Consider the following 57,671-nt stretch of genomic DNA (forward strand, 5'->3'; position numbering starts at 1 on the left):
GGGGGGGGGGGGCGCCGGTGGGGGGGGGGGGGGGGGGGGGGGGGGGGGGGGGGGGGGCCGCGGGGGGGGGGGGGGGGGCCCCCCCCCCCCCGGGGGTGGTGGGGTCGAGGTCGTGCGGGGTGGGTCAGAGGCCGAGGACTTCGCGGCGGAGGTGGGTTTTGAGGATTTTGCCGCCGGGGTTGCGGGGGAGTTCGCCGTCCCGGAACCAGAAGTGCGCGGGGATCTTGAACTTGGCGATCCGGTCCGTCAGGAACGTGCGCAGTTCGTCCCCCGTGACCGACGCCCCGGGAGCCGTGCGGATGACCGCCCCGACCTCCTCGCCCAGCTCGTCATGCGGTACGCCGATCACGGCGGCGTCGTCCACCGCAGGGTGTTCGAACAGGGCGGCCTCCACCTCCGCGCAATAGACGTTCTCGCCGCCCCTGATCACCATGTCCTTGGCCCGGTCCACGATGTAGACGAAGCCCTCTTCGTCGATCTTGGCCAGGTCGCCGGTGTGCAGCCAGCCGTCGACGAACGTCTGCGCGGTCGCCTCCGGCTTGTTCCAGTAGCCGAGGATGACGTTCGGGCCGCGGACGCACAGTTCGCCGACCTCGCCGGGCGGGAGTTCGGCGCCCAGCGGGTCGACGACGCGCACGTCCACGACGGGCGAGGGCCGGCCGATGCTGTCGGGTCTGGCCTGGTAGTCGGCGCCGCCGTTGCCGACGGCCAGGGCGGTGGTCTCGGTCATGCCGTAGCCGTTGGAGGGGGCGCGGTCGGGGAGGTTCGTGGTGATGCGTTCCAGGAGCTTGGGCGGGGCGGGCGCGCCGCCGTAGCCGAGGGTGGTCAGGGACGACAGGTCGTACTTGCCGAAGTCGGGGTGGGACATGAGCTGCCAGGCGTTGGTGGGCACGCCGATCATCGCGGAGACGCGCTCGCGCTCGATGAGGCGCAGTGCCTGCTCGGGGTCCCACTTGTACATCAGCACCAGGCCGCCGCCGCTGAACATGGTGGTGGTCATGGCGGAGAAGCAGCCGGTGACGTGGAAGAGCGGGACGGTCAGCAGGGTGATCCTGCGGCTGCCGGCCGCCGCCGCGACGTCCTTGCCGGCCAGGGCGACCGCGCGCATCAGCCCGTACGCGACCGTCATCGGCGACTGGCCGAGGTTGCGGTGGCTGCCGAGGGCGCCCTTGGGGTGGCCGGTCGTGCCCGAGGTGTAGAAGATCGTGGCCGGGTCGTCAGGGAGGAGTTCGACGTCGGGGAGCTTCACGTCGGCGGTGACGTCGCCGAGCACGTCCTCGAACGTGCGCGCCCCCGCCGGGGCCTCGCCGCGGGTGACGATCAGCGGCACGCCCGTCGAGGCCAGCCTGAGGGCGCGCTCACCGTCCGCGATCAGCACCTTGGCGCCGGAGTCGCTCACGCCGTAGGCCAGCTCGGCCTCCGTCCACCAGGCGTTGAGCGGTACGGCGATCGCCCCCGTCGCCAGCACGGCCGAGAACGCGATCACCCACTCCGGATAGTTGCGCATCGCCACGGCCACCCGGTCGCCCTTGCCCACGCCGTACTCCTCGACCAGGCGGTTGGCGAGGGTGGCGGCGCGGCGGAAGTGGTCCTCGAACGTGATGTGCTCGTCCTCGTACACGAGGAAGACCTTCTCGCCGTGGAACCTGCTCATCTCCAGCAGCGCCCGGAAGTGCGTCGGCGCGTGCTTCCAGGTGCGTACGCCGGCGTCGCCGATCTCCTGCATCTCGAACAGCTGGCCGGGACCGGTGAGCTGAGCCTGGACCTGGGCGTGCGAAAGGGACATACCGCAGAACTCCCGCAGTGGACGTTAATTCCGGATAAATTCACAGTACCGACCGGTAGGTACGTGGCGCTAGACGCACGTGTCGCGCCCAACCAAGCATGAAAGTTTCATAAGCAGGCCGATAGTTTCTGCCGGTCATCTGCTGCTTTGGCGTGGTGGTCAGCGCGCTGTTGACCACCCATGGGCAGATCAATACCGTCGGCGATGCGGTCTGACTCAGGCCGAAACTTTCGGAATCGAGTGCCTGCCTCCGGAGGTAGATGCCCGTGCATTCGTCCTCGCTCCTCAGAGTCCTCACGTTGGTGGGGATGCTCGTAGCCTTCCTCCTGCCCGCTACCGCGGCTGAAGCGTCAGGTCCCCTGCGCACGCATGCCGCCGCGCGCGGCAAGTTCATCGGCGCGGCGCTCGCCACCAGCCCGCTGTCCGGCGAGACCTCCTACCGCAACATCGCGGCCACCGAGTTCAGCCAGGTGACCGCCGAGAACGCGATGAAGTGGGACTCCACCGAGCCCAGCCAGGGCCAGTTCAACTTCTCCGGCGCCGACGCCATCGTCAACTTCGCCACGCAGAACAACCAGCAGGTCCACGGCCACACGCTGATCTGGCACCAGCAGACGCCCGGCTGGGTGCAGGGCCTCGGCGCCAGCGCCATGCGCACGGCGATCCAGAACCACATCAGCCAGGTCGTCGGCCGCTACGCCGACAACCCGGGCGTGGTGTCCTGGGACGTGGTGAACGAGGTCTTCGACGACAACGGCAACATGCGCACCTCGTTCTGGTACAACACGCTGGGCCAGAGCTACATCGCCGACGCCTTCCGCGCCGCCCGCGCCGCCGACTCCAACGCGCGGCTGTGCATCAACGACTACAACGTCGAGGGCATCAACGCCAAGAGCACCGCGATGTACAACCTGGTCTCGTCGCTGCGCCAGCAGGGCGTCCCGGTCGACTGCGTGGGCTTCCAGGGGCACCTCGCGATCCAGTACGGCTTCCCGAACGACCTGCAGCAGAACCTGCAGCGCTTCGCCGACCTCGGCGTGCAGGTGCGGATCACCGAACTGGACATCCGTATGCAGATGCCCAGGAACAGCAGCAAGGACACCACGCAGGCCACCTACTACCGCAACGTCGTCAACGCCTGCAACGCGGTCACCGCCTGCGCCGGGGTGACGATCTGGGGCTTCACCGACAAGTACTCGTGGGTGCCGGACACGTTCTCCGGTGAGGGCGCCGCGCTGATCTACGACGAGAGCTACCAGCAGAAGCCCTCGTACGCCGCCGTGCACGACGCGCTCTCCGGAGGCACCTCCACCGACACCACGCCGCCGACCACGCCGGGCACGCCCGCGTCGAGCAACGTCACCTCCAACTCCGCCACCCTGACCTGGGCCGCCTCGACCGACAGCGGCGGCAGCGGGCTGGCCGGGTACGACGTCTACCGCGAGCAGGGGGCGACGGACACGCTGCTCGGGCGCAGCACCACCGCGTCGATCAACCTGACCGGGCTGACCCCGAGCACGCAGTACCAGGTCTACGTACGGGCGCGGGACGGGGCCGGGAACCTCTCCGGCAACTCGGCGGCGGCCACGTTCACCACCACGTCCGGGCCCGTCGGCGGCGGCTGCACGGCCGCGGCGACCGTGCAGACCCAGTGGAGCACCGGCTACGTCGTGCAGCCCGTGACCGTCACCAACAGCGGCTCGTCCGCGATCACCGGCTGGACCGTCACCTTCACCCTGCCCGCCGGCCACACCCTGACCGGCTCGTGGAACGCCGCCGTGACCGTCAGCGGCCAGAACGTCACGGCCAGGAACGCGAACTACAACGGCAACCTGGGCGCGGGGGCGAGCACCAGCTTCGGCTTCCAGGTCAGCCGGCCGAACGGCGACACGCAGACGCCCTCCGGCTACACCTGCGCATGAGCGGGGATCCCTCGGGGTGGACCTGCCCGCCTGCCCGCCCGGCATGTGGTGACCACCCCGGGGGATCCTCTCGGTGTCGATCTTCTCAGTGTCCGGACATGCCGACCGGAGTCACCGCTCCAGGGTGATCCCCTCGCGGCGGAGGTCCTCCACGATGCCGTCCACCAGGCGGGTGGCGACCGTGTGGCGCAGGCGTCCCTCCTCGCGCAGCTCACGTACGGCCGGCACGGGATCGGGGTCGGCGAAGAGCCGCTCGTCCGCGTAGTCCACCGGCCGCCCCGTCGGGTCGACGGTCCACCAGGACGCCTCCATCGCGATGCCGTTGGGGTCGCTGAAGTAGATCGAGCGCAGGAAGCCGTGGTCGATGACGTCGGTGACCTCGCAGCCGTGCTCCTTGAGCCGGTCGCGCAGCCGGTTGAGCGCGTCCTCGTCCGGCAGGTGCAGCGAGAGGTGGTCGAACTGGGCCGCCTTCGCGTACGGGACGCCGGCCGGCTTGGCGAAGCTGTCGAGGTCCTGGCCGGTGTACTCGAAGAAGGCGACGGTGTTGCCCGTGCCGACCTCGAAGAAGTAGTGCTTGAACGCGGGGACGGCGAGGGTGGTGACGAGCCGGGCGTCGAGCACGCCGTGCCAGAAGCGCACGGTGGCGTCCATGTCCGAGGTCACGAGGGCGAGATGGTGCACACCGCGCCAGTGCACCGTTTCCGGGGTCGCAGCCATGCCTCAAACGTACGCCTTTCAACTACTCCCGGTAAGGCCCGGCTCCGAGCATCTAAACCGTTTTAGTTGGCGCGGCCGTGCTCCCCCTGATGACGAGGCGGGGCGTGGCGGTCTTGACGTTCCGCCGGGTGCCGGGGTCGGCGATCACCTCCAGCACGACCTCGGCAACCTGCCCGCCGAGCGCGAACGTGTCGCGCGACAGCGCGGTGATGGCCGGGTGGGTCACCCGGGTCAGCACGGAGTCGTCGAAGGCCACGATGGACAGCTCGTCCGGCACGCGCACGCCCATCTCCATCGCCACCCCCAGCCCGGCCAGGGCCATCACGTCGCTGTCGTACACGATCGCGGTCGGACGGGCGGCCTCAATCGGACCGGCCCCGGCCCGGCCGCGTGAGAGCAGCGTCCGCGTCGCCGCCGCGCCCTCGGCGTCGCTGAAGTCGGTGGGCAGCGACACCGCGCCGGTCAGGCCGAGCCGCCTGGCCGAGTCGCGCAGCGCGCGGATGCGCCGCTGGGTGTGCCGGAACCCGGGCAGGCCCGCGACGTGCGCGATCCGCCGGTGCCCGAGCGCCGCCAGGTAGTCGACGACCGACAGCATCGCCTCCCTGTCGTCGGCCCACACGCTGGACAGCGGCCCTGGCCCGCCCGACCCGCCGAGCACCACGGCCGGCGCCCCCAGCTCCTCGAGCGCAGCCGGGCGCGGATCGCGGACCTGCGGGTCGACCAGGATGAACCCGTCCACCCGGTGCGCCGACGTCCACTCGCGGTAGACCTCGATCTCGGCCGCGGAGTCCTCGACGACGAGCAGGTGCATGGCCACCTGCTGGCGTGACAGCCGGGCCTGCAGCCCCGACAGGAGCTGGGCGAAGAACGGCTCCACGCCCAGTGTGCTGGCCGGCCGGGCGATCACCAGCCCGACGGCCTCCGCCCTGGCCCCGCCGAGCGCCCTGGCGGCGCTGTGAGGGCGCCAGTTCATCTCCCTGGCCGCCTCCAGGATGCGCGCCCTGGTCGCCTCGCTGACGCCGGGACGGCCGTTCAGCGCGAACGACACCGCGCCCTTGGACACCCCCACCCGCTGGGCGATGTCGGCGATCGTCGGTCGGGCCAACGCGCGCTCCCTCGGTCTCCTGGCACCTATTGACAGCGGAGTCTAGCCCGGTAATAGTCCGGCAACTAGAGCGGTTTAGTGCCCTAAGGAGAGCGCGATGCGAAGGTACTGGGCAGGACTGGCCTTACTGGTCGTCACGATCGCGGGCTGCGGGCTCGGCGGGACCGCGGAGGAGGCGGCGCCGGCCCCGAGCGCGGGCGGCGAGGTGAAGGGCAAGGTGAGCCTGCAGACGTGGGCGCTGAAGCCGAAGTTCACCGACTACGTCCAGGGCGTCATCGACGGCTTCGAGAAGCAGTATCCGGGCACCGAGGTCGAGTGGCTCGACCAGCCGGCAGAGGGCTACTCCGACAAGGTCCTCACCCAGGCGGCCGGCGGCACCCTGCCCGACGTCGTCAACCTGCCGCCCGACTTCGCCGTCCCGCTCATCCGGCAGGGCATCCTGCTCGACGTCGCCCAGGCCGACCAGAAGCTGGCCGCCGAGTACGTTCCCGGCGCCCTCGACGCCTACCGCTACCCGGGCGTCCAGGGCGCCTACGGCTACCCCTGGTACCTCAACACCGACGTCAACTACTGGAACACCGAGCTGCTCACCAAGAACGGGCTCGACCCGGAGAAACTCCCGGCGAACCTGGACGAGCTCATCGCCCAGGCCAGGACGCTCAAGGAGAAGTCGGGCGGCAAGGTCTATCTGATGAGCCGCCGCCCCGAGCTGGGCGACCTGACGAACGCGGGCGTGCCCATCATGTCGCCCGACGGCACCCGCTTCACCTTCAACACCCCCGAGGCGGTGGCGCTGCTCGACAAGTACCGCGACGCGTTCAAGGAGGGGCTGCTGCCCCGCGACGTGCTCACCGACACCTACGCGGGCAACGCCAAGCTCTTCAACGAGGGCACGGTCGCCTGGACGACCGGCGGCGGCAACTACATCACGAGCCTGGCCACCGACAACCCGAGCCTGGCGCCCAAGGTCGTGCCGTCGAAGGCGATGGGCAGGCCGCCCCTTTACGTGCAGGGCCTGTCGATCTCCAAGGCGACGAAGAACGCGCCCGCCGCGCTCGCCCTGGCCCGCTGGGTGACCAGCGCCGAGAACCAGGCCGCGTTCGCCCATCTGGTGAACATCTTCCCCAGCACCACGGCCTCGGCGAACGACCCGTTCTTCAGCAAGAGCGACGGCAGCAACTCCGGCGACGCCAAGGTGATCGCGTTCGAGTCGCTGGCGCAGGCGAAGGTGCTGGAGCCCGTCCAGGTCACCGAGGCGATGAAGAAACTGGTCAGGCAGCAGTTCTCGCTGGCGATCAGCGGCGAGGCCACGTCGCGGGAGGCGCTGGACGCCGCCGTGGCCAAGTGCGACGAGCTGCTCAAGAGCTGATGACCCATCACCGCTGGTTCACGCCGTGGGTGCTGGTGGCGCCCGCGGCGGTCTGGTTGTTCGTGTTCTCGGTGTGGCCGGCGATCAACACGGTGGTACTGGCGTTCACCAACGCCAAGCCGCTGGGCGGCGGTCACTTCACCGGCCTGGCCAACTTCGAGCGTGCGCTGAGTGACGCCCAGCTCGTGGACGCGCTGGTCAACAGCATCGTGTTCATGCTGGTCTGCCTGCCGCTGCTGACCATGCTGCCGCTGCTGATCGCGATCCTGGTGGAGAAGAAGCTGCCCGGCATCACGTTCTTCCGCACGGCCTTCTACACCCCCGTGGTGGCCTCGGCGGTGGTGGTGGCGCTGATCTGGGGCTGGCTGCTGGACGATCGGGGCCTGGTGAACGGCCTGGCGCAGTGGCTGGGGGTGGTGGCGGCGCCGGTGCCGTTCCTGACCGAGCGGTGGCTGCTGCTGTTCAGCGCGATCAGCCTGACCGTCTGGAAGGGCCTCGGCTACTACATGATCATCTACCTGTCGGCGCTCGGGAACGTCCGCCGCGAGCTGCACGAGGCCGCCGCCGTGGACGGCGCGGGCCCGGTGCGCCGCTTCTGGAGCGTCACCGTGCCCGGCGTGCGCAACACGATGCTGCTGGTCTCGGTGCTGGTGTCGGTCTCGGCGCTGCGCGTGTTCTCCGAGCTGTACGTGCTCTCGAACGGCACCGGCGGCCCTGGCGGCCGGGACATGTCGCTGGTGATGCTCATCCAGCTCTACGGCCGTGGCTTCACCGGCCACCTCGGTTACGCCTCGGCGCTCAGCCTGCTGCTGCTCGTCGTCACGATCGGGCCGATGCTGGCGCTGCTGCGGCTCAACAGGAAGGCGGCCTGACATCACCAGAGTCACCGCCCGTGAGAAGGCGCTCCGCTATGTCCTGCTCCTGCTCGTGCTGGTCATCACCGTCTCCCCGTTCCTGTGGCAGCTGTCCACCTCGCTGAAGAGCCTCCAGGAGGACATCTACACCGGCACGCCCAGCTTCTGGCCGGAGCAGCCGACGCTGTCCAACTACGCCGAGGTCGCCGAGACGATCCCGGTCTGGACCTACGCGGTCAACTCGCTGATCGTGGCCGCCATCGTGGTGACGGGCAACGCCGTGGGTGCCACGCTCGCCGGGTTCGCCCTGGCCAAGCTCCGCTTCAGGGGCGTGAAGCTGCTGCTCGGGCTGTTCTTGGCGACGCTCGTGCTGCCCGCCGAGGTGACGATCATCTCCCAGTACGTGACCGTCCGCTCCCTCGGTCTGGCCGACACCCTCCTGGGGGTGGCGTTGCCCGGCGCGATCGGGATGCTTAACGTGCTGTTGATGCGTACCGCGTTTCAGGCGATTCCTCCCGAAATGGACGAAGCCGCGATCATCGACGGGGCGACGGCGTGGCAGCGGCTGCGCCACGTCGGCCTGCCGAACGTGCGTGGCATGCTCAGCGTGGTCACGATCTTCGCGTTCATCGGCGCATGGGACGACTTCCTGTGGCCGCTGATCGTCCTGACCGACCCCGACAACTACACACTCACCGTCGGCCTGCAGTATTTGAACGGCACGTTCAGCGCCAACCCGCGCCTGATCGCCGCGGGGACGATGATCTCGTTCCTGCCGATCGTGATCGTGTTCGCCGTCCTCCAGCGCTTCTTCTTCAAGGGCGTGGAGGAAGGCGCCATCAAAGGCTGATAAATCACCATCTGCGGAGAGGTTTTTCCTGATGCATGACGACCGTGACCTGGTCGAAGCCCGTCTGAAGCGTGTCCTTGACGAGCGGATCCGCCCGGCGATCTACCCCGAGTCCGTACCGCTGGAGATCTCCGTGTGGCACGCGCCCGGCGAGCCCGTACCGGTGGCGGAGGGCCTGGCCGCGACGCCCGGCCCGATCGCGGTCGGAGACCCGTGGGGCCCGCCGTGGAGCACGAGCTGGTTCACCGTGACCGGCACCGTGCCGCGTGAGTGGAGCGGGAAGATCGTGGAGGCCATCCTCGACCTGGGCTTCGACCCGGGGAAGGTCGGCTTCCAGTGTGAGGGCCTGGTCTACCGCCCCGACGGCACGCCGGTGAAGTCGCTCAACCCGCGCACGCCGTGGGTGCGGATCGGCTCCCCGGCCGGGGGCGGCGAGGAGGTGCGCCTGCACATCGAGGCCGCCTCCAACCCGGTCATCCTCGACTACCACCCCTTCCTGCCGACCCAGCTCGGCGACAAGGAGACGGCCGGCTCCGACCCGCTCTACCGGCTGGGCCGGATGGAGCTGGCCGTCTTCGACAAGACGGTGTGGGAGCTGGTCATGGACCTGGAGGTGCTCGGCGAGCTCATGCTGGAGCTGCCCGCCGACAGCGGCAGGCGGCACGAGATCCTGCGCGCGATCAACCGGGCGCTGGACGCGGTCGACCTCCAGGACGTGGGCGGCAGCGCGGCGGCCGCCAGGGCCGAGCTGACCGGGGTGCTGTCGTCGCCCGCCGTGCCGTCCGCGCACCGGGTCACCGCCGTCGGGCACGCCCACATCGACTCGGCCTGGCTGTGGCCGCTGCGCGAGACCGTGCGCAAGGTGGCCCGCACCGCCTCCAACATGACGGCGCTGCTGGAGGACGAGCCGGACTTCGTCTTCGCCATGTCGCAGGCGCAGCAGTGGGCGTGGATCAAGGAGCACCGGCCCGAGGTGTGGGCGAAGGTGACCAAGGCCGTGGCGGCCGGGCGGTTCGTCCCGACGGGCGGCATGTGGGTGGAGTCCGACACGAACATGCCCGGCTCCGAGGCCATGGCCAGGCAGTTCGTGCACGGCAAGCGCTTCTTCATCGACGAGTTCGGGGTCGACAACGAGGAGGTGTGGCTGCCGGACACGTTCGGGTTCGCCGCCGGGCTGCCGCAGATCATCAGGGCCGCGGGGGCCAAGCGGCTGCTCACGCAGAAGATCTCGTGGAGCCAGACGAACACGTTCCCGCACCACACGTTCCTGTGGGAGGGCATCGACGGCAGCCGCGTCTTCACCCACTTCCCGCCGGTCGACTCCTACAACTGCTCGATGACCGGCCACGAGCTCGCGCACGCCGCGCGCAACTTCAAGGACAAGGGCGTGGCGCGCCACTCCCTGGCCCCGACCGGGTACGGCGACGGCGGCGGCGGTACGACGCGGGAGATGGTGGCCAAGGCGGCCAGGGCCCGCGACCTGGAGGGCTCGCCCCAGGTCGAGTGGAACACGCCCGATCACTTCTTCGCCGCGGCCGAGGCCGAGTACCCGAACCCGCCGGTGTGGGTGGGCGAGCTCTACCTGGAGCTGCACCGGGCCACGCTGACCAGCCAGGCCAAGACCAAGCAGGGCAACCGGCGCAGTGAGGCGCTGCTGCGCGAGGCCGAGCTGTGGGCGGCCACGGCGGCCGTGCGCGCCGGGGCCGAGTATCCCTACCAGGCGCTGGACCGGCTCTGGAAGACGGTGCTGCTGCACCAGTTCCACGACATCCTGCCGGGGTCGTCGATCGCGTGGGTGCACCGGGAGGCGCGCAGGACGTACGAGCTGGTGGCGGAGGAGCTCAACGCGATCATCGACGGCGCCCAGCGGGCCCTGGCGGGCGACTCGGCCGGCGGCACCCTGGTCTTCAACGGCGCCCCGCACGCTCGTGGTGGCGTGCCCGCGGGCGGCGCCGCGCCGGCGGCCACCGGAGCGGGCACGCGGGCGGAGTCCCGTGAGGGCGGCGGCTACGTCCTGGCCGACGACCGGCTCCAGGTGGAGATCGACGGCCGCGGGCTGGTCGTCTCGGCCGTGGACCTGAGGAGCGGCAGGGAGGCGGTCCCTCAGGGCCGTCCGGCCAACCTGCTGCAGCTCCACCCCGACTTCCCCAACAAGTGGGACGCCTGGGACGTGGACGAGTTCTACCGCAACACCGGTGCCGACCTCACCGACGCCGACGAGGTGAGCCTGGACGGCGACGCGGTCGTGGTCAGGCGCTCGTTCGGCGACTCGTCGGTGAGCCAGCGGCTCACGCTCACCTCCGGGCGGCTGGAGATCGAGACGGAGGTCGACTGGCACGAGCGGGAGAAGTTCCTCAAGCTGGCCTTCCCGCTGGACGTGCGCGCCGACCGGTACGCCTCCGAGAGCCAGTACGGCCATGTCTTCCGCGCCACCCACACCAACACGAGCTGGGAGGCGGCCAAGTTCGAGGCGTGCAACCACCGCTTCGTGCACCTGGAGGAGCCCGGCTGGGGCGTGGCCCTGGTCAACGACTCCACCTACGGCCACGACGTCACCCGCGACGTGGACGAGACGGGCACGACGACGACGCTGCGCGCCTCACTGCTGCGCGCCCCGCGCTTCCCCGACCCGGAGACCGACCAGGGCGTGCACCGCTTCCGCCACGCGCTCGTCCCCGGCGCGACGATCGGCGACGCGGTGCGTGAGGGCTGGTTCATCAACCAGCCCGAGCGCAGGGTGCTCGGCGGCGCCGAGGTCGCGCCGCTGGTCCGCGTGGACGACGACGCCGTCGTGGTGAGCGCGGTCAAGCTGGCCGACGACGGGAGCGGCGACGTGGTCGTCCGCTTCCACGAGGCCACGGGCGGCCGGGCGGCCACCACGCTGCGGGCCGGCTTCCCCGTGGCGGAGGTGGTCACCACGGACCTGCTGGAGCGGCCGACCGGCGAGCCGCAGCGCCCCGGGGACGCCATCCCCGTGACGCTGCGGCCGTTCGAGCTGGTCACGCTGCGGATCAAGCGCGCCTGACTCTCGCGTACGCCGCCTCCGTGCGTCCGGCGCGCCAGAACCGGCGCGCCGGACCCGGGACGAGGCCGGGCTCCGGCCTCAGCCGCTGAGCAGGGTGCCCAGGCGGGGCGCGTACGTGGCGTGGAAGACCAGCGAGGCGGCGCCGATCGCGGCGGCGTCGGCCGCGATCGGCGAGGTCTCCACCCGGACCGGATGCAGCCGCCGGGCCAGCGACCGGCCCGACACCGCCCGCGCGATCACCTCGCGGTAGATCTCCCCGACCTCCCTCAGCGCGGGCCCGCCCAGCACGAGCAGGTCGATGTCCAGCAGGTTGACCACGCTGACGGCGGCGTCGGCCAGCCGCTCCGCCACCTGTTCGATCACCCGCAGGGCGGCCGGCTCGCCGCTCGCCGCCGCCGCGCAGATGGCGGCGTGGTCGCGCAGGTCGCCCATGGCGGCCTCGATGGCGCTCGGGCAGCACACGGCCTCCACGCAGCCCCGGTTGCCGCAGTAGCAGCCGGGGCCCTGCGGGTCGACCGTCATGTGCCCGATCTCGGCCGCGTTCAGCGACCTGCCCCGGTAGACCTGGTTGTCCAGGAAGAGCCCGCCGCCGATCCCGGTGCCGAGGTAGAGGTAGGCGAAGCTGGGCGTGGAGCGGGCGATGCCGGCCCACCGCTCGCCGATCGCCGCCGCCGTGGCGTCGTTGTCGACGGTCACCGGAAAGCCGGTGTACTCGCACAGCAGCGCCTTGATCGGCACCCGGTCCCAGTGCGCCAGCCGGGGCGGCGAGACCATCACGCCGCCCTCGTCCAGCGGGCCAGGGCAGGCCAGCCCCACCCCGAGCACCTTGCCGTCCGGCACGCCCGCCTCGCGCAGGATCCGGCGGGCCGCCCTGGCCATCTGCCTGATCACGCCGTCCGGCCTGGCCCCGGGACGGACCGGCACGTGCAGCCGGGCGACCGGCCGGCCGGCCAGATCCGCCAGCACGCACGACAGCGCCTTCGGATCGAAGTGCACGCCCACGGCGTAGCCGGCCTCGGCGGAGACCCGCAGGATGGTGGGCCGCTTGCCTCCCCTCGACGGCGCGGAGCCGTCCTCGACGACCAGGCCCTCCTCCAGCAGTCTGCGCACGATGACGGAGACCGTCTGGGCGGTCAGCCCGGTCACGGCGGCGATGCGGACACGACTGATCCCGTCCGAGGCCTGGATGGTCTCCAGGACGACGGATCGGTTGTAGCTCCCCACCTTCGGCAGGTTTGTCCCCTGCTGCATGTGAGACATATCACCACAGAGTGTTGACTTAGTAAATCAAATGGACTTACGTTTCTCCGCAACCCGAAGGAAACAAAGGGGAGCCCTGATGAGACCTAAGCTGGCCGGATCCCTCCTGCTATTGACAGCGCTGACAGCAGCCGGTTGCGGAGGCGGCGGCACCCCGGAGAGCTCCTCCGGCGCCGCCAAAGAACTCGAAGTCCTCTACAAGGTCGAGCCGACGTGGCCGCATCTGGAGAAGATGCTCACCGACGCCAAGAAGCAGTACGAAGCCGCCCACCCCGGCGTCACCATCAAGCTGACCTCGGTGCAGGGCAACAACGAGGCCTACTACACCAAGCTGGCCCTGCTCAACCGCTCGCCCGACTCGGCGCCCGACGTCTACCTGCACGACACCTTCCAGGTCAACGCGGACGTCGCGGCCGGCAAGCTGGCCCCGCTGGACGAGTACCTGGCCAAGTGGCCCGACTGGAGCACCCAGTTCCCCGACTCGGTCAAGCAGGCCGCCAAGGGCGGCGACGGCAAGATCTACGGCGTGCCCATCAGCACGGACACCCGCGGCCTCTGGTACAACAAGGACGTCCTCACCAAGGCCGGCCTGCCGGTCCCGTGGGAGCCGAAGACGTGGAACGACGTCCTCACCGCCGCCCGCGCGATCAAGCAGAAGGTGCCGGACGCGATCCCGTTCACGATGTACTCGACGAAGATCCACGGCGAGGCGTCGACCATGCAGGGCTTCGAGATGCTCCTGTACGGCACCCCGGGCGGCACCCTGTACGACGACGCCCAGAAGAAGTGGGTGGCCGGCGGCAAGAACTTCACCGACGCCCTGACCTTCGTCAACACGATCTACCGCGAGGAGCTCGGCCCCAAGCTGGCCGACGCGCACAACGCCAAGCTCGCCGACAAGATCAACTGGGAGTGGTTCCCCAAGGGCAAGCTGGGCATCGCCCTGGACGGCGCCTGGGCGTCGGGCGCCTGGAAGCCGACCAGCACCAAGCCGTGGCCCGAGTGGAAGGACAAGCTCGGCTGGACGCCCATGCCGACGCAGAACGGCGAGGAGCCCGGCGCGGTCAGCATGTCCGGCGGCTGGGTGATGGCGATGAGCTCGTACGCCAAGCTCAAGCAGGAGGCGTTCGACTTCATCTCGGTCGCCACCAACAAGGAGAACTCCCTGACGTACTCGGTGGGCTCGGGCGACCTGGCCCCGCGCAAGGACGTCGCGGCCGATCCGAAGTACAACGCCGACAACCCGAGCGTGAAGTTCTGGACCGACCTGGCGTCGGTGACGCACTACCGGCCCGCCTTCGAGGAGTACCCGAAGGTGTCGGCGCAGGTCCAGGAGGCCATGGAGGCGGTCACCACCGGCGCCCAGACGCCTGAGGAGGCCACGGCGGCCTACGCCAAGGCGTTGCCCTCGGCCGTCGGCGGGCCCGACAAGGTCCTCGCCCGATGACGGTCGCCACCGCTCCCTCCCCGTCCGTGACGGGCTCGCCGGTCGGCGGCCCGTCACGGCGGCGGCGGGTCCTGCGCTGGCTCCTCCCGCTGGGCCCGGCGCTGGTCCTGCTGGCGATCTTCCTCGCGGGTCCCATCCTGTGGAGCGTCTACATCGCCTTCACGAACGAGACCCTGACCGGTTCGGCCTCGGTGAACTCCCAGTTCGTCGGCGTGGCCAACTTCGTCAAGCTCTTCGGCGACCCGAACTTCATCAACTCCTTCCTGCTCACGTTCATCTTCGTGATCGGCTCGGCGGTCATCGGCCAGAACACCCTGGGCCTGATCATCGCGCTGCTCATGCGCGGGCGGGGCCGGGTCACCCGCAGCGTCGTCAACGGCGTCGTCATCGCCGCCTGGGTGATGCCCGAGGTCGTGGCGGCGGCCTGCTGGTTCTCGTTCCTCGCCGAGGAGGGCACGCTCAACACCGTGCTCGGCGTCTCGCAGGAATGGCTCTACACGGCGCCCATGCTCGCGGTCATCCTGGCCAACGTCTGGCGCGGGACGGCGTTCTCCATGCTGGTCTACTCGGCGGCCCTTTCCGAGGTGCCCGCCGACCTGGTGGAGGCCGCCGCGGTGGACGGGGCGAGCCCGGCCCGCCGGCTGCTGCACATCACGCTGCCGCTCATCCGGCGCTCCATCATGGCGAACCTGATGCTGATCACCCTGCAGACCCTGGCCAGCTTCGGCCTCATCTACGCCCTGACGGGCGGCGGGCCGGGCACGGCCAGCCAGACCACCCCGCTCTACATGTACGAGCAGGCCTTCCGCTACTTCGAGATCGGCTACGGCTCGGCCATCGCCCTGGTGATGCTGGTGATCGGCGCCCTGTTCTCGCTGGTCTACCTGCGCCTGATCAAAGTGGAGGACGCGTGACGAGACTCGCCGCGAGGGGCGCGGCCGGACTGTCGCTCTTCGTCATCGCCCTGGCCTTCGTCGGGCCGTTCCTGTGGGTGGTGATCGCCTCGGTGCAGCCGGAGGCGACGCTGGCCGCCACGCCGACGCTCGCGTTCTCGCTGGACAACTTCACGGCGGTGCTGACCTGGGAGACGATCATCCTGCCGATGATCAACTCGGTGATCATCTCCGGCTCCACGGCGATCCTGACCGTGCTGGTGGCGGGGCTGGCGGCCTACCCGCTGTCGCGTTACCAGCTGAAGTACCGCCGCCACTTCATGCTGACGCTGCTGTTCACCACCGGCCTGCCGGTGACGGCGATCCTCGTGCCGGTCTACGCCATGTTCTTCCGGTTCAACCTGTACGGCTCGGTGCCGGCGATGGTGCTCTTCCTGACCGCCAGCTCGCTGCCGTTCTCGATCTGGATGATGAAGAACTTCATGGACGGCGTGCCGGTCAGCCTGGAGGAGGCCGCCTGGGTCGACGGCGCCGGTTGGGTGCAGTCGCTGCGCTCGGTGGTGGGGCCGCTGATGGCGCCCGGGATCGCGGTGGTGGCGATCTTCGTGTTCGTCGGGCAGTGGGGCAACTTCTTCGCGCCGTTCGTGCTGCTCGACACGCCGGAGAAGCAGCCGGCCGCGGTCACGATCTACACCTTCTTCTCGCAGTACGGGCAGGTGGCCTACGGGCAGCTGGCCGCCTTCTCCATCCTCTACACGGCGCCGGCGGTCATCCTCTACGTGGTGGTCAACAAGTATCTGGCCGGTTCGTTCAACTTCGCCGGGTCGGTGAAGGGGTAGGGGCCTCGGCTCAGGCTGTCAGCCTGGCGTGCAGGGCCTCGGCGAACTGCGCCGGGCTGCGCAGATAGCCGACGTAGTCGCCGGGCAGCTCCACGGCCTCGCGGCCGAGCAGCCCGGCGACGGCCAGCGTGGCGCGGTGCATCAGCCTGCTCCTCGTCTCGGCCCCGTAGGCCGGCACGACCGGGGCCGCGCGCAGCGCCGCCGCGTCGGGCACGTACGCGGAGAAGGGGCGCAGCTCGTAGCGACAGCTCATCTCCATGTTGACCGTCATCCGGCCCAGCATGTCGCGCACCCACTGCGGCAGCCCGGGGTCGGGCTCGGGCGGCGCGGTGACGCCGGTCTCCTCGCCGAGTTTGCGCATCGCCGGGCCGACGCCCTCGCGCTCGCACACCTCCACCGCCTCCCGCGTCAGCCGCCGCCAGTGATCGGCGTCGGGCAGCAGGTCGAACGCGGGCGGCTCGTGCGCCACCAGCCGCCGTACCGAGGACGGGTGGCGGGCCAGCAGATCGAGGCCGATCAGCGCGCCGGAATGGGTGGCGAACACGTGCGCGGGGCCGGCGCCGGCCGCCTGCAGCAGCCGCAGCGCGTCGTCCGCGTGCTCCTCGATCCGCTGCTCTGCGGGCGGCCCGGCCAGCGGGCTGCGGACGGCGCCGCGCCGGTCATAGGTGATCACCGTGTAGCGCCCGGCCATGACCTCGGCCATGGGCGCGGCCATCGCGGCGTCCGCGCCGCCGCCGAGGATCACGAGCAGCACCGGCCCTGAGCCGCGGACCTCGTAGTAGAGGCGTGCGCCGGGAACGTCGAGCATTCCGGAGTCCATGGTCCGCCAACTGTAGACGCGCGGGGACCGGCCGCCAACCTGGACTGGCGGATATACGACAAGTCGGGTTCTAGCCATGGCGATCTCATAGACACCGCAGCTCAGGATGACTAGGAATGCGGTATTCGTGCTTACCGATTCTTGGGAGGTCGTCCATGCTGCGTGGCTTAAGCCGGGTGAGGCGAGGGACGGTGATGGCCGCCTCGGTGGTCATGGCGGCCTCGTCGCTGGCGATTCCCGGCGCACCCGCCGCCGCATCCGCCGCATCCGCCGCGTCCGCCGTGATCGACACGGCGGCGCCGCCTGGGGCGTTCACGCCCGCGCCGGCGAGCGACGAGATCACGTTGATCACCGGTGACCAGGTGCAGGTGCGCGCCGTGGACGGCGAGCACAGGACCGTCACGGTCACGCCCGCGCCCCGGGCGGACGGCTCCGTGCCGACGTTCCAGGTGCTGGAGTCGGAGCGCGGGGTGACGGTCATCCCCGACGACGTCGCCACGCTTGTCCCCGAGCGCCTTGACGCCGAGTTGTTCAACGTGACCGCCCTGGCCGAGCAGTCCTACGGCGCCGCCATTCCGCTCATCCTCACGTATCCGCCCAACAGTACCAAGGCGGCCATCCCGGCCGCCAAGCAGGTCCGCACGCTGGAGAGCATCGGCGGCGCGGGCGTGTCGGTGGCCGCGGCGGACGCGAAGGCGTTCGGGGCGGAGCTGGCCAAGCTGGCCTCCCCGTCGCCGCAGGCCCGCGCGGCGGGACCGCTGGCGGGCGTGACCAAGATCTGGCTCGACCGCAAGGTCGAGCCGGTGCTGAAGGACAGCGTGCCGCAGATCGGCGCGCCCGAGGCGTGGGCCGCCGGGTACGACGGCACCGGCACCACCGTGGCCGTGCTCGACACCGGCGTGGACGCCGCCCACCCCGACCTGGCCGGCAAGGTCGCCGACCAGCGCGACTTCACCGGCGAGAACGCGGCAGGCGACCCGCACGGCCACGGCACCCACGTGGCCGCCACCATCGCGGGCACCGGCGCCGAGGGCGGCACCGAGGGCGGCAAGGGCGTGGCGCCCGGCGCCAAGGTGCTCAACGGCCGCGTGCTGGCCGCCGACGGCTACGGCCAGCTCTCCTGGATCATCGACGGCATGGAGTGGGCGGCCGGCGAGAAGCGTGCCGAGGTCGTCAACATGAGCCTGGGCAGCCCCGAGGCGGGCGGCCCGCTCACCGACGCCGTCTCCACCCTCACCCGCCAGTACGGGACGCTCTTCGTGATCGCGGCCGGCAACGACGGCTGCGACTCCTGCGTGGGCAGCCCCGGCGACGCCCCCGAGGCGCTGACCGTCGGCGCGGTGGACAAGCAGGACAAGCTCGCCGAGTTCTCCAGCAAGGGCCCGATCATCGCCGACGGCGCGGTCAAGCCCGACGTCACCGCTCCCGGTGTGGACATCAGCGCGGCCAAGACGGGCGGCGGGCTCGCCACGATGTCCGGCACCTCGATGGCCACCCCGCACGTCGCGGGAGCGGCGGCGCTGCTGCGCCAGGCCCGCCCCGGGATCACCGGTGGCGAGCTGAAGTCCCTGCTCATGGCCTCCGCCCGTCCGGGTGACGGCATCCCGGTGGACGCGCAGGGCGCGGGCCGTATCGACGTCGCCGCCGCGCTCAAGAGCACGGTCGTGGCCTCGGCCGGCTCACTCAACTTCGGCCGCCTCACCAAGGGCGAGGAGAAGACCCTCACCGTCGGCTACCACAACCTCGGCCAGGCGCCCGCCGCGCTGAAGCTGTCCAGCGGCGCGGCGTTCAGCGTCGAACCGGCCGAGCTCACCGTCCCCGCAGGCGGCACCGCCGAGGCCAAGGTCACCATCAAGGCCGACACCACCGGATCGTTGCGCCAGGAGCTCACGGCCTCCGGCGTGCGTACGCTGCTGACGGCGAACGTCGACGACAAGCGGGTCGAACTGCGCGTCCGCGGCATCGCCAGGGACGGCCGCAACGCCCGCGGCGGCTTCACCGTGCTGAACCTGGACGAGGGCACCCTGGTCGGCCGTGTCCTGCCCGGCTCGCCCGAGCAGCCCTGCACCGACGCCAAGTACGGCCAGGGCACCTGCCTGCTCGTCAAGCCCGGCACCTACTCCGTGCTCGGCCACGTCTTCACGATGCCCGCCACCGGGGACAGCACCGAGACCGGCAAACCGCTCAACGAGAGCCTCCTCGGCGACCCGGAGATGAAGATCACCGAGAACACCGAGGTCGTGCTGGACGCCCGCAAGGCCGTCGAGGTGAAGATCGAGACGCCCGACCACCAGACCAAGCGCAACACCGGGGCCGCCGCGGCCCTCCAGTGGTACCGCGCCGGCGAGCAGGGCACCGCGTTGCGCGGCGGCACCACGATCACGCCCGGCGGGCAGATCGAGGAGCGCCTGTTCGTCCAGCCCACGCGGAAGGTCACCAAGGGCACGTTCGTGGTCTCCACCCGCTGGCGGCTCAAGGCCCCGGAGATCGCCCTGACCACCCTCGGGCTGAAGCTGGACCCCCAGTACGTCGACCCCGTCCAGTTCAGCGACTTCTCCACCGAGTACCCGCGCCTCGACGGCACCAGGTTGCTGCTCGCCGTGGACGCGGGGCGCGGCTCGGAGAAGGAGATCAAGGCCCGCGACCTGCGCGGCAAACTGGCCGTCATCCGCCGTACCGAGGGCGTGCCCGTCTCCACCCAGTCCAACGCCGCCGCGGCGGCCGGGGCGGCGATGGTCGCGGTCTACAGCGACCAGCCGGGCGCCGACGTCACCACGGGCGGCAACGGGGTCAAGCTGAGCGTGCCGACCGTGCGGCTGACCCACGAGGAGGGGCTGAAGCTGGTCGAGCGGCTGCGCCGCCTGCCCGTGCCGATCGTGGCCAAGGGCATCACGGCCAGCCCGTACGTCTACGACCTCTACCTGCGCGAGCAGGGCCGGGTCCGCGACTCGCTGAAGTACGTGGTCCGCGCGAAGTCGCTGGCCAGGATCGAGACCGGCTTCCACAGCCAGCTCGCCGACGACGTGACGGCCAACGAGGCCCGCTTCGTCTTCGAGCCCTGGGACAACCTGTCGATCTCGACGAACCATCCCCTGCCCAAGACGCCGCGCACCCGTACCGACTATGTCACCCCCGACCCCGACCTGCGGTGGAGCACTTCGGCGGGCGCGCCGGAGCGGCACTACAACACGTTGTGGCCGCACCCCGACACGGTCCGCTTGGCCCTGTCGTCGCCGGTGTTCCGGCCGTACGAGGTGGGGGAGCGGACCGAGCACAGCGTGCTCAAGCAGCCGCTGCTGCCCGGCATCAACCCGCGCAACCCGCTGCGCAGGGACGGCGACCGGCTGCTCGTCTCGATGCAGGGCTTCGTGGACGCCCAGGGCAACTACGGCGAGGCCTACACCAGCGGCTTCGAGCAGGGGCTGAAGACCGACTTCCGGCTCTACCAGGGCGACGAGCTGCTGTGGCAGACGAACTACCTGCCCCAGGGGTCGGGGACGCTGCCCGCCGAGAAGGGCGCGTACCGGATCGAGTACGACGTGGCCAACGAGGCCGGCTGGGCGAAGCTGTCCAAGCGGACCCGTAGCGTGTGGACGTTCGACTCCGAGCAGGCGGCGGAGCCGACGGTGATCCCGCTGCTGCTGGCCGCGTTCGACGCGCCGGTGGACCTGAAGAACCAGGCCAGGTCGCGGACGCTCGGCCTGTCGCTGCGCCAGCAGGAGGGGGCGGAGCAGAGCGCGATCAAGGACGTCTCGCTGGAGGTGTCGTACGACGACGGCGCCACCTGGAAGCCGGCCCGCCTGCGGGCCAAGGGGCAGCGGGCCTACGAGACCACGCTGGACCGCTCGCCGTCCGGGTTCGTCTCGCTGCGGCTGAACGCCTCCGACATCAAGGGTCACACGCTGGCGCTGGAGGTGATCCGCGCCTACGCCATGCGCTGACGACCGAGCTTCCGGGGGAGTGCCGCGCGGCGGCGCTCCCCCGGAGGGGTTTCAGGCCCTGCTCTTCTCGATGACCTCCTCCGTCGTCAGCGGCGAGCGGGGATGCCTGGTCAGGCACATGGGGATCCGCGTCTTGACCGGAGCGGCGCCCTCCGTCGCCACGTAGAACTCGCCCGAGCTCAGCCGCGAGACGTCCGGCACGTCGCCGCCCTTCGACCTGGCCATCTCCCTGGCCGCGGAGATCTGGATCGGGGCGTTCAGCAGGCCGAAGAACTGCGTGGCCGAGTTGCCGGGGATGTGGTTGTGCAGCCCCTTCGGCGCCTGGGTGGCGAAGACCAGGCCGAGACCGTACTTGCGGGCCTGGGAGGCGAGCAGCACCGTGCTGCGGGTGGAGGCCGCCGCCCCCGTGGCCGGCGCGAACGTCTGCGCCTCGTCCATCACCAGCAGCGCGCCCAGCGGCCGGTCCTGCGCAGGATGTCGCTTGAACCAGACGAACAGCTCCATCTGCAACTGGCTCACGAAGCTCTGCCGCTGCTCCAGGGAGGGCAGCCCGACCAGGCTGATCACCGACACCCGCGCCCGTTTGCCCTCCGGCGGGGTCACCAGCAGGGCTGGATCGACCGGGGTCCCGGTGCCGCCGAACAACGGATCGTTGTCCATGGCGGCGGTCAGCGACTGGGCCAGCCCGGCCGCGATGCGCTGGGCGTCGGCCAGCTCGCTCACGCCGTCGGGCAGGTCCGACAGCAGCGCCGCGAACCCCTTGAGGCTCGTCGAGCCGCGCACCCCGTAGTACGCCAGCGCCTTGCGCAGCACCGCCTGACCGAGCTGCGCCTTGTTCGTGTTGGCATCGAGCCTGATGCGCGGCGCGATGAACGCGACCGCCGCCTCCACCGCCTCGGCGAACTCGTCGGGATCGCCCGCCAGACCGGCGAAGTCCGGCAGCGGCTGGAAGCTCAGCGGGCGACCGCCCGCCCGGCCCGGCGTCCAGACGACCACGTCGGTGCCCGTCAGATACTCCTCGGCCCGGCGCGCGTCCCCCTCCTCCCAGGCCGCCGGCGGCTCGGGCCAGCGTTCGCCCAGCCTGGCCAGGTCGTTGTTCGGATCGAGCACGATGGCGGGGACGCCGGACAGCGCGCACTCCTCGACCAGGCGGCGGATCAGCACGGTCTTGCCCGACCCCGATCCGGCGAAGATCGTGACGTGCTTCCTGAGCGCCTCCAGCGCCACGCTCACGGGCGCGCCGTCGGCCATCCGGCGGCCGAGCGAAAGATACGGGACGCGCGTCGCGGACGAACCGGCGTCCCGGTGATGCGTGCTCGGCTGCGCGGGGGTGGGCTCGCGGGTGGGAACGCTCCAGGCGTTGGTCGGGGCGTTGGTCAGGGCCTCGGTGAGGAACGACACCGAGGCCGTCGGCCGCCGCCGCGCCAGCCAGCCCGCCAGGTGCGGCGGATTCTCGGCGAGCATCGACCTGAGCGCGCCCAGCACGCGGAGATCGTCCTCGCCCATCCGCAGGGTCCGCCCGCCGGCCTGCTCGAACGCCGCGATGGCCGCCCGCGTCGCCGCCCCCTTGGACCACGGCGCGTTCCGCAGCAGGAACAGCCGCCGCTTCGGCACCTCGGCGTCCAGCCCGGCCGCCACCGAAGCCTTGCGGATGCGGTTCAGCGCCGCGTTGCCGTGCCCGGCGGTGACCGCGCGAAAGGCCCAGTGGACCTCGTCCTCGCTCGTCTCGTCCAGGGTGCGGCGCAGCCGCGCGTGCAGGGGCGGCTTCGGGCTGGGCGGCGGGTCCACGCTGAACGCGACCCCCGGCTCGCCCTGCTCGGCGATCCAGGCCGACAGCCCGGCCGCCAGCAGCGCGGGCATCGCGGTGTCCTCGCTCACCTGGTCGATCCGCGGCGCGGGGACGGCGTCCCGCAGCTCCGCGAACCGGGCGTCCAGGGCGCGCAGGTCGTCGGAAGAGACCGCGGGCACGGAAGGAGGGCCGTCCTGGGCCGGCGGCGTGGCGGTGAACGCGGTCAGCTCCCGTACCTCGTCGTCCGCCAGGCACGCGCGGACGTGCCGATCGATCGCGATGAGGAGCTGACGCGGCGTGAACCCGGGCGCCTGGGCGAACGCCTCGGGCGGCACCGGCCAGGTGGGGTAGGGCGGCTTGATCCCGGCTTCGCCGTACTGGACCTCGAACCGCCGGGCGACCAGGGCCGTCGCGGTCTCGGCGTCCGGGATGGTCATGAGCTGGACCGCCTGCCTGAACCGGTCCCGTACGGTGTCCACCGCCACGTCCTCGACGAGCGCCCACGTCGCCGGGATGCAGGTCACCACGGTCAGCGTCCTGCGGGTGACCTCGCGCAGCGCCATCAGGCCGCCCGCGATCCGCTCGATCATCGCCGTCTCGCCCGGGTCGCGGGCGGCGCCCTTGGTCGGCATGGAGGACTGGGCGACCAGAGGGTCGATCTGGTCCACGGCGATGATCGTCGGGCCGGTGAGCGCCATCAGGCGGGAGACGTCCCTGACGATCTCCTGCGGCGTCCTGCCGACCTGCCGGATGCCCCACAGGGCGCGCTCGCCCGGCTCGCCCTCGGGCGCGGACGACAGGAACGCCTCGCCCAGGTCCTGCAGCCCCAGGTCGTCGCCGGCCAGCAGCACCAGCGCCCGCGCCGTGTCCTGGCACTCCCGGCCCGCCTGTGGGTCCAGGCGGCGCAGCGCGGTCACGAACAGGTCCAGCTCCTGCCGGGTGACGGCCCGCTTGCCGGTGATCGCGCGCCTGGCCATGCGCGACAGCCCGACCATCGAGGCCAGGCGGTCGAGCAGCACCGTGAGCTGGACCTGGCCGTCCTCCCTGGGCCGCGACAGGCTGTCCAGGATGGACACCACGGTGCTCTCCCAGAAGCCCTTGGCGTCCAGCAGGCCCACCAGGACGAAGTAGCCGCCCTGCTGCTGCACCTGCTCGCGTACCCAGCCGAGCAGGTGCGTCTTGCCCGTGCCGCGCTGGCCCTGGACGACCACGCCGATGGGGCTGGCGTCCGGGCGACCGGCCGCCTCGGCCAGGCCGTCGAGGACGATCCTGGTGGACGCGCCGTGCAGCCCCTCCACGTGGTAGTCCGAGCGGCGCCACACGTCGTCGGCGCTCTCGGTGTAGTTGAAGCTCAGCGCGGCGAGATCGTGCACGCCGCCGCTCATGGCCTGCCGATCCAGAGCAGGTGCTTGTGCTGCTCGCCGATGAGCACGGCCGCCGCGCGGTCCTCCTCCGTGAGCGTCTTCTGGTTCGACTCGGGGACGAGGTTGACGTCGGGCAGCCGTTCCATGAGCACGAGCGTCTCGTCCACGGCGGCCCTGGGCGCGTCGGCCAGCCGCGCGCGCACGTCCGTCAGACTGACCCACGCGCCGGGGCGCGCGGCCAGGCCGGCGTAGGCGCGGCGGATGCGCGACTCCAGGTCGCCTTCCTCGCCTCGGTCCTGGACGCCGGCCGGTTCCTCCTCGTCGTCACCCGGGTGGAAGACGTCGGCCAGGCTCTGGTTGTTGCGTTCCATGTAGCGGGGCAGCCAGTCCAGCAGCGCGCGGGCCATCGCGCCCGAGGACCCCGTCTGCGGCGGGACCGCGCCCGCCCGCAGGTCCTCGGCCAGCCGCGCCCAGCCGGCGTCGGTCAGCACGTGCAGGTACGCCCCCCGGCCCGGCCTCCGGCTCTCCACCAGCTTCATCTCGTTCAGCCGCAGTCGCTTCGGGCCGTCGATCGACAGCCTGTGCCGCTGTTTCAGCTCGCTGTTGGAGACCTCCTTGGCCTCGACGGCCAGCACCAGAAGTGCGGCGAAGTCGGGAAGCGACAGCCTGGTGTGCGGCATGTGTCATCCTTCCGTTCCGCGGCGGCCACGCAGGAACTGCGCGATCCGGCGGAGCACGGTCTCGATGTCGGTCAGTACCTGAACATCGACGAAGCGCAGCACGGCGTAACCGTCGAGTTGGAGCAGCACGTCCCGCTCCCGGTCGGCGGCGAATTTGGCGGCGCCCCTGTGATCGGGCCCGTCGATCTCCACCACGCAACGCTCCCGCTCCCACAGCAGGTCCAGCCGGATGGGGGCGGCCAGGGGGTGCGGCAGGTACGTCTGATTCCACGACCGCCCCACCGCCCACGCACATCGCGCCAACGCCGCCTCCAAAGCCAGTTCACTGGGACTTCCGGGATGCGGCCGCCCGGCGACGGCCGGATACGACATCCGTGCCCCACCGGGTTCGATGGCTGGTGTGCCGGAGTGCCACCGCGGGTCCGTCGGAGTGGCGGTTCCGGTGGGGCCGCTGACGAGGCGCGGTCGTACGGTCGGCACCCGGTCGACGGCGTCCAAGGGCGCGCCCGTCAGCCACACGCCGGCTTTCGCCCGCTGGGCCAGCCATTCGCACCCCGCCACGAACACCTCCTGGGCGGCGGCCCCGAGTTCGTCGGGGACGTGGACCAGGACGGCGGTCGCGTTCCTGCCGTAGCTGTCGGCCAGCACCCTGGCCAGCCCCGCCGCCCGCACCTCTGGCGGGAAGGCGCTGGGCCCGCCTGCCAGGGCCCGCTCGGCCAGCTCGGCCAGGAACGGACCGTAGTGCTCGCCGGTGGACGCCCTGCGCAGCGCCAGCGCCCGGACGGCGCGCAACCCGGCACCGCCGGGGCCGTCGATCCCGGCGGCGCCTGGCAGCCAGGCGGGGAACAGCGCCAGCGCAGCCGCATCCAGCTCACGCAGGACGGACGCGACCAGCTCGGCCACGGTACGGGCGTCGTCCAGCAGCTCGGCGAGCCTGGGCCGGTAGCTGAGGATGGCCGGCGCTCCCGGCGGCAGCGGATCGATGCTCAGTGCCATGGCGTCGGCGTCCACGTCGAGCCGCACCACCCGGCCGACCGGCAGATCGGACCACGACCGCACAAGCACCACCGCCCCGGGACTGAATCGGCTTCCGTGACGGTGTATATCGCCAACCCGGCGATCAGCCCAGCGGTATGCCCATGACGGGCCTGAAGTCAGCCGGAGGTCAGGCCGATGACGCCTGCGGGGGCGTAGGAGGCGCGGGTCAGCATGGCCTGGGCGAGGGATGCCTTGACCAGGGCCGCGGCCCGGACGACGGGCATCAGGGTGAGGGCGAACAGCACGCCGACGGCGGTGTTGACGCCCACGAAGGCCAGGTCGCCGTCACCCAGACCGAGCAGCGCGGCCAGACTGCCGTCGGTCCCCGGAAGCCGGGCCAGGATCCAGCCGTAGACGGGGAACATCAGACCGGCGATCGTCCCGGCCCACCACACCATGGTCACGACGGCGGCGGCCAGCGAGAACGGGAAGGCGATGATGCCGTACAGCAGGTCGAGCCAGGACTGCCCGCTGGCCAGCGGGTTCATCAGGCGGCGGAACCAGCCGGCCCCGGCGGGGACGGCGGTGTAGGAGGGGCGGGCGACGGAGCGGCCGAGGACCTCCGGCAGCGCGACCCGTTCGACGTCGCTCAGGCCCCTGGCCATGGCGGCGGCGCCGGCCAGGATGGGCAGGCCGACGAACGCGACCGCGCCGCCCACCCCGGCCGCGATCCCGGCCACGGCGACGGCGAAGTGAAGCACGGCCACGGGCAGGCCGAGCAGGGCGTAGCGGGTATCGGTGGCCAGACGGCGCCGGAGGGAGGTCATGCGAGGAACGCTACGGACTCGGCCCCCGCCGCCACGAGCCTGCCCACGGCACGTTCGAGGGTAGGGCGCGCCCTACCCTCGAACGGCGAACGACCCAGCGGCTCTACCCGAAGCCGCGGGCGGCGCGGTCGTGGCGGAAGGCGTGCAGGCGGGTGAAGTCGAGGTCGAAGGCGGAGACGGGCGCGTCGGGCGGGCCGGTGAAGAAGCCGGTGTGCGTCTCCGGGCAGGGGTTGGCGAAGCCGGTGACGCCCGCGCACGGATGCTCCTGGTACGTGGTCTCGTGGTGCCAGTCGCTGACCGCCACGTACGTCATGAACTCATACGCCCGCGCCACGCTCATGTGCTGCCACAACTCCCTCGCCGGAGCGGGGCCGGACCAGCGGGTGACGGAGAAGGCGGGCACGAGGACCGCGTCGAAGGCGTCGTGACCGGCCAGGGCGGCCGAATACCACAGGTCGGCGCAGAGTAAGACGTGCAGGCGGCGCCCGGCCAGCTCGAACCCGGCGCTCGGCAGACCGGGCCGTACGCCGTTGCGCAGCTCCAGCCCGTACGGATGCACCTTGTCGTACTCCAGCAGCAGCCGGCCCCCCGCGTCGAACACCGCACCCCTGTTGACGGGACCGTCGTAGTGGGAGCCACCCACGACGGCGGCGCCCGAGCCCTTGGCCAGGGCGCGCACTCTGGCCAGGTAGTCGGCGCGGGGCAGGCTGGAGCCGGCCAGCTCGGGCAGCAGCACGACGTCGCCGGCGGGGGAGGGGAGCAGGTCCTCGATGGCGTCGAAGTTGGCGTGGCCGTCGGGGGACCAGTGCGGGGGCTGAACCAGGAGGATCTTCATGAGGCCCGGCTACTGGGGCACGGCCAGGCGGAGAGGGGTCAGGTCCTGGATGGTGACCGGCTCCTGGCAGGCCGCGCACACCGTGACCGGCTCCAGCACCGCCCCGCAGCTGTGCTCCCAGATCGCGGGCGGCTCGCCCTCGGTGACGTAACGGTCGCCCCAGGACATGAGCGTCAGCAGCACCGCGTTGAGCGCCTGGCCCGACTCGGTCAGCACGTACTCGTGACGCGGTGGATGCGTCTCGTACAGGCGGCGCTCCAGGAGTCCTGTCTCCTCCAGCTTGCGCAGCCGGGTGGTGAGGATGTCGCGGCTGGCGCCGGTGTTGCGGGCGATCTGGTCGAAGCGCCGCACGCCCAGGAAGATCTCCCGCAGGGCGAGCAGGCTCCATCGTTCGCCGACAACCGCCAGCGCGTTGGCGATCGAGCATTCCCTGGGCATGAGGGCGCCTCCTACTACACAGTCCGGATTTCCAACTTACCGGGTGCCGGGGATCGCGGCGAGCAGCTCGCGGGTGTAGTCGTCCGAGGGACGGTCGAAGATCTCCTCGGTGGCGCCGCTCTCCACGATCCGCCCGCCGCGCATGACGTGCACCGCGTGGGAGATCATCCGTACCACGGCCAGGTCGTGGCTGATGAACAGGTACGTCAGCCCCAGCTCGCGCTGCAGCCCGGCGAGCAGCTCCAGGATCTGCGCCTGCACCAGCACGTCCAGCGCGGAGACGGCCTCGTCGAGCACGACCAGCTCGGGCGACAGGGCCAGCGCGCGGGCGATGGCCACCCGCTGGCGCTGGCCGCCGGACAGCTCGTGCGGCAGCCGCTCGCCCATCGACGCGGGCAGCGACACCTTCTCCAGCAGCTCGGCCGCCGTCCGCCTGCGCTCGGCCGCGGTGCCGACGCCGTGCACGCGCAGCGGCTCGGTGATCGACTTCTCGACGGTGTAGCGGGGGTCGAGGGAGGCGTACGGGTTCTGGAACACCGGCTGCACCCGCCTGCGGAAGGCGAACAGCTCCCGGCGGCCGAGCCCGGCGGTGTCCGTGCCGTCGAAGCGGATGCTGCCGGAGGTCGGCTCGTCCAGGCCGAGCAGCAGGTTCGCGGTCGTCGACTTGCCCGAGCCCGATTCGCCCACGATCGAGACGGTACGGCCCCGGGGGACGGTGAACGACACCCCGTCCACCGCCGTGAACTCCTCGCCGGTGCCCCGGACGGGGAACACCTTGCGCAGGCCCTCCACCACGACCAGGTCCCCGGTCTCCGCGGGCGGCTCGGCGACGCGGACCGAGGACAGGCTGGGCACGGCCTTCAGCAGCCGCCGGGTGTAGTCGTGACCGGGATCGGCGAGGATGCCGGCCGCGGGCCCGGTCTCCACGATCTCCCCCTGGTACATGACCGCCACCACGTCGGCCCGCTCGGCCGCCAGCGCCAGATCGTGCGTGATGAGGAAGACCGCCGTGCCCATCTCGGCGGTGAGCTGCTCCAGCTGGTCGAGGATGCGCCGCTGCACGGTCACGTCCAGGGCGGAGGTGGGCTCGTCGGCGATGAGCAGCTTCGGCCGGCAGGCCAGCCCCATGGCGATCAGCGCGCGCTGCCGCATGCCGCCGGAGAACTCGTGCGGGTACTGGGCCAGCCGCCGCTCCGGCTCGGGGATGCCGACCAGGTCGAGCAGCTCCAGCACGCGGGCGCGCGCGGCCTTGCCCGTGGCGACCCCGTGCACCTCCAGGGCCTCGGCGATCTGGTCGCCGATGCGCATGAGCGGGTTGAGGTTCGACATCGGGTCCTGCGGCACCAGGCCGATGCCCGCGCCGCGGATGGCGGTCATCTCGCGCTGGCTCGCCTTGGCCAGGTCCCGGCCGTCGAACAGCACCTGGCCGCCGGTGATCCGGCCGTTGCCGGGCAGCAGCCGGTTGACCGCCGCCGCCGTGGTCGACTTGCCCGAGCCGGACTCGCCGACCACCGCGACGGTCTGGCCGGGCAGGATCTCCATCGAGACGTTCCTGACGACGGTGACGTCCTGCCTGCGGGTGCGGAAGGCGACCGACAGGTCGCGGATCTCCAGGAGCGGGCTCATGCGGTCCTCGATCGGTGGGAGACGGCCTGCAGCAGGTCGGCCCAGAGGGCGTCGGTGGGGGTCGGCGCGCCTTCGGCGAGCAGCCGGTTGGAGGCCAGCGCCAGCGTGATGTCACGGCCGGGCACGAAGCCGACCGCGCAGCCCACGTAGCCGGGGTGGCCGAGCACGGTGACGGTCTCGCCGGCCAGCTCCAGCGCGTATCGGCGGAAGCCCAGCGCCTGCTCCTGGTCGGGGCCGGGGGCGAAGAACTCCCGCGCCACCGAGGGCCGCCACAGGTGGTCGTAGTCCTCGTACCTGGACAGCGCGGCCCCGTACTTGAGCAGGTCCGGCACGGTCGAGAACAGGCCCGCGTGGCCGGAGACGCCGTCGAGGGCGTGGAAGGCGTTGCCGTCGGCGACCTGCCCGATCACCGGCTCGGCGCGCCAGCGGGCGAAGTCCGTGCTGCGGTAGGGGACCGGGTAGGGCCGGCCGGTGTCCAGCATGGTCATCTCGACCCGGTCGTCGAGCGCGCTCATGGCCGCCTCGGAGCCGGCCGGGCGGGCGTACGTGGTCGAGGTGAGGCCGAGCGGCCGGGTGACCAGCTCGGCCAGCGCCCGGTCCAGCCGCAGCCCGGTGACGGCCGCGACGATCCGGCCCAGCAGGACGAAGCCCAGGTCGGAGTAGTGGCGGGCGCGGCCGGGGCGGTAGCGGGGCGGCGGCAGCTGTGGCGCGATGTAGAGCGGCCACCACTCCCACAGCCCGCCTCGGTGCAGCAGCAGGTCCCGCACGGTGATCGCCTCGTACGACCGCGGCAGGTACGCGCTCAGCGGCGCGTCCAGGTCCACCAGCCGGTCCGACACCAGCCGCATGAGCATCGTGGTCGTGGCCATGACCTTGGTGACGGAGGCGAGGTCGTGGTAGGTCTCCGGGGTCATCAGGTCCATGCCGGTGAGGTCGTCGGGGCGCACGGTGCGGTACCCGGCGTACTCGTCGAGGTCGAACCACGGCGTGCGGGCCGCCATGACCAGCCCAGGAGGCGGCGTGTGCTCGGGCTTCGTGCCCTCAGGTGCCGTCATCGGGCCGGCACCAGCGCCAGCGTCAGAGACCGCGGCGGCTCGGCGAGCGGCGTGGGCAGGACCAGCGGGCCGGCGCCGGGCGTCAGCGTGCCGAGGATCCGGGGGCCGGTGGCACCCGTCCCGCCGGGCGCCGTGCCGGGCAGCCCGTGCGCGCTCAGCCAGCCGATCAGCGCGAACGCGATCGCCTCCTTGTCGTCGGAGGGCGCGCCGAACTCGTCGGACGGGGCCACTCGCACGCCGGGCAGCGCGGCCCGCAGCCCGTCCATGATCACGGGGTTGCGGCAGCCGCCGCCGGAGACGACCAGCGTGCCCACCCCTGCGGCCCGCACGTCCGCGGCGACCGTGCGCACGGTCAGCTCGGTCAGCGTCGCCACCAGGCCGGCGTCGTCGGCGGCCGAGCCGGACCTGGCCACCGCCGCGTCCACGTAGCCCAGGTGGAACAGCTCCTTGCCGGTGCTCTTCGGCGCCGGCAGCCGGTAGTACGGCTCGTCCAGCAGCTCCGCCAGCAGCCGCTCGTCCACCCGGCCGGAGGCCGCGATCCGCCCGTCCTGGTCGAAGCCGCGCGCGTTCAGGCCCCTGCTCGTCACCACGGCGTCGATCAGCGCGTTGGCGGGGCCGATGTCGTACGCGTGCAGCGAGCCGTCGCGGACCACGGTCATGTTCGAGATGCCGCCCAGGTTGAGCGCTCCCGCGCCGCCCTCGTGCCCGCCGAGCAGCAGCCCGTCCAGCACCGACACCAGCGGCGCGCCGTGCCCGCCGGCCGTGACGTCCCTGATCCTGACGTCGGACAGCACCGGCGCGCCGGTGCGCTCGGCGATCCAGGCGGGCTGGCCGATCTGCAGCGTGCCGAGCGCGTGCGTGCCCTCGACCCAGTGGTAGACGGTCTGCCCGTGGGAGACGATCAGATCGACCGGCCCGCCCCGTGCGACGGCCTGCGCCGCGGCCTCCGCGAAGCTCTGCCCGATGAGCGTGTCCAGCTCGCACACCTCGGCCAGTGTCGTCGGCGCGGGCGGCAGCGCCGCGATCAGCCGTGCCCGCAGCTCGTCCGGGTACGGGGTGCTCGCCGTGTGCCCGACCCGGCCTTCGAGCACGCTCCCGACGAGCTCGAAGTCCACCACGGCCACGTCGATCCCGTCGTGCGAGGTGCCGGAGATCATCCCGAGTACTCTCATGCCCGCTCCCCGAATGCCGTCCCCAGCCGTACTCTCATGCCCGCTCCCCGAATGCCGTCCCCAGCCGTACCGTCATGCCCGCTCCCCGAGTGCCGTGCGCAGCCGTCCGCCGGCCCGTTCCAGCCGCGCCGCCGCGTCCTGCGGCGACAGGTCGAAGCGCGAGGCCACGACCGCCTGTTTGACGTTGAAGCCGTTGGCGTCGAGCGCCGCCAGCGCCTCCTCGCGTCCCGCTCCCGTGATCGTGCGCACCATGCTCACGGCCCGCTCGCGCAGCTTGCCGTTGCTCGCTTTCACGTCGACCATGAGATTTCCGTACGTCTTGCCGAGCCGGACCATCACGATCGTCGAGAACATGTTGAGCACGAGCTTCTGCGCCGTGCCCGCCTTGAGCCTGGTCGAGCCGCTGATCACCTCGGGCCCGACGAGCACCTCGATCGCGTGCTCGGCCGCCTGGCCGAGCGGCGAGCCCGCGTTGCACGACAGCCCCACCGTCAGGGCTCCCAGCGCGCGGGCCCGCCGCACGGCGGCCAGCACGTACGGCGTCCGCCCGCTGGAGGCGATGCCCACCACGGTGTCCAGGGGCCCGATCCCGGCCGCGTCCACGGCCGCCGCCCCCGCCTCCTCGTCGTCCTCGGCCCCTTCGCAGGGCGAGACGATCGCGCTCTCGCCGCCCGCGATGATCGCGAAGACCTGTTCGGGCGGCGTCGAGAACGTCGGCGGGCACTCCGAGGCGTCCAGCACGCCCAGCCGGCCCGGGGTGCCGGCGCCCACGTAGACGAGCCGGCCTCCGGTCTCCATGCGCGCGGCCGCCGCCTCGATGGCCGCGGTGATGCTCGGCAGCGCCGCGGCGACCGCGGCGGGCACCGTGGCGTCGGCCGCGTTCATGGTCGCCGCCAGCTCGCCGACGCTCATCACGTCGATGCCGGCGAAGCGCGGATCGGCCGACTCCGTCGTCAGTTCTGAGAGGTTCACCGCTTCCCTCGGTTCCGGGGGTCGAGTGTGTCGCGCAGGCCGTCGCCGAGCAGGTTGAGACCCACCACGAGCAGCACGACGACCGCGCCGGGCGCGATCAGGGTCCAGGGGGCCACGAACACCAGGCTGCGCGCCTCGAAGATCATCGAGCCGAGCGACGGCGCCGGCGGCGGAGTGCCCAGGCCCAGGAAGCTCAGCGACGCCTCGGTCAGCACCGCCCACGAGAGCGACAGCGCGACCTGGATGACGATGATCGAGGTGATGTTCGGCAGCACGTGACGCAGCATGATCTGCCAGCGGCTCAGGCCGGTGGACACGGCCGCCTTCACGTACTCGATCTCCCTGAGCGAGAGCACGGGCCCGCGGGTGACCCGGATGAAGATGGGGACGTAGACGATGGCGATGGCCACGGCGATCGTGAACCAGTTGCGGTCCAGCACCGAGGCCAGCGACAGCGCCAGCAGCAGCGGCGGGAAGGCGAACAGCACGTTCGTCACCCCGCCGATGGCGCCGTCGGCCAGGCCCCGGTAGAAGCCGGACACGAGCCCGCCCAGCGTGCCGACGACGGTGGCGAACGCCACCGCGACCACCGCGATCAGCGCCGAGTTGCCCACGCCCGCCGCCACCCTGGAGAAGACGTCGCGGCCGAACTGGTCGGTGCCGAACAGGTGCTCGCCGGACGGCGCGAGGAACCGCGACGGCGGATGCTGGGCGATCGGGTCGTAGGGCAGCAGCCCCAGGTACGACAGCACCGCCACCACGGCCAGCAGCGCCAGGATCACCACGCCGGCCAACCCCACGGGACTGCGCCGCAGCGCGCTCACGACGCCCTCACCCGGGGGTCGATGAGCCGGTAGAGCCCGTCGGTCAGCAGGTTGACCAGGACGAACGCCAGCGCGATCACCAGCACCGTGCTCTGCACGACCGCGTACTCCTTCTGCTGGATCCCCAGCAGCACCTGCCGCCCGATCCCGGGGACGGAGAAGATCTGCTCGACCACCACGGCCCCGCCCAGCAGGTAGCCGAACTGCAGCCCGGTCATGGTCACGATCGGCACGAGCGCGTTGCCCAGCACGTGCCTGATCTGCAGCCGCCGCTCCGGCACGCCCTTGGCGCGGGCTGTGCGCACGAAGTCGTTCGAGCGTACCTCCAGCACCGCCGTACGGGTGGTGCGCAGGATGGGTGCGGCGATGCCGAAGCCCAGCACGAGGGAGGGCAGCAGCATCTGCCGCAGGTTGAGCAGCGGATCGTCGACGAAGGTGGCGAAGCCCTGCCCGTTGGGGTTGAACCCGAACGACGCCGCGAAGACCGACAGCAGCGTCGTGGCCAGCAGGAACGCCGGGATCGACAGGCCGGCCAGGCTCACCACCTGGCCGGCGGCGTCACGGACGGAGTTCGTCCGCGAGGCCGCCAGCATGCCCAGCGGCACCCCGATGAGCAGCGCCAGCACGATCGAGAACACCGCCAGCTCGAACGTCACCGGCAGCGAGTGCAGCGTCAGCTCCAGCACGCTCTGCTGCGAGCGCGCCGAGTAGCCGAAGTTGCCGGTGAACATGTTGCCCAGCCACGAGAAGAACTGGGTGACCAGCGACTGGTCCAGGCCGTAGTACTGCTCCAGTGCCTGCCGCTGGGCCGGGGTGAGCGCGGCGGCCTCGGTGCCGAGACCGGCCGTGATCTGGTCGCCGGGGATCGCCCTGAGCATGACGAAGACGAACACGGCCACCCCGAACAGGATGCCCAGCGTCTCGGCCACGCGCCGCAGGACGCGGTTGCGCAGGATCGTCATCCGACCGAGGTGGTCCGCAGGTACTGCAGCGAGCCGCTGGCCATCGGGACGAAGCCCTGCACGCCGGAGGTCGTCGCGGTGTAGGTGTAGCCGGCGAACAGCCAGATCCAGGCCGCGTTGTCCTCCAGCTCGGCGCCGACCTTCTCGTAGATGGCCTTGCGCTCGGCCTGGTCGGTCGTCGCCTTGCCCTGCGCGAACAGCTCGTCCAGCTCGGGGGAGCTGTAGCCGGCGACCTTGTTCAGGTTGCCCTTGCTGGTGAAGTAGCGGCCGTAGGAGCCGTCGGGGTCGGGGCGCCCGCCGTTGAGCGCCACGGCCGCGTCGAAGTCGGCCGCCACCCAGCGGTCCACGAACGCGCCGGACTCCAGCACCTCCAGGTCCAGGGTGATCTTCGCCTCGGCGAGCTGGGCCTTGAGGTTCTGCGCCTCGTTGACGGAGGTGGCGTACTCGCCCTGGGAGACGATGGTCTTGATCGTCACGCCGCCGGGCTTGCCGGCCTTGGTGAGGTACTCGGCCGCCTTGGTCAGGTCGCGGGCCGGGCAGGGACGCTTGTTCGGGTCCGACTTGAACGCCGGGGCGGTGATCGGTCCTGTCACCTCGCCCTCGCCGAGCGCGGCGGTGTCGAGCACCTGCTTGCGGTCGATCGCGCACTGGACGGCCAGGCGCACGTTGACGTCCTTGAGGTCGCCGTGCTGCGCGTTGAGCTGGAGCACGTGGTAGTTGAGCTGCGGCGTCTTGGCCACCTGGATCGTGCCGCCGCCGGCCGCGGTCTGCGCGACGAGCGGGTCGTTGAAGACGGCGAGCTGCACGTTGCCCGACTGCATGGCCGACACGATGGACGACTCGTCGGGGATCACCCGGAACTCGACCGAGGCGAGCTTCGGCTTCTCGGCGCCCCAGTACTTGTCGTTCCTGGTCAGCGTGATCGACTGGCTCGGCACGCGCTTGCCCAGCGTGAACGGGCCGGTGCCGTTGGGCGTGGCGTTGAGCTTCTCCTCGGTGTCGTCGGAGGAGAGGATCGCCAGGTTGACGGTGGCCAGGTTGGCGGGCAGCGCCGCGTCGGGGCCGCTCAGCTCCAGTTCGACCGTGTCGGGGCCGCTCGCCTTGACCGACGTGACCGACGCGAGCGAGGCGCGCGCCACGGCCGCGGTCTTCTCGTCCAGGATCTTGTCGAGGGAGTCCTTGACGTCCTTGGAGTCGAACGCGCTGCCGTCGGCGAACGTCACCCCTTGGCGCAGCTTGAGCGTGAGCTTCTTGCCGTCGTCGGAGGTCTCCCAGGACTCGGCCAGGCCGGGGACGACGTTGAGGTCCTTGTCGAACTCGGTGAGCGTGCCGTACAGGTTCTGCAGCACGTTGACGGCCTGGAACTGGGTGGCCTTCCAGGGGAAGAGCGTGTCGGGGTCGGAGGTCACGCCGACGACGAGCGCGCCGCCCGGCGCTCCGGTGCCGGACGCGGTGCCGGAGGGTGCGCCCGAGGAGGACGAGCAGGCGGTGAGGGCGAGGGACAGCGCAGCGGCGATGCCGACCGCGGAGATGGCGCCACGGGGCATATGGTCTCCTCAGAACAGTAGGTCATAAAATTACGCAGACCATACCATCGAGGTACTTTCTTTCCAGCATGGGGTGATGATGGCGGAGGACGCCGAGACGCTGCTGATCCGCATCCGCGCGGCCATGCCGGCCCTGCGGCCGTCGGAGCGGCGGATCGCCGGTGAGTTCACCGGAGATCCGGCCGCGGCGGCGAACCTGTCCATCGCCCAACTGGCCGCCCGCTGCGAGACCTCGACGACCTCCGTGGTGCGTTTCTACCAGCGCATGGGCTACGCCCACTACAAGGACTTCAGGATCGACCTGACCAGAGCGGTGGCCAGGGAGGAGATCGCCCGCAGGGAGGCGGGGCCCAACGTGCCGGAGGCGTCGGGCGACATCGACAGGAACGACAGCCTGGAGGGCATCGTCTCCAAGGTCGCCATGAATGAGACGCTCTCCATCGCCGACACGGCCCGCTCGCTGGACATGGAGGCCCTGGGCCGGGCGGTGGCGCTGCTGCTGGCCGCGCGCAGGATCGACAGCTTCGGCGTGGGGGCGAGCGCGCTGGTGGGGCTCGACCTGCAGCAGAAGCTGTCACGTATCGGACGTACCGCGCTCAACTGGCACGACGCGCACTCCGCCTGGACCTCGGCCGCCACGCTCTCCGCCGGCTGCGTGGCGGTGGCCGTCTCGCACAGCGGCGCCACCGTGGACACCGTCGAGTTCCTCGCCATCGCCCGCAGGTCGGGGGCCGCGACGGTGGCGATCACGAACTTCCACGACTCGCCGCTGGCCCGCGCGGCCGACGTGACGCTCACGACGGCCGCGCGGGAGACCAAGTTCCGCTCGGGCGCGCTGGGCAGCCGCATCGCCCAGCTCATGGTGGTGGACTGCCTGTTCACCGGTGTCGCGCAGGCCTCCTACGACGAGTCGATGCGGGCGCTGCGCGACACGTACGCGGTGGTGCACGACCGCGTCGTCAAGCGCGTCTGAGCGGGCCCGAGCGGCTCCGAGCCGGTCGGCCGCGTCGTCAGGCGCGTCCGAGCGGCCCGAGCGCGCCGCTAGTTCGCGCGCTCGACGGTCTCGCAGTCGACGCTCACCGGGTCGAGCGCGGCCCGGTCGGCGAAGGCCGTGTCGCCGATGCCGTCGCCGCAGAACGACAGCTGGTCCGCCGCCTGGTCGCGCAGGTCGAGCACGTCGTTGCCGAGCCCGCCCGACAGCGAGTCCCGCCCGTTGCCGCCGGTGAGCCTGTTGGCGAAGCGGTCGCCGGTCAGGTTGTCGGCGGCGGAACTGCCGATGAGGTTCTCGGTCTGGACGTTGTCCTGGTCGGCGGGCCTGCTCGCGGTGGCGTCGCGGCCGTCGTTGGCCTGGCCGTCCAGGGTCACCCGCACGCCGGTGCCGCCCGTGGGGCCGGTGGCGGGCACGCCCTGGTAGGTCGCGGTGTCCACGCCCGCGCCGCCCACGTACATGATCCGGCTGTTCAGGTTGCCGTCGGAGCGGCTGGGCCGGAACAGGTCGTCGCCGGCGTCGCCCTCGACGGTGCCGGTCAGCGGCACGAGCGAGGTGAACGTGTCGGCGCCGGCGCCGAGCCGGGCGCCGATCCGGCTGATGCCGACCGAGCAGCGCACGGTCGTGGCGTCGCCGGGAGCCTGGACGCAGCCAGGTCCGGGGACGATGGAGACCGAGTCGTTGATCCGCACCGCGTTGGTGCCGGACTCCAGCATGATCAGGACGTTGTTGGCGTCGGCCGAGCCCACGTAGTCGAGCTGCAGGAAGCCGCCGGTGACCACGCGGACGGACGCGGACGAGGTGCCGGCTTGGGCGCCGGCCTGGGCCTGGGCCGTGACGGGCGTGGCCGCGAGCGCGGCGGCGGCGAGGCCGCCGAGCAGGGGCAGGGCTAACGCGCTGCGCTTGAGCATGCGCATGGTTCCTCCTTCAGGAGCGGGTGAATCGTTGACGGCTCCATGGTGGGACGGAACTAAGTTCTGCTCTGCGTCCTGGTGCACGGACGATCTGTCTTCCTCGTGACACCGCCGGCCGCTCCCCAAGGCGTAGTGCCGATATTTCGGACATGGAAGAATTTGCGGCATGCCGAACCGGAACCTGGCTCTGGCCACCGTCCTCGCACTCGCCGCGGCGGGGTGCGGAATGTCGCCCGCGAAAGAGGCCGCACCGCCGTCCCCATCCGCCGCTTCGCGGTCGAGCGCACCGGCCACCGGCACGCCGTCCAGCGCCGCCCCGTCGAGCGCTGGGCCGTCGCCGGACGACCGGCCGGCCCTCGCCGAGACCCGCAGCACCATGACCGAGAGTCTCAAGCTGGAGGTCGTCGGGCTCGACCGGGTCAAGGGCAAGCACCTGGTGGTGCAGCTCCGCCTGTCCAACACCGGGACGAAGGACCTGCCGTGGACCGGCGAGATGGGCGACCAGACCCGCCCGCTCGGCCAGATCAAGTGGGCCTCCGGCATCGGCGTGCTGGACGCGGCGGCCCACACGTGGCTGCTGCCGTACCAGCCGGCGGACTCTCCCTGCCTGTGCAGCGACCAGGATCGCGACGGGCTCGGCTACTTCATCGACCCCGGCGAGTCGATCACCGTGTACGCGGTGCTGCCCGCCCCGTCCGGCAACCCCGCCACCGCCACCGTCGTCACCCCGGCGGGCCCGCCCATGCTGGACGTGCCGATCAGCGACGAGCCCCCGGCCGGTGACTTCCCCGACCCCGACGCCCAGCCCGTCACTCCCGTCACCCGGCGGATCTCGGTGCCGTCGGAGTCGCTGGACAAGTCCGAGGAGACCGCGGACGACGGCACCGACCTGCACGTCAACCTCTCCTCCGACGTGCTGTTCGCCGTGAACAAGGCCACGCTCACCGGCCGGGCCAAGGCCGTGCTCGCCCGTACGGCCAAGCTCGTCGACTCCTCGCCGGACGCCGCCGTGCGGGTCGAGGGCCACGCCGACTCCTCGGGCACCGACGCCATCAACGACCCGCTCTCCGCCCGCCGCGCCCTGGCCGTGCGGCGGGCGCTGACCGGGCTGGTGACCCGCGAGGGCGTGCGCTTCCAGTCCCGCGGCTACGGCTCGCACCGCCCCCTGTACGACAACGGCACCGAGGAGGGCAAGCGCCGCAACCGCCGCGTGACCGTCAGCTTCGCCAAGCCCAAGCCCCGGCCGGCGGGAGAGGCAGGTGACCTCGTCAGGACGGTCGCGCCGGAGCCGGGCGAGCTCAAGGCGACCGGCGAGGCCAAGGGACAGCCCATCTCGATGGAGGTCACCGGGTTGCGCCGGCTGCCGGGCGGCCTGGGCCTGCTGTCGTACACGATCACCAACGAGGGCTCGGCCGAGGTCTGGTACAACGACCTGCACCACGCACAGGACTGGGAGAGCTACACGTACCAGGCGGCGAGCAACGTCCGGCTGACGGACCCCGGCGCGCGCCGTCAGTACCTGCCCGGCCGCCTCCAGGTGCTCGACGGCGACCGCGTGCGCAACCACTGCGCCTGCACCGACGTCTCCGGCGTCCGCCTCAGCACCGAGAAGTACGCACCGGGGCAGACCCGTACGTTCTGGAGCCTGTTCGCGCTCCCCGACGACGCCACGACCCTCCAGGCCCGCATCGCCTCGTTCCCCAGCCTCGACGTACCCGTCCAGTGATCCCCGCCACGTGACCTCGATGCGCGCCCCAGGCTCACAGCCCGGATTCACCTGGGGTTCACTGGCCCGCTCTACCTTGTGGGGCCATGAGCTGGAGGTACCGGGCCAACGCCACACTTGAGGGCCTGACGGGATACACACTGACGCGGCGGCTGAGCAAGGAGCCGCCGAAACCGCCGCCGCCGAAGGTGCCGCTGGAGCTGCAGCGGCTGCCCGGCGACGCGGTACGGCCGCCCGTCGATCCCGGGCACGACCGGCTGCTGCGCGAGCCCGTCTTCCTGCTGTCGTCGGTACGCTCCGGCTCGACCCTGCTGCGCGTCATGCTCGACAGCCACTCCCGGGTGCACTCGCCGATCGAGACGCACTTCCGCCGGGTGAGTGTGGGCCTCGGCACCGACCCCGTACGCCAGGCCATGGAGCTGCTCGGCCACACCCACAGCGACCTCGAACACCTGGTCTGGGACCGGCTGCTGCACCGCGAGCTGGTCCGGAGCGGCAAGCCGGTCCTGGTCGAGAAGACGCCCAGCAACGTCTTCGCCTGGCGGCGCATCTCGGCCTGCTGGCCGGACGCGCGCTTCGTCTTCCTGCTGCGCCACCCGATGTCGATCGTGCAGTCCTGGCACGAGGCCGACCCGGACAAGCGGCCCATGGAGGAGGCCGTGCCGCGCACGCTCGCGTACATGACCTACCTGGAGGAGGCCAGGACGCACCTGGAGGGCCTGACCGTGCGTTACGAGGAGCTGGTCGCCGACCCCGAAGGGCAGTCGCGCCGGCTCTGCCTGTTCCTCGGCCTGGAGTACGAGCCCGCCATGCTCGACTACGGCAAGCAGGACCACGGCGGCTTCGTCAAGGGCATCGGCGACTGGCGCGACAAGATCCGCGCCGGCACCGTCGTCGCCGGCCGGCCCCTGCCCACGCCTGCGGAGATCCCCGCCGAGCTGCACGACATCTGCCGTCAATGGGAGTATCTGCCGTGACAGCCGGCTCACCCCGGCGGTCACGAGGGTGTGACAGAGTTCGCCTGCGATTTGCCCGCCATTCGCCATGCCCTCCGATATGTTGCCCTTCGTGATCAACGGGCCCTCGCGCCGAGCCTTATTCGCCGGTACTCTCGCCGGCCTCGCCCTGCCCGCGGCCACCGCCGCGGGCGCCGAGGCCACCGCCCGCCGCGGCACCCTGCCCACGCGGCCGAACATCCTGCTCATCCTGGCCGACGACCTGGGATGGGGGGAGATCGGCAGCAACGGGCAGCGCTCCATCAGCACCCCCAACCTGGACCGGCTGGCGGCCGAGGGCGTGCAGTTCAAGACCGCGTACTCGGGCGCGCCGCTGTGCGCGCCGTCGCGGTGCGCGCTGCTCACCGGGCTGCACGCCGGCCACAGCACCGTGCGGGAGAACCCGGAGGGCGGGCGGCAGCACGCGCTCACCGACGCCGACCTCACCTTCGCCGAGGTGCTGCGGCTGTCCGGCTACCGTACGGCGTGCATCGGAAAGTGGGGTTTCGGACCCGAGGAGCCGGACCAGGACTCCCACCCCAACGTGCGCGGCTTCGACGAGTTCTACGGCTACATCGAGCATGTCCACGCCCACCAGTACTTTCCCGCGTACCTGTGGCACAACGACAAGAAGGTGCATCTCGGTGGCCGGTCGTACGCGCCGCACCTGTTCCGCGAGCGCGCGGTCGAGTTCATCGGGCAGGACGACGACCGGCCCTTTCTGCTGTACTTCGCCAGCAACCTGCCGCACGCGCCGAGCGCGATCCCCGGCGACGCCGGCCGGTACGAGAACCGGCCGTGGAGCGCCGCGAACCGCCGCCACGCCGCCCAGGTCGCCCGGCTCGACACCGACGTCGCCGCGCTGGTCAGGGCGCTGCGCGACGCCGGGGTGGCCGAACGTACGCTCGTGCTGTTCACCAGCGACAACGGCCCGCACAGCGAGAAGGGCGTGACGCCGGAGCTGTTCGACTCCAACGGCCCCTTCCGCGGCGACAAGCGCGACGTGTACGAGGGCGGCATCCGCGTCCCGATGATCGCCTGGTCACCGGGCCTGGAACCGCGGGTGGAGCGGCAGCCGGTGGCGTTCTGGGACGTGCTGCCCACGCTGGCCGACCTGGCCAGGGCGCCCCTGCCCGCCCACGTGGACGGCATCTCCTTCACCGGCCTGCTCACGGGCGCGGGCGCTCCCCGGCACCGCCACCTGGTGTGGAACCGGCCGCGCAAGGCCCAGGCCATGCGGCGCGGCAGGTGGAAGGTGGTCAGGTTCAACCCGCACATCGCCGGGGCCGGGCCACGGGGCCGCGTCGAGCTGTACGACCTGAACGCCGACCCCGGCGAGCGCCTCGACCTGGCCGCCAGGCGGCCCGAGCTGACCAAGGAGCTGCTGGCCGAGCTCGACCGCTCGATCGGGGCCGACCCGCGCACGCCATACGGGCTGCGGACCGAGCTCACCGACGATCAGCTCGTGGTCACCCTCTACAACGGCTCCGCCGAACCCTGGCGGAACGTCCGCCTCGGCCTGGACCGGCCGCGGCGGGCGCGGGCGCACTCGGTCGCGCGGGTGGACCCTGGCACGGCCGTCTCGGTCGGCTTCCCCCTGCCGTCCGCCGGCCGGATCACCGCCAGGGCCGCCTTCGACGCCGGCGGCAGGTCGCACGTCTTCCGCCACGTCCACCGGAACGTGAAGCGGTTCGAGAGCACCCGCAACTGACCCACAACCGCCCCGCCCCGCGCCGCCATCGCCCGGCGACCGCGCAGGCCGCCGTGGCCTGGCGGCTGCGCCACTCTAGTGACGAACAGTGATGACATCGCTACGGAATGTTGACATTCTGATGAGGAGGCCATTACCGGCGAGGAGAGGAACGCATGAACCTGATCACCCGAGCGGAATGGAACGCCAGGAAGCCGACCGCGGGCTACGTCCGCCTGTCCGCCACCAGGGGAGTGAAGATCCACTACACCGGCGGCGCGGTGCCCGCCGACCTGGCCGATCAGGAGAACCATGACCGCTGCGTCGACCTGGTCCAGGACATCCAGCGCATGCACATGTCGGGCGGACGCGGCGAGAAGTACATCGACCTGGGCTACTCCATGGTCTGCTGCCCGCACGGGAGCACGTTCATGGGGCGCGGCCCGCACGCCCTGCCCGCCGCCAACGGCGCCGGGCTCAACTCCGGCCACTACGCCGTCCTCGCGCTGCTCGGCGACTCGGGGCTGACCGAGCCGAACGACGACCTGCTCAACGCCCTGGTCGACGCCGTCGAATACCTGCGCGAGCACGGCGACGCCGGCACCGAGGTCAAGGGGCACAGGGACGGCTACGCCACCTCGTGCCCCGGCGACCCGCTCTACCGCTGGGTCCGCGCCGGGGCCGAGCGCCCGTAGCCGCCTCGCCCAGGAGCCCCATCAGAGCAGCCGCCGTCAGAGCGGCCGCCGTCAGGGCAGTCGCCGTCAGAGCAGGCGGCCGACGTGGGCCAGCGCCTGCTTGAGCAGCACGCCCTGCCCGCCCGCCATCTCCTGCTGCACCATCGGCGAGGCCGCCTCCTCCGGGGTGAACCACACCAGGTCGAGCGCGTCCTGCCGGGGCCTGCAGTCACCGGCCACGGGCACGATGTAGGCCAGGGAGACGGCGTGCTGGCGCGGGTCGTGGTAGGGGGTGACGCCGGGCGTGGGGAAATACTCGGCCACGGTGAAGGGCTGCGGCGAGATGGGGATCTGCGGCAGCGCCACGGGGCCGAGGTCCTTCTCCAGATGACGCATCAGGGCGTCGCGGATCCGCTCGTGGTGCAGGACCCGTCCCGAGACCAGCGCCCGGCTGACCGTGCCGTCCGACGCGATGCGCAGCAGCAGGCCGACGTGGGTGACCACCCCGGTGTCGTCGACCCGCACCGGCACGGCGTCGATGTAGAGGATGGGCATGCGGCCGCGCACCGATTCCAGTTCGTCCGGTGACAGCCAAGCAGGCGTGGTTTCGGTCTTTTCGGTCATCTGCTGATCGTAAGGCCAGGGGACTCAGCGGCGTACCGCGGTCCGGCCGGACGGCGCCCGGCCCGCCGTCCATGATGCCGCGCATACGAACAGCACGATGCCGAGGAACGGCAGATAGTCGACGATCTTGCGTTTCATCCGAGGTCACGCTCCGCTCTCCGCTTCGCCAGCCGCCTGCGTTGCGGCTGGACGGTGTACTTGGGATCGTTCGCCGACTCCATCCCGGCCTGGAAGATCCCGAACCTGGTGCACGCCGACCCGGCCAGCAGCGCGGCGCCCGCCGCCACGGCAGCGACCCTGCTGCGCCGCCCCAGCGTGATCCCCGCCACCGCGCCGGCCACCGACAGCGCCTCGCCCAGCCGCAGCAGGCGGCTGCGCTTCAGCGGCTCGGCCAGCGCCCCGAGCCGCCGTTCCATGCGGGCCGCCGCCGCGCACTCCACGGCCGCGCCCAGCACCGCCGCCCGGCGCGCGGGAGCCGCCTCGGACAGCGGCGCGGCCAGCAGGCCCAGCCCGCCCGCCGACGCCACGGCCGACCCGGCGAACAGGAACGGCATCTCGCGGTAGCCCTCGTGCCAGGACGGCACCGCCGTGTCGCAGATCAGCGCCGCGGTGTACGTCGCCACCGCCGGCCCGATCGCCCCCGCCGCCAGCGTGGCGGCCCGGCCGAGCCCCGGATACAGCCCCGAGGCCTCACTGGCCGCCGCGATCCCGGCCACCGGGCCGAACCCGCTGAGCACCCAGGTGCCGACGCTCATCGGCGAGGTCACCTTGAACACCCGCAACATGTTGAGGAAGCGCTCGGGGCGGCCCAGGTCGTGGATCAGGCAGTAGAACGAGCCGCCGATCGCGCACAGCGCCCCCACCTTGCTCGCCCTGGCCAGGCGCGGCCTGCCGGTCAGCTCGGCGGCGGCGGCCAACGTGGACGACGCGCCCGCCAGGCCGCCGAGGAACAGGTAGCCGGCGATGTCGGGCGCCTCCCACGTCGGCGCGTTCAGCACGGGGCGGCCGTAGTAGGAGTCGAAGTCCGCCTTCGGCACCATCAGCCGCTCACGCCTGCGCCCCGCCGAGCCGGGCGTGGCCTCACGCTCGCCGCGCAGCCCGGCCGCGTGGTCCATCCGCACATCGGTCTGGCTGGCCGGCTGAGCGGGCTGATGCATGGTCCGGCTCATGATCGCCGCCCCCTGCACGTCCACGTCACGCCCGCCGCACGTGTCGCCGCACACGTCCACGTCACGCCCGCCGAAGACACCCGTACCCAAGTGATCATCTCGTCCGTCCTCGCCATGCCGTGGCCGCGATCCCCGCGAGCAGGGCCACGGCCGCCACCCCGACGTGCCGCCACATCGACGGCAGGTCCCTCGTGGTCACCACCGGGTCCGGCGGCAGGCCGTACACCTCGGGCTGGTCCAGCAGCAGGAAGAACGCGCCGGTGCCGCCCACGCCGTCGCCCGGGTCGTGGCCGTACAGGCGGGCGGAGGTCGTGCCGGCGGCACGCACCTGCTCCAGGCGCCGCTCGGCCCGCTCGCGCAGCTCCTCCAGGTTCCCGAACTGGATGGAGTCCGTCGGGCACGTCTTGGCGCAGGCCGGCTCCTCACCGGCGCCGAGCCGGTCGTAGCACATCGTGCACTTGGCCGCCGTGCCGCCGCTCTCTCCCTTGCCGTTCTCCCGCTTGCCGATCACCCCGAACGGGCAGGCGGGCACGCAGTAGCCGCACCCGTTGCAGATGTCCTCCTGCACCACGACCGTGCCGAACTCGGTGCGGAACAGCGACCCGGTCGGGCACACGTCGAGGCAGGCCGCGTGCGTGCAGTGCTTGCACACGTCGGAGGCCATCAGCCAGCGGAAGTCCATGTCGCCGACCCCGGGCTCCTGGTGCCCCAGCGGCCGACGCTGCTCGATGAACGCCACGTGCCGCCAGGTGTCGGCGCCCAGCCCCACGGTGTTGTCGTAGGACATGCCGGTGAACTCCAGGCCGTCGTCGGGGACCTGGTTCCACTCCTTGCACGCCACCTCGCACGCCTTGCACCCGATGCAGATGCTGGTGTCGGTGAAGAAGCCGACCCTGCCGCCGTCGAGGCGTTCTTCCAGGTCGAAAGCCACGGCTCACGCCTCCGTTCCGGTGCCGGCGGTGATGCCCGCGCGCCGCTGATAGGACCTGACCAGCTCGGGCAGCGCAGGGCCGCGCGGCCTGCGCCCCGGGCGGATGTCCGCCGACAGGGCCTTGACCTCCTGGATGTGCGAGTTGGGGTCGAGCGAGATCGCCGACAGCTCGTTGGCCGCGTCGCCCTTGGCCAGCCCGTTGGGGCCGAAGTGGAAGGGCAGGCCGATCTGGTGCAGCACCCGCCCGTTCAGGTGCAGCGACGGGATGCGGTCGGTCACCAGCACCCGGGCCTCGATGGCGTTGCGCGCGGTGATGATCGTGGCCCAGTCGCCGTGCACCAGCCCGCGCTCGGCCGCCAGCGCGGGGGACACCTCGCAGAACATCTCCGGCTGCAGCTCGGCCAGATAAGGGGTGAACCTGCTCATCCCGCCCGCCGTGAAGTGCTCGGTCAGCCGGTACGTCGTCACCACGTACGGATAGACCGACGCCCCCGGCTCGTTCCCGCTCGGCTGGTAGCGATTGTCAGGATGCGGATAGAGCTTGCGGACCGGGTTGCGCTGCCGCCCGTAGAGCGGATTGGCCACCGGCGAGTCCTGCGGCTCGTAGTGGGTCGGCAGCGGCCCGTCCACCACCCCCGCGGGGGCGAACAGCCAGCCCTTGCCGTCGGCCTGCATGATGAACGGATCGGTGCCCGACAGCGCCGCCACCCCCGATGCGCCGGGCGGCGGCCGGTAGCCGGGGCTCTTGTCCCGCTCGAAGTCGGGCACGTCGTGGCCGGTCCACCGGCCCGCCTCCGCGTCCCACCACACCAGCCGCTTGCGCTCGCTCCACGGGCTGCCGTCCGGCCTGGCCGAGGCCCGGTTGTAGAGCACGCGCCGGTTGTCCGGCCAGGCCCACGCCCACTCGGCGGCGATCCAGTCCTGCTCGGAGCCGGGCTTGCGCCGGGCCGCCTGGTTGACGCCGCCGGCGTACACGCCGCTGTAGATCCAGCAGCCGCAGGCGGTCGAGCCGTCGGCCTTGAGCCCGGCGTAACCCGGCAGCGGGCGCCCCTGCTCGTCCCAGCCGTTGATCTCGGCCAGCACCGCCTCCGCCGACGGCTCGGCCGTCTCGCCCTCGACCGGGTAGTCCCAGGTGAGGTGGAGCACCGGCTCGTCCATCGGGTCCTGTGAGCCGGCCAGCTTCTCCCTGACGAGGCGGCCCAGGTGGTACATGAACCACAGGTCGCTGCGGCAGTCGCCGCGCGGCTCGACGGCCTGGTGGCGCCACTGGAGCAGCCGGTTGGTGTTGGTGAAGCTGCCGGCCTTCTCCGTGTGGCAGGCCGCGGGCAGGAAGAACACCTCCGTGCCGATGTCGGCCGTGCGCAGCTCGCCCGTCTCGATCTCCGGGCCGTCCTTCCACCAGGTGGCGCTCTCGATGAGGTTGAGGTCGCGCACCACCAGCCAGTCGAGCTCGGCCATGCCGAGGCGCTGCATCCTGGCGTTGGCCGAGCCGACCGCCGGGTTCTCGCCGAGCAGGAGGTAGCCCTTGCAGGTGCCGTCGAGCTGCGCCAGCACCGTGTCGTACGTGCTGTGCGAGCCCGTCAGCCGGGGTAGCCAGGCGAACCGGAAGTCGTTGTCCGCCTGCGCCGACTCGCCCCACCACGCCTTGAGCAGGCTGATCAGATAGGCGGGCATGTTCGCCCAGAAGCCCTCGTGCGGCGCGTCGGCGCGCAGGAAGTCGTGCAGCCGCTCGTTCTCGTGGGCGTGCGGCATCGGGATGTAGCCCGGCAGCAGGTTGAACAGCGTCGGCACGTCGCTGGAGCCCTGGATGCTGGCATGGCCGCGCAGAGCCTGGATGCCGCCGCCAGGGCGGCCGATGTTGCCCAGCAGCAGCTGCAGGATGCTCGCCGCCCGGATGAACTGCGAGCCGTCGCTGTGCTGGGTCCAGCCGACCGCGTAGACGAACTCGGCGGTCTTGTCGGGCCCCGAGTTCTCCGTCAGGTGCCGGCACACCTCCTCGAACAGGTGCCGCGGCACCCCGCACACCCGCTCGACCATCTCCGGCGTGTAGCGGGCGTAGTGGCGGCGCAGCACGTTGAGCACGCAGCGCGGGTCGCGCAGCGTCTCGTCGCGCCGGGGCCGGCAGTCCAGCGGGACGCCGGTGCTGCCCTGGACCTCGCCGCGCCCCGGCGTCTCGTGCGCCGGCCGGTCGTAGCCGGAGTCGCGCTCGCCGGACGCGGGGACCGCCGTCATGCCCTCGTACTGCCAGGAGTCGTCGTCGTACGCGCGCGTCTCGGGGTCGAAGCCGGAGAACACGCCGTCGAGGTCCTCGGCGTCGCGGAAGTCCTCGCGCAGGATGGTGGCCGCGTTGGTGTAGTTGAGCACGTACTCGTGGAAGTACAGCTCGTTCTCCAGCACGTGGTTGATGATCGCGCCGAGGAAGGCCACGTCGGAGCCGGCCCGGATGGGCACGTGCAGGTCGGCCAGCGCGCTCGTCCTGGTGAAGCGCGGATCGACGTGGATGATCACCGCGCCGCGCGCCTTGGCCTCCATCACCCACTGAAAGCCCACCGGATGGGCCTCGGCGAAGTTCGAGCCCTGGATGACCACGCAGTCGGAGTGCTGCAGATCCTGCATGAACGTGGTGGCGCCGCCGCGCCCGAACGACGTGCCCAGCCCCACCACGGTCGAGCTGTGGCAGACGCGGGCCTGGTTCTCGATCTGCACCACGCCGAGCGCCGTCAGCAGCTTCTTGATGAGGTAGTTCTCCTCGTTGTCCAGCGTGGCGCCGCCCAGGCTGGCGATGCCCATGGTCCTGGCGGTGCGCCGGCCGTCCTGCTCCCACTGCCAGGTCTCGCGCCTGGTCGCGATGATCCGGTCGGCGATCATGTCCATGGCGGTGGCCAGGTCGATCGGCTGCCAGTCGGCCGCGCCGGGTGCGCGGTAGAGGGCGTCGTACTGCCGGCCGGAGTCGGTGGTGAGCTGGAGGCTGGCCGCGCCCTTCGGGCACAGCCTCCCGCGGCTGATCGGAGAGTCGGGGTCGCCCTCGATCTGCACGACCTTCTCGTCCCGTACGTACACGTTCTGGCCGCAGCCCACCGCGCAGTACGGGCACACCGACTTCACCACCCGGTCGGCCGTGGCCGTGCGGGCCCGCCGCGCCCGCGTCTCGGCCGACTCGGCCGCCGGCCCCCGCGCCGTGCGGTCACCGCCGGTGAGCTGCCGCAGCAGCGGCCACCCCAGATCCATGACACCCCCCCGATGTCCCCGGCCCGAGTCCTGCCCGGGCCGAGCGGGAGGAAAACCGCCAGGTCAGAACACCCGGGCGGCCGCCTCGTCCCAGGCGCTCGTCGCACCGGACGGCTCGTAGCGGCGCAGCGGCTGGGAGTAGGCCACCAGCGAGCGCATCTCCTCAAGCCCGGCGACCAGCCCGGCCGCCCGCGCCTGCACCAGCACGTTGCCGAGCGCGGTCGCCTCGGCGGGGCCCGCCACCACGGGCAGCCCGCACGCGTCGGCGGTGAACTGGCACAGCAGCTCGTTGCGCGACCCGCCGCCGACGAGGTGGATCACCTCCACCTCGCGCCCGGACAGCTCCATCGCCTGCCGCACGGCCAGCCGGTGCCCGAGCGCCAGGCTCTCCAGCACGCACCGCACGTAGGCGGCGGGGGAGGAGGGCGGGAGCTGGCCGGTGCGGCGGCACTCGTCGGCGATCCTGGCCGGCATGTCGCCCGGCGGCAGGAAAACCGGCTCGTCGGGGTTCACCACGGCCGCGAACGGCTTCTCGCCCGCCGCGGCGGCCAGCAGCTCGCCCAGGTCGGAGCCGGGCCAGGCACGCAGGCACTCCTGCAGCAGCCACAGGCCCATCACGTTGCGCAGATAGCGGACGGTGCCGTCGATGCCGGCCTCGTTGGTGAAGTTCGCCGCCCGGCTCTCGGGGGTCAGGACCGGTCCTGGCAGCTCCACCCCGGCCAGCGACCAGGTGCCGCAGGAGATGTAGGCGAACGCGGGACCGGCGGCGGGGACCGCGGCCACCGCGGAGGCGGTGTCGTGCGAGCCCACCGCCCTGACCGGCGCCGACCAGCCGATCTCGGCCGCCACATCGCGCCGCAGGCCGCCGAGCGCCTCGCCCGGCTGCCGCAGCGGCGGGAAGATCCCGGCGGGCAATCCCAGCTCCTCGATCAGGGACGTGGCCCAGGAGCGCGTGCGCACGTCGAGCAGACCCGTGGTCGAGGCGTTGGTCACCTCGGCGCCCGCCTCGCCGGTCAGCCAGTAGCCGATCAGGTCGGGGACGAGCAGCATCGTAGCGGCCTCGTCGAGCCGGTCGGCCAGCAGCTGGTAGATCGTGTTGAACGGCAGCACCTGCAGCCCCGACACGTCGTACAGCTTCTCCGCCCCGACCGCGCCGGCCACCCGCTCGGCGACGCCCCACGTGCGGTCGTCGCGGTAGTGCACCGGGTTTCCCAGCAGCGCGCCCGACTCGTCGAGCAGCCCGTAGTCCACCGCCCACGAGTCGACGCCGATGGAGGAGACGGGCCCGGCGGCGCGCAGGCCGGCCAGGATCTCCCGGTAGAGGCCGAGGATGTCCCAGTAGAGGCGGCCCGCCACCCGTACGGGGCCGTTGGGGAAGCGGTGCGCCTCGGTCAGGCTGAGCCCGTCGGACAGGTCGGCCAGCATCACCCGGCCGCTGGAGGCGCCCAGGTCGACGGCGGCGAAACGGCGGCTCACTGCGTGGACTCCCTGGCGACGAGCTCCGGCTGGAACATGATGTGCTGGTGCGCGTGGGTCTCGGGGTTGGCGCACTCGTCGAGCAGCAGCTCGGTGGCGATCCGGCCCAGCTGGTACGTGGGCTGCCGCATCGAGCTGAGCGACACGGTCGAGGCGGCGGCGAAGTCGATGTCGTCGTAGCCGATCAGCGCCACGTCCTCGGGCACCCGCACCCCGGACCGCAGCAGCGCCCGCAGCACGCCGAGCGCGAGCAGGTCGTTGGCGCAGAAGACGGCCTCGGGCAGACCTTTCGCGATCAGGTCGGCGGCCGCCTTCTCGCCCGCGCGGGCCGTCATCGTGGCGGCCTCGGCCACCACCAGGTCGCCGGGGTCGAGCCCCGCGGCCCCCATCGCGGCCTTGGCCCCCTCGCACCGCTCCACGCACTGCCTGATGGTCAGCGGGCCGGTCACGTAGGCGACGCTGCGCGCGCCCCTGGCCAGCAGGTGCGCCACCGCGGCCCGGCCGCCGGCGACGTCGTCCACGGCCACCGCGCACTGGTCGGGCCGGTGCGCGGGATGGTCGACCAGCACCACGCTGATGCCGTGCCCGCGCAGCCGGTCGAGCCTGGCCGGGTCCTCGCCGGAGGGGGTGATCAGCACGCCGCGCACCCGGTGCTCGGCCAGCACGCGCAGGTTGCGGTCCTCCTTGTCCACCGAGCCGGCCGAGTTGCCCAGGATGACCGCGTAGCCCAGCTCGCTGGCCACGTCCTCGACCCCGGCGGCGACCTCGGTGAAGAAGGGGTTGCCGATGTCGATCACGCTCAGGCCGATCGTCCTGCTGTGACCGGCGCGCAGCGTCGAGGCGGAGCCGTGGCGGACGAACCCCAGCTCGTCGATCGCGGCCTCGACCCGCTCGCGGGTGGCGGGGGCGACCTTGCCGGGCCGGTTCAGTACATTGGAGACCGTGCCGGGGGAGACGCCTGCGTGCGCGGCGACGTCCTTGATGCTGACCATGGCCATGGGGCCCAATTAAAACGTACTAACCGACCCCGCGCCAGTCGCCTTGCCGTTGTCAGCAGGCGTTCCGGGCCTCAGCGGGCCCCGGTGCGCTTCCATCGTAGCGGTCCGGCGTGATCGCGGGGTCATCGGCTGATCAGCGGCGATTTTCCGTCCGGCGGTGGCCGGGGTCTTGTGGCTGGGGGGAGAGAACGTTTTAATCCACCATAAACATCGGCGTAACAGACTGTGAGCGCTAACAGTCCATACTTGAAAGGCAGGCTTCATGCCGGATGTCCCGGAAGTCATCGCGTACGGCGGCGACTGGAACCCGGAGCAGTGGCCCGAGGAGACGTGGGAGCAGGACGTCGCGCTGATGCGCGCGGCCGGCGTCAACCGGGTCAGCGTCGGGATCTTCTCCTGGTCGCTGATCGAACCCGCCGAGGGCGTGTTCGACTTCGGCTGGTTCGACCGGGTGATGGACCTGCTGGCCGGGAACGGCATCCGGGCCAACCTGGCGACCCCCACCGCCGCGCCGCCGCCCTGGTTCGCCGACGCCTACCCCGAGGCGCTCCCGGTGGACGCCGACGGCCGCCGGCTGCACCACGGCAGCAGGCAGGGCTTCTGCCCCAGCTCGCCGATCTACCGCGAGAAGGCGCTGCGCATCGCCGAGCAGGTGGCCACGCGCTACCGCGACCATCCGGCGCTGGCGATGTGGCACGTGCACAACGAGTACGGCTGCCACAACGCCCGCTGCTACTGCGACACCTCGGCGGCGGCCTTCCGCGCCTGGCTGCGCGCGCACCATGCCACGCTCGACGCGCTCAACGACGCCTGGGGCACCGCGTTCTGGTCGCAGCGCTACAGCGACTGGGCGCAGATCCTGCCGCCCCGCGCCACCCCCAGCTTCCCCAACCCGGGCCAGCAGCTCGACTTCCGCCGCTTCAGCTCCGACGCCCTCGTCGAGCTGTACGTGGCCGAGCGCGACCTGCTCAGGGAGCTGACCCCCGGCGTGCCCGCGACCACCAACCTGATGGCAGGCGCGCACTGGGACATGGACGCCTGGGCCTTCGCCGCCGAGGTGGACGTGGTCTCGACCGACCACTACCTGCTCGGCGCCCGCCCCGAGCCGCACATCGACCTGGCCTTCGCCGCCGACTACGCTCGCTCGCTCAACGGCGGCCGGCCCTGGCTGCTCATGGAGCACTCCACCAGCGCGGTCAACTGGCAGCCGCGCAACCTCGCCAAGACCCCCGGCGAGCTGCGCCGCAACTCGCTGTCCCACCTGGCCAGGGGCGCGGACGGGATCATGTTCTTCCAGTGGCGGCAGTCGCGGGCGGGCGCCGAGAAGTGGCACTCGGCGATGCTGCCGCACGCGGGCACCGGCACCAAGGTCTGGCGCGAGGTCGTGGCGCTGGGCGCGGAGCTGGCCTCGCTGGCCGAGGTGGCGGGCAGCACGGTCACGGCCGAGGTCGCCCTGCTCGTCGACCACTCCAGCGTGTGGGCGCAGGACCACCCGGCCCAGCCGACCGCCGACCTCGACCCCGTGGAGGAGGCCAAGCGCTGGCACGCCGCGCTCTGGCGGGCCGGCGTCACCTGCGACGTGGCCCACCCCGAAGGGGACCTGTCCGGCTACCGCCTGGTCCTGGTGCCCCAGCTCTACCTGGTGAGCGACGCGGGGGCGGCCAACCTGGAGGAGTTCGCCCGGCGGGGCGGGGTCGTGCTCGTGGGGCCGTACAGCGGGATCGTGGACGAGCACGACCGGGTGCGGCTGGGCGGCTACCCCGGCGCCTGGCGGGACCTGCTCGGCGTCAGCACCGAGGAGTTCCTCCCCCTGGCCGCGCCGATCCGGCTGGCTTCGGGCGCGACCGGGACCGTGTGGAGCGAGGCCGCGCAGGCCACCACCGCGAAGGTGCTCGACACCTACGTCTCCGGCGAGCCGGCCTGGACCCGCAACGACTACGGCGACGGCGCGGCGCACTACCTGACCACGGTGCTCGACGACGCCGCGCTGGCCGAGGTGCTGGCCACGGTCTGCCGCGAGGCGGAGGTGGAGCCGCCCGCCGCGAGCGTGCCCGGCGTCGAGGTCGTACGGCGCTCCCACGCCGACGGGCGCTCGTTCCTGTTCGCGATCAACCACACGGACCGGGACGCCACGGTGACCACGGAGGCGGGCGAGGCGGTCACCGTCCCGGCCGGGGACGCCCTGGTCATCCCCCTGGTCACTCGCGCTCCCTGAGTACGGCGGGAGGTGCATTGACAGCGGGCAGCAGGAATCATAGTTTCCTGCACGAAGGATTAAAACGTTTTGAAGGGATTGTCAGTGCAACGCGTCTGCTTCCTGCTGAAAGTCCGCCCAGAGCGGCTGGCGGAGTACCGCGAACGCCACCGCGACGTCTGGCCGGAGATGCGAGCGGCGCTGTCGCGCACCGGCTGGCACAACTACTCGCTCTTCCTCAGGGACGACGGCCTGCTCGTGGGCTACCTGGAGACCGACGACTTCGAGGCGGCCCAGAAGGCGATGGCCGAGACCGAGGTCAACGCCCGGTGGCAGGCCGAGATGGCGCCGTTCTTCGAGGGCCTCGACGGCCGCCCCGACGAGGGCATGACACCGCTGACCGAAGTGTTCCACCTGGATTGATCGGGGAGCTATGACTGACATCAAGGCCACGCTGCTGGCGCAGCACATCGAGACGCCGTCCTGGGCCTACGGCAACAGCGGCACCCGGTTCAAGGTGTTCGCCCAGAAGGGGGTGCCGCGCGACCCGTACGAGAAGCTGGCCGACGCCGCCCAGGTGCACGCCCACACCGGCATCGCCCCCACGGTCGCCCTGCACATCCCGTGGGACAAGGTCGACGACTACGCCGACCTGGCCCGCCACGCCCGCGAGCTGGGCGTGGGCATCGGCGCGATCAACTCCAACGTCTTCCAGGACGACGACTACATGCTCGGCAGCGTCACCCATCCCGCGAAGCGGGTGCGCCGCAAGGCGACCGACCACCTGCTCGAATGCGTCGACATCATGGACGCCACCGGCTCCGACACCTTGAAGCTGTGGTTCTCCGACGGCATCAACTACCCGGGCCAGGACGACATCAGGGCGCGCCAGGACCGCCTGGCCGAGTCGCTGGCCGAGGTCTACGACCGTCTCGGCGAGGGCCAGCGGTTCCTGCTGGAGTACAAGCTGTTCGAGCCGGCCTTCTACGCCACCGACGTGCCCGACTGGGGCACCGCCTACGCCCACTGCGTCAAGCTGGGCCCGAAGGCGCAGGTCGTGGTCGACACCGGCCACCACGCGCCGGGCACGAACATCGAGTTCATCGTGGCGTTCCTGCTGCGTGAGGGCAAGCTCGGCGGGTTCGACTTCAACTCCCGCTTCTACGCCGACGACGACCTCATGGTGGGCGCGGCCGACCCGTTCCAGCTGTTCCGCATCATGTACGAGGTCGTACGCGGCGGCGGGCTCGACCCCGAGACCGGGGTGGCGTTCATGCTGGACCAGTGCCACAACATCGAGCCCAAGATCCCGGGCCAGATCCGCTCGGTCATGAACGTGCAGGAGGCCACCGCCAAGGCGCTGCTGGTGGACCGGGAGGCGCTGGCCGCCGCCCAGGCGGAGGGCGACGTGCTGGGCGCGAACGCCGTATTCATGGACGCCTACAACACCGACGTGCGGCCGCTGCTCGCCGAGCTGCGCGAGGAGCGGGGCCTCGCGCCCGACCCGATGGCCGCCTACGCCAAGTCCGGATACTTCGAGAAGATCGCCGCCGAGCGCGTCGGCGGCCAGCAGGCCGGCTGGGGGGCCTAGCACCACGATGGACAAGCGAACTTCTGACGACACCGTACGCGAGCTGCTGGAACGCTCTCATCGCCTGGGGGCCGACCCGCGCAACACGAACTTCGCGGGCGGCAACACCTCGGCCAAGGGCGCCGCGCCCGACCCCGTCACCGGCGAGGAGACGGAGCTGCTCTGGGTCAAGGGCTCGGGCGGCGACCTCGGCACCCTGAAGGAGCAGGGCCTGGCCGTGCTCCGCCTCGACCGGCTGCGCGCGCTCAAGGGCGTCTACCCGGGCGTGGAGCGCGAGGACGAGATGGTGGCGGCCTTCGACTACTGCCTGCACGGCAAGGGCGGCGCCGCGCCGTCGATCGACACCGCCATGCATGCCCTGGTCGAGGCCGGCCACGTGGACCACCTGCACCCCGACGCCGGCATCACCATCGCGACCGCCGCCGACGGCGAGGAGCTGACCGGGCGCGTCTTCGGCGACCGGGTCGTGTGGGTGCCGTGGCGCCGGCCGGGCTTCCAGCTCGGCCTGGACATCGCCGCCATCAAGGAGGCGAACCCGCAGGCGATCGGCTGCGTCCTCGGCGGTCACGGCATCACCGCGTGGGGGGCGACCTCGCAGGAGTGCGAGTCGCGCTCGCTGGAGATCATCCGCACGGCGGAGGCGTACCTGGCCGAGCACGGCCGCCCCGACCCCTTCGGCGCGGTCGTCCACGACCCGCTGCCGGAGGCCGAGCGGCACGAGCGGGCTGCCGCGCTGTTCCCGATCGTGCGCGGCCTGGCCTCCACCGACGTGCGCGTGGTCGGCCACTACACCGACTCGGCCGAGGTGCTCGACTTCGTCGCGCGCGCCGAGCACCCGAGGCTGGCGGCGCTGGGCACGTCCTGCCCCGACCACTTCCTGCGCACCAAGGTCGCGCCGATGGTGCTCGACCTGCCGCCGGACGCGCCGCTGGAGCGGGTGGCCGAGCGGCTGCGCGAGCTGCACGCCGCCTACCGCGCGGACTACACGGCCTACTACGAGCGGCACGCAGGGCCGGATTCCCCGCCGATGCGCGGCGCGGACCCGGCGATCGTGCTGGTGCCCGGCGTCGGCATGTTCTCCTTCGGCAAGGACAAGCAGACCGCCCGCGTGGCCGGCGAGTTCTACGTCAACGCGATCAACGTCATGCGCGGCGCCGAGTCCGTCTCCTCCTACGCCCCCATCCCCGAGTCGGAGAAGTTCCGCATCGAGTACTGGGAGCTGGAGGAGGCCAAGCTGCGCCGCATGCCCAGGCCCAAGCCGCTGGCCACCCGGGTGGCGCTGGTGACGGGCGGCGGGTCGGGCATCGGCGCGGCCACCGCCCGCCGGCTGGCCGCCGAGGGCGCGTGCGTGATCGTGGCCGACCGCGACCTGGGCGCGGCGGAGAAGGTGGCCGCCGAGATCGGCGCGTCCGCGTACCGGGCGGCCGACGTGGCCGTGGCGGTCGGCGTGGACGTCACCTCCGAGGAGCAGATCGCCGCGGCGGTGCGCGCGGGCGTGCTCGCCTTCGGCGGCGTCGACCTGGTCGTCAACAACGCCGGCCTGTCGCTGTCGCGGGCGCTGCTGGAGACGACCGCGGCCGACTGGGACCTGCAGCACGACGTCATGGCGCGCGGCTCGTTCCTGGTCTCGCGCGAGACGGCCAGGGTCATGATCGACCAGGCGATGGGCGGCGACATCGTCTACATCTCCTCCAAGAACGCCGTCTTCGCCGGCCCGAACAACGTCGCCTACGGCGCCGCCAAGGCCGACCAGGCCCACCAGGTACGGCTGCTCGCGGCCGAGCTGGGCGCCCACGGCATCAGGGTCAACGGCGTCAACCCCGACGGCGTCGTCCGCGGCTCCGGCATCTTCGCCTCCGGCTGGGGCGCCAACCGGGCCGCCGTGTACGGGGTGGAGGAGGAGAAACTGGGCGAGTTCTACGCGCAGCGGACGCTGCTCAAGCGCGAGGTCCTGCCCGAGCACGTGGCCAACGCCGTCTTCGCCCTCGCCGGCAGCGACCTGACCCACACCACCGGGCTGCACGTCCCGGTCGACGCGGGCGTGGCCGCCGCCTTCCTGCGCTGACTCATCGCTTTCGCCGCGCCACCCCCGGCGGACCGCCCGATTCCGGCCGCCGTGACCCCTTCCGGTCACGGCGGCCTCCGGCGTTCCCGGAATAGGCCGCACGGGACATTGATGTGCCCTGGAGCACTTTCACGTGTAGCGGACGGTGAAATCGGACATGAACCGGGTCATGGCCTCCGACCCCACGGCGTTGCCCTGGAGCTCACCCGCAGGTGACAAGTCTCACGATGCGGGCACCACGCCCCTCCCGGCTTGCATGTTCATTTCCTAGAGTGCATCATCTTCACAAGCAAAGTTATGAGTGATGATGCATAATCATGCAGGAGGGCTTGAATGAGGGCAGCCATCGCGGGAGCCAGCGGCTACGCGGGAGGGGAGCTGCTCCGCCTGCTGCTCACCCACCCCGAGATCGAGATCGGCGCGCTCACCGCCGCCTCCAGCGCGGGCAGCCTCCTGGGGGCATCGCAACCCCACCTGCCGCAGCTGGCCGACCGCGTCCTTGAAGACACCA

44 protein-coding genes (1 of these 44 running past the window's edge) are annotated in these 57,671 nt (G+C 71.6%); 19 read left to right on the plus strand and 25 right to left on the minus strand.

Features of this window, described 5'->3' with window-relative positions:
• Positions 1–124: 124 nt before the first annotated feature.
• Positions 125–1,786, minus strand: a complete 1,662-nt coding sequence (locus tag AB0C28_RS51815) for a class I adenylate-forming enzyme family protein (protein ID WP_358084295.1) — start codon at positions 1,784–1,786, stop codon at positions 125–127.
• 308 nt (positions 1,787–2,094) lie between these two features.
• Between AB0C28_RS51815 and AB0C28_RS51820 the strand changes: the two genes are divergently transcribed.
• The gene (locus AB0C28_RS51820) at positions 2,095–3,708 is read left to right on the plus strand and encodes an endo-1,4-beta-xylanase (RefSeq protein WP_358084298.1); all 1,614 of its coding nucleotides are present in this window, start codon (positions 2,095–2,097) and stop codon (positions 3,706–3,708) included.
• Positions 3,709–3,819: 111 nt separating this feature from the next.
• Here AB0C28_RS51820 and AB0C28_RS51825 read toward each other — a convergent pair whose 3' ends face one another.
• Entirely contained in the window at positions 3,820–4,425 is a 606-nt protein-coding gene (locus AB0C28_RS51825; protein ID WP_346108079.1) for a VOC family protein, read from the minus strand.
• Positions 4,426–4,477: 52 nt separating this feature from the next.
• Positions 4,478–5,530, minus strand: coding sequence for a LacI family DNA-binding transcriptional regulator (locus AB0C28_RS51830; protein WP_357851245.1), 1,053 nt, complete (start codon positions 5,528–5,530; stop codon positions 4,478–4,480).
• A 97-nt stretch (positions 5,531–5,627) separates the two neighbouring features.
• On the opposite strand from AB0C28_RS51830, the gene AB0C28_RS51835 reads away from it, so the two are divergent.
• From AB0C28_RS51835 to AB0C28_RS51850, 4 genes are read left to right on the plus strand one after another with little or no spacing between them, the layout of a single operon-like run.
• A complete protein-coding gene (locus AB0C28_RS51835) occupies positions 5,628–6,899 on the plus strand; it encodes a sugar ABC transporter substrate-binding protein (RefSeq protein WP_358084300.1) in 1,272 nt (423 codons plus the stop codon).
• Positions 6,899–7,771 (plus strand): sugar ABC transporter permease, encoded by an 873-nt coding sequence (locus tag AB0C28_RS51840; protein ID WP_357851251.1) that lies wholly within the window; start codon positions 6,899–6,901, stop codon positions 7,769–7,771. The genes AB0C28_RS51835 and AB0C28_RS51840 overlap by 1 nt, the downstream gene beginning before the upstream one ends.
• Before the next feature lie 55 nt (positions 7,772–7,826).
• Entirely contained in the window at positions 7,827–8,603 is a 777-nt protein-coding gene (locus tag AB0C28_RS51845) for a carbohydrate ABC transporter permease (protein WP_357851254.1), read from the plus strand.
• Between the two features lie 31 nt (positions 8,604–8,634).
• On the plus strand, positions 8,635–11,628 hold the full coding sequence (locus tag AB0C28_RS51850) for a glycoside hydrolase family 38 C-terminal domain-containing protein (protein ID WP_358084303.1): 2,994 nt from the start codon (positions 8,635–8,637) through the stop codon (positions 11,626–11,628).
• A 78-nt stretch (positions 11,629–11,706) separates the two neighbouring features.
• On the opposite strand, the gene AB0C28_RS51855 is transcribed toward AB0C28_RS51850, so the two are convergent.
• Positions 11,707–12,879 carry an ROK family transcriptional regulator gene (locus tag AB0C28_RS51855; RefSeq protein ID WP_357851261.1) on the minus strand — a complete coding sequence of 391 codons (1,173 nt, stop codon included), beginning with the start codon at positions 12,877–12,879 and terminating at the stop codon, positions 11,707–11,709.
• An 88-nt stretch (positions 12,880–12,967) separates the two neighbouring features.
• Here AB0C28_RS51855 and AB0C28_RS51860 point away from each other — a divergent pair, with 88 nt between their 5' ends.
• From AB0C28_RS51860 to AB0C28_RS51870, 3 genes are read left to right on the plus strand one after another with little or no spacing between them, the layout of a single operon-like run.
• Positions 12,968–14,335 carry an extracellular solute-binding protein gene (locus AB0C28_RS51860; RefSeq protein WP_357851264.1) on the plus strand — a complete coding sequence of 456 codons (1,368 nt, stop codon included), beginning with the start codon at positions 12,968–12,970 and terminating at the stop codon, positions 14,333–14,335.
• Positions 14,332–15,249: a sugar ABC transporter permease gene (locus tag AB0C28_RS51865; protein ID WP_357851267.1), complete on the plus strand. Its 918-nt coding sequence runs from the start codon at positions 14,332–14,334 to the stop codon at positions 15,247–15,249. Before AB0C28_RS51860 ends, AB0C28_RS51865 begins: the two co-directional genes overlap by 4 nt.
• Positions 15,246–16,067, plus strand: a complete 822-nt coding sequence (locus AB0C28_RS51870; protein ID WP_346112923.1) for a carbohydrate ABC transporter permease — start codon at positions 15,246–15,248, stop codon at positions 16,065–16,067. Before AB0C28_RS51865 ends, AB0C28_RS51870 begins: the two co-directional genes overlap by 4 nt.
• Positions 16,068–16,077: 10 nt before the next feature.
• On the opposite strand, the gene AB0C28_RS51875 is transcribed toward AB0C28_RS51870, so the two are convergent.
• Positions 16,078–16,887 carry an alpha/beta fold hydrolase gene (locus tag AB0C28_RS51875; RefSeq protein WP_358084306.1) on the minus strand — a complete coding sequence of 270 codons (810 nt, stop codon included), beginning with the start codon at positions 16,885–16,887 and terminating at the stop codon, positions 16,078–16,080.
• Between the two features lie 155 nt (positions 16,888–17,042).
• Between AB0C28_RS51875 and AB0C28_RS51880 the strand changes: the two genes are divergently transcribed.
• Positions 17,043–20,828 carry a S8 family serine peptidase gene (locus AB0C28_RS51880; RefSeq protein WP_358084308.1) on the plus strand — a complete coding sequence of 1,262 codons (3,786 nt, stop codon included), beginning with the start codon at positions 17,043–17,045 and terminating at the stop codon, positions 20,826–20,828.
• Positions 20,829–20,879: 51 nt separating this feature from the next.
• On the opposite strand, the gene AB0C28_RS51885 is transcribed toward AB0C28_RS51880, so the two are convergent.
• The 13 genes from AB0C28_RS51885 to AB0C28_RS51945 all read right to left on the minus strand — a co-directional run bounded on the left by AB0C28_RS51885 (position 20,880) and on the right by AB0C28_RS51945 (position 35,897).
• Positions 20,880–24,002, minus strand: a complete 3,123-nt coding sequence (locus AB0C28_RS51885) for an ATP-binding protein (RefSeq protein WP_358084311.1) — start codon at positions 24,000–24,002, stop codon at positions 20,880–20,882.
• Positions 23,999–24,661, minus strand: a complete 663-nt coding sequence (locus AB0C28_RS51890; RefSeq protein WP_358084314.1) for a hypothetical protein — start codon at positions 24,659–24,661, stop codon at positions 23,999–24,001. The genes AB0C28_RS51885 and AB0C28_RS51890 overlap by 4 nt, the downstream gene beginning before the upstream one ends.
• Before the next feature lie 3 nt (positions 24,662–24,664).
• Complete coding sequence (locus AB0C28_RS51895) at positions 24,665–25,729, minus strand: DUF559 domain-containing protein (RefSeq protein WP_358084317.1); 1,065 nt, start codon at positions 25,727–25,729, stop codon at positions 24,665–24,667.
• 86 nt (positions 25,730–25,815) lie between these two features.
• Entirely contained in the window at positions 25,816–26,466 is a 651-nt protein-coding gene (locus AB0C28_RS51900) for a sensor domain-containing protein (RefSeq protein ID WP_358084320.1), read from the minus strand.
• Between the two features lie 103 nt (positions 26,467–26,569).
• Positions 26,570–27,301 (minus strand): carbon-nitrogen hydrolase family protein, encoded by a 732-nt coding sequence (locus tag AB0C28_RS51905; RefSeq protein WP_358084323.1) that lies wholly within the window; start codon positions 27,299–27,301, stop codon positions 26,570–26,572.
• A 9-nt stretch (positions 27,302–27,310) separates the two neighbouring features.
• Complete coding sequence (locus AB0C28_RS51910) at positions 27,311–27,739, minus strand: helix-turn-helix domain-containing protein (protein WP_358084327.1); 429 nt, start codon at positions 27,737–27,739, stop codon at positions 27,311–27,313.
• A gap of 36 nt (positions 27,740–27,775) precedes the next feature.
• Positions 27,776–29,365, minus strand: coding sequence for an ABC transporter ATP-binding protein (locus tag AB0C28_RS51915; RefSeq protein WP_357851294.1), 1,590 nt, complete (start codon positions 29,363–29,365; stop codon positions 27,776–27,778).
• Positions 29,362–30,420 (minus strand): serine hydrolase domain-containing protein, encoded by a 1,059-nt coding sequence (locus AB0C28_RS51920; protein ID WP_358084329.1) that lies wholly within the window; start codon positions 30,418–30,420, stop codon positions 29,362–29,364. Before AB0C28_RS51920 ends, AB0C28_RS51915 begins: the two co-directional genes overlap by 4 nt.
• Positions 30,417–31,592 (minus strand): anhydro-N-acetylmuramic acid kinase, encoded by a 1,176-nt coding sequence (locus AB0C28_RS51925; RefSeq protein WP_358084332.1) that lies wholly within the window; start codon positions 31,590–31,592, stop codon positions 30,417–30,419. The genes AB0C28_RS51920 and AB0C28_RS51925 overlap by 4 nt, the downstream gene beginning before the upstream one ends.
• A 72-nt stretch (positions 31,593–31,664) precedes the next feature.
• Positions 31,665–32,564 carry an N-acetylmuramic acid 6-phosphate etherase gene (gene murQ / locus AB0C28_RS51930; protein WP_358084335.1) on the minus strand — a complete coding sequence of 300 codons (900 nt, stop codon included), beginning with the start codon at positions 32,562–32,564 and terminating at the stop codon, positions 31,665–31,667.
• Entirely contained in the window at positions 32,561–33,388 is an 828-nt protein-coding gene (locus AB0C28_RS51935) for an ABC transporter permease (RefSeq protein ID WP_358084338.1), read from the minus strand. The genes murQ and AB0C28_RS51935 overlap by 4 nt, the downstream gene beginning before the upstream one ends.
• A complete protein-coding gene (locus AB0C28_RS51940) occupies positions 33,385–34,350 on the minus strand; it encodes an ABC transporter permease (protein WP_357851309.1) in 966 nt (321 codons plus the stop codon). The genes AB0C28_RS51935 and AB0C28_RS51940 overlap by 4 nt, the downstream gene beginning before the upstream one ends.
• Entirely contained in the window at positions 34,347–35,897 is a 1,551-nt protein-coding gene (locus AB0C28_RS51945) for an ABC transporter substrate-binding protein (RefSeq protein ID WP_357851312.1), read from the minus strand. Before AB0C28_RS51945 ends, AB0C28_RS51940 begins: the two co-directional genes overlap by 4 nt.
• 76 nt (positions 35,898–35,973) lie before the next feature.
• Here AB0C28_RS51945 and AB0C28_RS51950 point away from each other — a divergent pair, with 76 nt between their 5' ends.
• Positions 35,974–36,870 carry a MurR/RpiR family transcriptional regulator gene (locus AB0C28_RS51950; protein ID WP_357851315.1) on the plus strand — a complete coding sequence of 299 codons (897 nt, stop codon included), beginning with the start codon at positions 35,974–35,976 and terminating at the stop codon, positions 36,868–36,870.
• A 68-nt stretch (positions 36,871–36,938) separates the two neighbouring features.
• Here the strand turns inward: AB0C28_RS51950 and AB0C28_RS51955 are convergent, their stop codons facing one another.
• Positions 36,939–37,802: a hypothetical protein gene (locus AB0C28_RS51955; protein ID WP_358084340.1), complete on the minus strand. Its 864-nt coding sequence runs from the start codon at positions 37,800–37,802 to the stop codon at positions 36,939–36,941.
• Positions 37,803–37,965: 163 nt separating this feature from the next.
• Here AB0C28_RS51955 and AB0C28_RS51960 point away from each other — a divergent pair, with 163 nt between their 5' ends.
• The 4 genes from AB0C28_RS51960 (at position 37,966) to AB0C28_RS51975 (ending at position 42,905) form a co-directional block, all read left to right on the plus strand.
• A complete protein-coding gene (locus AB0C28_RS51960; RefSeq protein WP_358084342.1) occupies positions 37,966–39,525 on the plus strand; it encodes an OmpA family protein in 1,560 nt (519 codons plus the stop codon).
• Positions 39,526–39,611: 86 nt separating this feature from the next.
• Positions 39,612–40,502 (plus strand): sulfotransferase, encoded by an 891-nt coding sequence (locus tag AB0C28_RS51965; RefSeq protein ID WP_358084345.1) that lies wholly within the window; start codon positions 39,612–39,614, stop codon positions 40,500–40,502.
• A 91-nt stretch (positions 40,503–40,593) separates the two neighbouring features.
• Positions 40,594–42,231, plus strand: a complete 1,638-nt coding sequence (locus tag AB0C28_RS51970; protein WP_358084348.1) for an arylsulfatase — start codon at positions 40,594–40,596, stop codon at positions 42,229–42,231.
• 155 nt (positions 42,232–42,386) lie between these two features.
• Positions 42,387–42,905, plus strand: coding sequence for a peptidoglycan recognition family protein (locus AB0C28_RS51975; RefSeq protein ID WP_358084351.1), 519 nt, complete (start codon positions 42,387–42,389; stop codon positions 42,903–42,905).
• Positions 42,906–42,971: 66 nt separating this feature from the next.
• Here AB0C28_RS51975 and AB0C28_RS51980 read toward each other — a convergent pair whose 3' ends face one another.
• The 6 genes from AB0C28_RS51980 to AB0C28_RS52005 form a co-directional block, all read right to left on the minus strand.
• A complete protein-coding gene (locus tag AB0C28_RS51980; protein ID WP_346112899.1) occupies positions 42,972–43,508 on the minus strand; it encodes an NUDIX hydrolase family protein in 537 nt (178 codons plus the stop codon).
• 134 nt (positions 43,509–43,642) lie between these two features.
• The gene (nrfD, locus tag AB0C28_RS51985; RefSeq protein ID WP_358084381.1) at positions 43,643–44,623 is read right to left on the minus strand and encodes an NrfD/PsrC family molybdoenzyme membrane anchor subunit; all 981 of its coding nucleotides are present in this window, start codon (positions 44,621–44,623) and stop codon (positions 43,643–43,645) included.
• A 148-nt stretch (positions 44,624–44,771) separates the two neighbouring features.
• Positions 44,772–45,608 carry a 4Fe-4S dicluster domain-containing protein gene (locus AB0C28_RS51990; protein WP_357851337.1) on the minus strand — a complete coding sequence of 279 codons (837 nt, stop codon included), beginning with the start codon at positions 45,606–45,608 and terminating at the stop codon, positions 44,772–44,774.
• 3 nt (positions 45,609–45,611) lie between these two features.
• Entirely contained in the window at positions 45,612–48,836 is a 3,225-nt protein-coding gene (fdh, locus tag AB0C28_RS51995) for a formate dehydrogenase (protein WP_358084354.1), read from the minus strand.
• Positions 48,837–48,899: 63 nt separating this feature from the next.
• Positions 48,900–50,261, minus strand: coding sequence for a rhamnulokinase family protein (locus AB0C28_RS52000; RefSeq protein ID WP_357851432.1), 1,362 nt, complete (start codon positions 50,259–50,261; stop codon positions 48,900–48,902).
• A 47-nt stretch (positions 50,262–50,308) separates the two neighbouring features.
• The gene (locus AB0C28_RS52005; protein ID WP_358084357.1) at positions 50,309–51,310 is read right to left on the minus strand and encodes a LacI family DNA-binding transcriptional regulator; all 1,002 of its coding nucleotides are present in this window, start codon (positions 51,308–51,310) and stop codon (positions 50,309–50,311) included.
• 262 nt (positions 51,311–51,572) lie between these two features.
• On the opposite strand from AB0C28_RS52005, the gene AB0C28_RS52010 reads away from it, so the two are divergent.
• From AB0C28_RS52010 to argC, 5 genes are all read left to right on the plus strand, one after another.
• Positions 51,573–53,525, plus strand: a complete 1,953-nt coding sequence (locus AB0C28_RS52010) for a beta-galactosidase (RefSeq protein WP_357851346.1) — start codon at positions 51,573–51,575, stop codon at positions 53,523–53,525.
• Positions 53,526–53,609: 84 nt separating this feature from the next.
• Positions 53,610–53,927, plus strand: a complete 318-nt coding sequence (locus AB0C28_RS52015) for an L-rhamnose mutarotase (RefSeq protein ID WP_346114371.1) — start codon at positions 53,610–53,612, stop codon at positions 53,925–53,927.
• Positions 53,928–53,937: 10 nt separating this feature from the next.
• On the plus strand, positions 53,938–55,095 hold the full coding sequence (rhaI, locus tag AB0C28_RS52020) for an L-rhamnose isomerase (RefSeq protein ID WP_358084360.1): 1,158 nt from the start codon (positions 53,938–53,940) through the stop codon (positions 55,093–55,095).
• A gap of 7 nt (positions 55,096–55,102) precedes the next feature.
• The gene (locus AB0C28_RS52025) at positions 55,103–57,160 is read left to right on the plus strand and encodes a bifunctional aldolase/short-chain dehydrogenase (protein WP_358084363.1); all 2,058 of its coding nucleotides are present in this window, start codon (positions 55,103–55,105) and stop codon (positions 57,158–57,160) included.
• A 333-nt stretch (positions 57,161–57,493) separates the two neighbouring features.
• Positions 57,494–57,671, plus strand: the start of a protein-coding gene (gene argC / locus AB0C28_RS52030) for an N-acetyl-gamma-glutamyl-phosphate reductase (protein WP_357851355.1). The gene runs 845 nt beyond the window's last position; 178 of the gene's 1,023 nt are visible here — the first part of the coding sequence; the start codon lies at positions 57,494–57,496; the stop codon falls past the right edge of the window.

Origin of the sequence: Nonomuraea sp. NPDC048892 (genome assembly GCF_040649735.1) — a bacterium.
Classification (GTDB): Bacteria; Actinomycetota; Actinomycetes; order Streptosporangiales; family Streptosporangiaceae; genus Nonomuraea; species Nonomuraea maheshkhaliensis.

What these genes read in the sequence shown, in the direction of transcription:
- AB0C28_RS51875 (WP_358084306.1), bottom strand. Translation starts at nt 16,887, where the DNA reads ATGGACTCCGGAATGCTCGACGTTCCCGGCGCACGCCTCTACTACGAG.
- AB0C28_RS52010 (WP_357851346.1), top strand. Translation starts at nt 51,573, where the DNA reads ATGCCGGATGTCCCGGAAGTCATCGCGTACGGCGGCGACTGGAACCCG.
- fdh (WP_358084354.1), bottom strand. Translation starts at nt 48,836, where the DNA reads ATGGATCTGGGGTGGCCGCTGCTGCGGCAGCTCACCGGCGGTGACCGC.
- AB0C28_RS51910 (WP_358084327.1), bottom strand. Translation starts at nt 27,739, where the DNA reads ATGCCCAGGGAATGCTCGATCGCCAACGCGCTGGCGGTTGTCGGCGAA.
- AB0C28_RS51865 (WP_357851267.1), top strand. Translation starts at nt 14,332, where the DNA reads ATGACGGTCGCCACCGCTCCCTCCCCGTCCGTGACGGGCTCGCCGGTC.
- AB0C28_RS51855 (WP_357851261.1), bottom strand. Translation starts at nt 12,879, where the DNA reads ATGCAGCAGGGGACAAACCTGCCGAAGGTGGGGAGCTACAACCGATCC.
- AB0C28_RS51880 (WP_358084308.1), top strand. Translation starts at nt 17,043, where the DNA reads ATGCTGCGTGGCTTAAGCCGGGTGAGGCGAGGGACGGTGATGGCCGCC.
- nrfD (WP_358084381.1), bottom strand. Translation starts at nt 44,623, where the DNA reads ATGGACCACGCGGCCGGGCTGCGCGGCGAGCGTGAGGCCACGCCCGGC.
- AB0C28_RS51950 (WP_357851315.1), top strand. Translation starts at nt 35,974, where the DNA reads ATGATGGCGGAGGACGCCGAGACGCTGCTGATCCGCATCCGCGCGGCC.
- AB0C28_RS51815 (WP_358084295.1), bottom strand. Translation starts at nt 1,786, where the DNA reads ATGTCCCTTTCGCACGCCCAGGTCCAGGCTCAGCTCACCGGTCCCGGC.
- AB0C28_RS51820 (WP_358084298.1), top strand. Translation starts at nt 2,095, where the DNA reads ATGCTCGTAGCCTTCCTCCTGCCCGCTACCGCGGCTGAAGCGTCAGGT.
- AB0C28_RS51945 (WP_357851312.1), bottom strand. Translation starts at nt 35,897, where the DNA reads ATGCCCCGTGGCGCCATCTCCGCGGTCGGCATCGCCGCTGCGCTGTCC.
- rhaI (WP_358084360.1), top strand. Translation starts at nt 53,938, where the DNA reads ATGACTGACATCAAGGCCACGCTGCTGGCGCAGCACATCGAGACGCCG.
- AB0C28_RS52025 (WP_358084363.1), top strand. Translation starts at nt 55,103, where the DNA reads ATGGACAAGCGAACTTCTGACGACACCGTACGCGAGCTGCTGGAACGC.
- AB0C28_RS51920 (WP_358084329.1), bottom strand. Translation starts at nt 30,420, where the DNA reads ATGACGGCACCTGAGGGCACGAAGCCCGAGCACACGCCGCCTCCTGGG.
- AB0C28_RS51885 (WP_358084311.1), bottom strand. Translation starts at nt 24,002, where the DNA reads ATGAGCGGCGGCGTGCACGATCTCGCCGCGCTGAGCTTCAACTACACC.
- AB0C28_RS51915 (WP_357851294.1), bottom strand. Translation starts at nt 29,365, where the DNA reads ATGAGCCCGCTCCTGGAGATCCGCGACCTGTCGGTCGCCTTCCGCACC.
- AB0C28_RS51860 (WP_357851264.1), top strand. Translation starts at nt 12,968, where the DNA reads ATGAGACCTAAGCTGGCCGGATCCCTCCTGCTATTGACAGCGCTGACA.
- AB0C28_RS51940 (WP_357851309.1), bottom strand. Translation starts at nt 34,350, where the DNA reads ATGACGATCCTGCGCAACCGCGTCCTGCGGCGCGTGGCCGAGACGCTG.
- AB0C28_RS51975 (WP_358084351.1), top strand. Translation starts at nt 42,387, where the DNA reads ATGAACCTGATCACCCGAGCGGAATGGAACGCCAGGAAGCCGACCGCG.
- AB0C28_RS51960 (WP_358084342.1), top strand. Translation starts at nt 37,966, where the DNA reads ATGCCGAACCGGAACCTGGCTCTGGCCACCGTCCTCGCACTCGCCGCG.
- AB0C28_RS51900 (WP_358084320.1), bottom strand. Translation starts at nt 26,466, where the DNA reads ATGACCTCCCTCCGGCGCCGTCTGGCCACCGATACCCGCTACGCCCTG.
- AB0C28_RS51850 (WP_358084303.1), top strand. Translation starts at nt 8,635, where the DNA reads ATGCATGACGACCGTGACCTGGTCGAAGCCCGTCTGAAGCGTGTCCTT.
- AB0C28_RS51925 (WP_358084332.1), bottom strand. Translation starts at nt 31,592, where the DNA reads ATGAGAGTACTCGGGATGATCTCCGGCACCTCGCACGACGGGATCGAC.
- AB0C28_RS51965 (WP_358084345.1), top strand. Translation starts at nt 39,612, where the DNA reads ATGAGCTGGAGGTACCGGGCCAACGCCACACTTGAGGGCCTGACGGGA.
- AB0C28_RS52005 (WP_358084357.1), bottom strand. Translation starts at nt 51,310, where the DNA reads ATGGCCATGGTCAGCATCAAGGACGTCGCCGCGCACGCAGGCGTCTCC.
- AB0C28_RS52000 (WP_357851432.1), bottom strand. Translation starts at nt 50,261, where the DNA reads ATGCTGGCCGACCTGTCCGACGGGCTCAGCCTGACCGAGGCGCACCGC.
- AB0C28_RS51955 (WP_358084340.1), bottom strand. Translation starts at nt 37,802, where the DNA reads ATGCGCATGCTCAAGCGCAGCGCGTTAGCCCTGCCCCTGCTCGGCGGC.
- AB0C28_RS51825 (WP_346108079.1), bottom strand. Translation starts at nt 4,425, where the DNA reads ATGGCTGCGACCCCGGAAACGGTGCACTGGCGCGGTGTGCACCATCTC.
- AB0C28_RS51890 (WP_358084314.1), bottom strand. Translation starts at nt 24,661, where the DNA reads ATGCCGCACACCAGGCTGTCGCTTCCCGACTTCGCCGCACTTCTGGTG.
- AB0C28_RS51835 (WP_358084300.1), top strand. Translation starts at nt 5,628, where the DNA reads ATGCGAAGGTACTGGGCAGGACTGGCCTTACTGGTCGTCACGATCGCG.
- AB0C28_RS51980 (WP_346112899.1), bottom strand. Translation starts at nt 43,508, where the DNA reads ATGACCGAAAAGACCGAAACCACGCCTGCTTGGCTGTCACCGGACGAA.
- AB0C28_RS51905 (WP_358084323.1), bottom strand. Translation starts at nt 27,301, where the DNA reads ATGAAGATCCTCCTGGTTCAGCCCCCGCACTGGTCCCCCGACGGCCAC.
- AB0C28_RS51840 (WP_357851251.1), top strand. Translation starts at nt 6,899, where the DNA reads ATGACCCATCACCGCTGGTTCACGCCGTGGGTGCTGGTGGCGCCCGCG.